The organism is Pedobacter sp. (assembly GCF_046462515.1).
Taxonomy (GTDB): Bacteria; Bacteroidota; Bacteroidia; order Sphingobacteriales; family Sphingobacteriaceae; genus Pedobacter.
Genome location: NZ_JBKGVD010000006.1, coordinates 1 through 57,671, shown reverse-complemented (window position 1 = coordinate 57,671; position 57,671 = coordinate 1). Strand labels below are relative to the sequence as shown.

Sequence of the window (57,671 nt, the reverse complement as noted above, 5' to 3'; positions counted from 1 at the left end):
TGTGCAAAAGAGATGACAGTAATTAGACCTTACAGGGGTATTACTTGTAATGAAGCAAATTTAAATATCTTTGTAAACAATCTCTTTCATTTTAGCATGTACAAAATAGCCTTAGTTGAAGACGATCAAAAAATAGCTTCTTTGGTAAAAACCGGATTGGAAGAAAATGGGTACGAGACCGAAATCATCGATAATGGAAATGCGGCATTGAGCCTATTGGTAGAAAATCCATTTCATATCATTATCTTAGATGTAATGCTACCTCATGTTAGCGGTGTTGAGATTGCACGGCACTTACGCAACAATGCCATTAACACGCCCATTATCATGCTTACCGCGCTGGGTGCTATTGATGATAAACTAACCGGATTTCAAGCCGGAGCAGACGATTATCTTTTAAAACCTTTTCATTTCAAAGAACTTTTGGCACGCATAGAGGTACAATTAAAACGTATACCCCTTGCTCAAAAAAATGAAAATGAGACCAATCATTTCTTAAAGTTTGAAGATGTAGAGATCGATCTGAAAAGCAAAGAAGTAAAAAGAGCAGGACAATTTATCGATCTTACCAGTAAAGAATTCAATTTATTGGTATTGTTCATGCAAAACCCCAAACGCTTGTTATCCAGACAGTATATTGCGCAACAAGTATGGGACATCAATTTTGATACAGGTACCAATGTGGTAGATGTTTACATCAATTTCCTGCGCAATAAAATTGAAAAAAACTTTGACAGGAAACTCATTCATACCAAAATAGGCATGGGTTACATATTAAAGTAAAATGAAGATAAAGAACAGATTAGCCTTATATTTTACGCTAATAAGCGCTACCATGCTTTTAGGTACGCTTGGGGCCATCTATTTTACTTTTATCAAATTTTTGGAAAGCGATTTTTACGACCGCCTTAACGACAGGGCTTACATTACTGCCCGCCTATATCTCGAAGCCGATGAAATCTCTTCAGATTCATTGAACAAGGTAAGAAACCAGTACCTGGAAACACTGCATAATGAAGTTGTGCGCATTTACAACATGAGCAATGACGCGGCATTTATCGGCGATGACCAACGTTACTGGACAAGCGATGTAATCAATGAAGTAAGACAGCGCAAAAAACTAAAATTTAAAGAAGGACAAAGACAGGTAGTAGGTATTTTCTATAAAGACAATCAGGGCGACTTCGTAATATTGGCATCGGCTATAGACCAAAGTACGCTTAAAAGGACCGAAAAGCTCCGTAAAATCATGGTTGCTTTTTTCTTTATTATCTTGGCGGCCTTGCTGTTGTCATCTCGTTGGGTTGCCAACCGTATTTTACGTCCGTTAGATCTCTTTATAGATGATGTAAAGAAAATCAAATCGAGCAATCTTGATTACCGCGTACAGGAAGGGAAAAGCAAAGATGAAATAGGGCTTTTGGCACAAAATTTTAACAACTTAATGGAACATCTGGAGCAGGCATTTGCTCTACAAAAAACATTTGTTTCTAATGCATCGCATGAACTGCGCACTCCCATAACCAGTATTTTGATGAGTGCCGAAATTACGTTGAGCCAACCCCGAACAGAAGAATATTATAAAGCTGCGCTCAACTCCGTAATTGATGATATAGGAAAAATGGACCATATCATTAATGGTTTATTAAATCTGGCACAATCTGATCTCGAAATAGGAACAGACAAACAGCAGGAAATCCGTATAGACGAAATGATCTGGGATCTGCAAAAAGAATGGAAAAGATTACACAATGCAGAACTTATCCTTGGTTTTGCCGAAACCTCGCAAGACCAAGAAAGCTTATTGATCAAAACCAATCCTGTATTGTTACAGATTGCCATTAACAACATTATAGCCAACGCTTTTAAATTTTCTGATTTTAAGCCCGTTCATTGTACCATTTCAGCATCAGCAGATTTCATCAACATTCATATTATGGATCAGGGCACCGGAATAGAACCATCAAATTATGAGCAAATTTTTAAGCCTTTTCAAAGCCTGTACAAACACCAACAGCATAAAGGAAATGGTTTAGGTTTATACATGGCCCATAAAATTATCCATATGCTCAAAGGCCACATCAGTTTTACTTCTGTTATAGGAAAAGGAACTACTTTTTCTGTTAAACTCCCTAAATTTTAATTTCATTTTAATATGCCTTTAATTTGGCTTTAATTTCATGGGGATAGCTTTGCCGACAACATAAAAGCTAATTCTATTTAAAGATTAGCTTTTTTTTGCAAAACATCCATGAAAAAAACATTTGCACTGGCATTTATTTTTATGGTCTTAACAAAAGCAGGCCATACCCAAAACACGCTTAGTTTAACACTTCCAGAAGCCGAAAAAAGATTTTTAAAAGAGAACTACCAATTATTAGCCCAGAACTACAACATAGAACAGGCAAAAGCAGAGATTATTACGGCTAAATTATTTGACAATCCAGAGATTAGTCAGGAAAATTACCTTTACAGCACCTCAGAAAAAAAGTATCTCGGTACATCTTATAATACCGGCTATTACAGTTTGGAAGTTTCACAGCTTATTAAACTGGCTGGCAAACGCAATAAAAATATACAACTGGCAAACACTGGAGTAAAACTGGAAGAATATGCGTATTACGACCTTATCAGAACGTTACGTTATGAGCTAAGAAGCACTTTCTATAAAAGTTATTACCTCCAGCAGTCAGCAGCAGTATATAAAGATCAGATTGCAGCGTTGAACAAGCTATTAGCCGCCTCAGAACAGCAGCTAAAACAAGGTAATATTGCAGGTAAAGAAGTTATCAGGATCAAATCTTTGCTATATAGCGTAAATACCGAATATAACAGCTTAAAAAACGACATAGAAGAGCTAAACACCAATCTTAAGGTATTGATCCATGTTCCGGCACAAACGCTTTTGCAACTTGTAGCAGAGCCTATACATTTCGAATCGTTAAAAGACAAAGCCTATACCGCACTGCTTGATTCTGCAAAAACAAACCGGGCAGATTTAAAATACGCACAAACAGCAGTTACCCATGCTCAGCAAAATCTAAAATTACAAAAAGCTATGGCCATACCAGATATAGAACTTTCTATGGTATATACCTCACAAAATATGCCCGATAAATTTTTAGGTATGGGTGTTAAACTTCCGCTCCCTTTGTTTAACAGAAACCAAGGTGAGATCAAAAAAGCTAAAATAGCCATAGATGCGCAGAACAATAATTACTACCAGCAGGAAAACCTTTTAGAAAACGAAGTTTATAAATCTTATATCGCAGCATTAAGAGCACAGGAACTGTATGATGGGATGGATAAAAACTTTAACCATGATTTTACCCAAATGATGAGCGATGTAACCGCAAACTTTGCTAAGCGCAATATCAGTCTAATTGAGTTCTTAGATTTTTATGAATCATTTAAGAACAATGTATTGCAGTATAACCAGATCAGGTTTGATGAAATCAATACCAAAGAAGAAATCAATTATGTTACCGGAACCAACATTTTCAAATAATATAAAAATGGCACGTAAAATAGCTTACCTATTGATAATTGGTACCGCTTTGAGCATACAGAGCTGTACAAGTAAGAAAGCAGAAGTGGCAGAAGATAAAAAATTTGCTCTGACCGATTCACTGATCAGTAAACTAAAAATTGATACTGTAAAAGATGCGAGCAGTCATACAGAGCTTAATTTTTCGGCTAAAATAACACCTAATGAAGACACGCAGGCTACTGTGTACCCTATGGTAAGCGGAGTTGTTGGTAATGTAACCATAAAATTAGGCGACAAAGTAAACAAAGGGCAAGTACTTGCTACACTTAACAGCGCAGAAATGGCCGAATTTGACAAAGAAGCCGTCAGTTCAAATGCAGAGCTTAAGGTTGCAGAAAGAGCTTATAAACAGGCTGAAGATATGTACAAAAGTGGGCTAATCTCTGCCAAAGAACTTGAAGAAGCAAAAAATAATCTGATTATTAAACAGGCTGAGCATAAAAAAGCCAGTACCGTTCTTAAGCTGAACGGGGGTAACAGCAGAGGTGTTTACAATATTGTATCGCCGGTTACAGGTTATGTGGTAGAAAAAAACGTAACCAGCAATATGCTCCTGCGTCCTGATAATGCAAATTGTCTCTTTAAAATAGCCAATCTCTCAAACGTATGGGCAATGCTCAATATTTACGAGTCTGATATCTCAAGCATTCAGGAAGGCAATGAAGTTACCTTGTCTGTATTACCTTATCCAGAACGGACTTTTAAAGGTAAAATAGATAAGATCTATAATGTAATAGATAACGAAACCAAGGTCATGAATGCCCGTGTAGTTATACCTAATGCAGATCTGAGTTTAAAACCCGGTATGATTGCCACGGTTAAAGTTACGGCCAAAGCACCTGTAAACCTGCCTACTATCAATCCTGAGAATATCGTTTTTGATGAGAATAAAAACTATGTGCTGGTAATTGATCCGAAAAAGAAAATCAGGATTCAGGAAATAGAAATAGGACGCAAAACAGCCAGCATGGCCTACATTAGCAAAGGCTTGGCTCCGGGCGACAAAATAGTGGCTTCTAAACAGGTGTTCTTATTCGAGAGCCTTAAAGATTAAGTAAAATGGATTATGGGGCTTCTTCTTTTAGATTAGACGATATGTCAAGCCTTAGCAAAAGTTTCAAAGCAAAGGCCGTTGCCAACGACTTTTCCTCCATTTTGTCGCTCAAACAGCGTAGCTCTCTTGAGTACGATAAAAGATATAAATAAAACACGAAAAAATGGAGTGCCAATACCATGCACAAGGGCAAGCAAAGTTGTGTAATGAAATTAACATATCGATTATCAACACCAAACCCCATCATTCACGTTAAGTAGCATAATTCAAAAAGCAATGAACAAGTTTATCAAAAACATCATAGGGTTTTCGTTAAAGAACAAATACTTTGTGTTCTTTACCACTTTTATCCTTATACTTTCGGGTTATCTGAGCTTTAAACACACTACCATAGAGGCTTTTCCTGATGTAACCAATACCAGCATTACCATTATTACGCAATGGCCGGGCCGCAGCGCAGAAGAGGTAGAAAAATTTGTGACCAGACCTCTGGAGATTGCCATGAACCGTACTGAAAAAAGAACAAGCATACGCTCTTCTTCCTTATTAGGCCTATCGGTAGTTAAAGTAACCTTTGAAGATGATGTTGAATATGCTTTTGGGAGAGTGCAGGTCAATAACCATATTGCAGATGCCGATCTGCCCGATGGGGTAAAACCCGATATACAGCCGGCAACAGGCCCAACAGGCGAAATTTACCGCTATACCGTAACGAGTAACAAAAGAAACATCAGGGAGCTGAAAACCATACAAGACTGGACCATTGAAAGAGAACTGCTGGCAGTGCCCGGGGTAGCCGATATTGTAAGTTTTGGTGGCGAAGTTAAGACTTACCAAATTACGGTGAATCCACAAAAAGCCATACAATATGGCGTAAGTGCTACCGAACTGTTTGAAGCTGTTTCAAAAAGCAATATCAACGTAGGTGGTGATGTGATTGTACAGGGCGGACAAGCTTATGTAGTACGTGGCATTGGCGTACTCAATAATATAGACGAGATCAGGAACATTGTTGTAGATAACTTTAACGGCACCCCTATTTATGTAAAAAGCATTGCCGATGTTACAGAATCAGCTCTACCAAGATTAGGCCAGGTAGGCAGGGATTATGATCCTGATGTGGTTGAAGGTATTGTATTAATGCGCAAAGGCGAAAATCCAAGCGAAGTGATCAAAAGCCTAAAAGCTAAAATAGAAGATGTAAATAAAAACATTTTACCTGCCGATGTTAAAATCAAAGCCTTTTACGATCGAGAAGATCTGGTAAACTTTGCCACACATACGGTTCTAGGCAATATGTTTGAAGGCATATTGTTCGTAACGGTAATCGTATTTCTTTTCATGGCCGATTGGCGTACAACACTTATCGTGTCACTGGTTATTCCATTAGCACTGTTATTTGCCTTCATTTGTCTAAAATTAAAAGGCATGTCAGCTAATCTCCTTTCTATGGGAGCCATAGATTTTGGGATCATCATAGACGGAGCTGTGGTCATGGTAGAAGGTATTTTTGTAATATTAGATCACAAGGCCAAGACCGTAGGCATGCAAAAATTCAATACAATCAGCAAATTGGGTCTGATCAAAAAAGCCTGTCTTGAAAACGGTAAAGGCATTTTCTTTGCCAAACTCATCATCATAACAGGTTTGATGCCTATCTTCACCTTTGAAAAAGTTGAAGGAAAAATGTTCTCACCTTTAGCCTGGACACTCAGCTTTGCCTTATTAGGAGCCCTTATTCTAACATTTACCCTTGTACCTGCGTTAGCCAGTGTGTTGCTGCGCAAAAACGTTAAAGAAAAGCACAATGTTTTTCTGGAATTTATCATACAAAACACCTTAAAACTGTATGATAAATGCTTTAAAGTAAAAAGAATGGTTGTAGGTTTCTCAATAGGCATACTTGCGCTTGGACTGGTAAGTTTTAATTTTCTGGGCACAGAGTTCCTTCCCAGCCTTGATGAAGGTTCTATATATGTAAGAGCAACCGCACCACTTAGTATCTCACTAAGCGAAACCAAAAAATTATCTAACCAGATGCGCAAGATCTTTTTGAGTTTTGATGAGGTAAAACAAGTGCTTTCACAAACTGGCCGTCCAAATGACGGTACCGATGCCACAGGTTTCTATAATATGGAATTTATGGTTGATATCTATCCTAAAAAAGAATGGAAACGCAAGCAATCCAAAGAACAGCTCATAGAACGCATGCAGGAAAAACTGAGCGGGTTTCCAGGTATTAGTTTAAATTTTTCACAGCCTATTTCAGATAATGTTGAAGAAGCCGTATCAGGTGTAAAAGGTTCTATAGTAGTTAAAATGTTCGGCGACGATTTTCATTACATCGAACATACCGAAGAAAAAATATTCAATATCCTGAAAACAGTTAACGGCATCGAAGATCTGGGTATTCTCAGAAATTTAGGACAGCCAGAATTGCAAATCAATCTTAACCAACAAAAAATGGCGCTTTATGGCGTAAATACGGCTGATGCCAATGCTGTTATAGAAATGGCTATCGGGGGTAAAGCTGCTACTCAGATTTATGAAAGCGAGAAAAAGTTTGACCTAATTATCCGCTATCCAGAAGATTTCAGGAATGATGAAAGTTCTATCGCCAAATTACGTATCCCTACCATTTCGGGTGCTAAAGTTCCTTTGAGCGAGATTGCTACCATTCGTAAGATTACTGGCCCGAGTATGATCTACCGCGATAAACATCAACGTTATGGTGCAATTAAGTTTTCTATTCGTGGTCGTGATATGGGCAGTGTGATCAAAGAAGCGCAGCAAAAAGTAAATAGCCAGATCAAATTACCAAAGGCCTACAAATTAGAATGGGCCGGCGATTTCGAGAACCAGCAACGTGCCACTAGCCAGCTTTCAAAAGCGGTACCGATCAGTTTGCTATTGATTTTCTTTATCCTGTTTGTACTGTTCGGTAACATCAAAGATGCCTTACTGGTATTAAACAATGTACCTTTTGCATTGATAGGTGGTATATTTGCTCTGCTCATTACGCATATCAATTTTAATATCTCTGCGGGTATTGGTTTTATTGCCTTGTTTGGTATTTGTGTACAAAACGGAGTGATTTTAATTACCAAATTTAAGCACAATATCGATGAACTTAAGCACAAACCCGAATGGACATTTACCGATGCCATCAAAGATGGTGTGGCTACCCGTGTACGTCCGGTTATTATGACGGCATTAATGGCCGCCATAGGGCTGTTACCTGCTGCTTTATCAACAGGCATTGGTTCTGAAGCCTCAAAACCGCTTGCCATAGTGGTTATCGGCGGACTGATCACCAACACCATTTTCTGCCTTTTCGTTTATCCAATTATATTTTACTGGAGCTATCATAGAAAAGTGAACAAATAACAATGTCATCAAGTAATACGTCATCCTGAACTTTTTCAGGTTCTATGCTCAAGCTCCCGTAAATTTCATTTTTATCACGGTTAAGCTGCCCTAACGGGCAGCTTATTTTGTTTTATCATCCACCACTAAACTACCCTCACCTATTAATACCACCGTCACCCTGAACTCGTTTCAGGGCCTTTATTCTTTCCATAGATGCTGAAATAAACGGCGTAGCCCTCTTGAATACCATTGAAAACATAAATACCTAATGAAAAATTCAACATGACGTGAAGAAGTTCAGCATGAAAAAAGAAAGGGAAACATTTATTCAAATAATGGAGTTGTCACATTGAGCCTGTCGAAATGTGTTCTTAAATAAAAAACTATGCATTATATGTGCCTTGTACAATTAATTTTCCTCTATGCCGGAAGGGCATCTTCTTTTTTCTTGATAAAAAAGAAGGAAAAAATCAAGGCTGCTTATTTTTCTGTTTACGTAAGCGAGCAGGCCAATCGGTGCTAACCGAAAAATAAAAGGCCGAAAAAAAGTTGAACGTAGAGACACTAAAATAGTTGAGCTGAAGCAAAACAAAAAGCTACGCAGTGAATAAATTCAGCAGGAAGATAACATCACCCTCACCCCTTTATACCGTCGTCACCCTGAACTCGTTTCAAGGTCTATAAAACCTCAAAACCCTGATGCGCAATAAAGCAAAGCTTTAAACCCCTAAAACACTCCACAAAAAAGCTTCCCATGCTTCTTTACAAAAAAATAATAATGCAAAGCGGCTATTTTATTTATTTTTGTGGCATGAATAAAACAAAACGCCCTGAAGATTCATTCACCATCATGAATGAACTGGTTTTACCCAACGATACCAATACCCTAAATAATTTAATGGGAGGACGTCTGTTACACTGGATGGATATTGCCGCCGCTATTTCGGCACAAAAACATTGCAATAGAATTGTGGTAACTGCATCTGTAGATAACGTGTCGTTTAAACAACCGATTAAACTGGGCGATGTGATTACGATCGAAGCCAAAGTTACCCGTTCATTTAACACTTCTGTAGAAGTAAGGTTAGATGTATGGGCACAAAATATCCCTTCAGGCACCAAAGTAAAATCAAACGAAGCTTATTATACATTCGTAGCGGTTGATCAGAGCGGCAGAACCATACCGGTTCCTGAACTGAAACCCGAAACTCCTGAAGAATTAGAATTGTTTGCCGGCGCTTTAAGGCGCAGACAGTTAAGACTTGTACTGGCAGGCAAAATGCAACCTGATGATGCAGTAGAATTAAAGGCACTTTTTGCTAAAAGTTAAAACCGGCTTTAAGCTGTAAGTTGTTAAGCCAATGACTACTTATACCGTACTCATCATATTAAGCGGACTGGTTATTTTTTCTTATTTGTTCGATCTTGTAGCAAGTAAGACAAAATTACCCTCAGTACTATTGCTCCTGCTTTCGGGCATAGGCTTAAGGCTTTTGGTTGATAAGCTACAGCTACATACCTATAACTTTTTAGAAATTTTGCCCACTTTGGGTACTGTAGGTTTAATCTTGATCGTGTTTGAAGGCTCCTTAGAGCTAAAATACGCCAAAGAAAAAAATAAAGTGATCAAGGGGGCATTTTTATCAGCCCTCTCCATACTGATCGTTACCGTAGCTGCCATTACCTTTATCATTTACCAGATCACCGGTAAAGATTTATACCTCTGCTTTGTTAACGCCGTTCCCTTTAGCGTGATCAGTTCGGCTATTGCCATTCCATCTGCAGCCGGTATGCACAAGCATGGTAGAGAGTTTATCATTTATGAAAGCTCTTTCTCTGATATATTGGGCGTAATCCTATTCAATTTTGGCATTTCAAACCGCAGCATTACGCTCAGCTCCTTTACACAGTTAGGCATAAACACGGCATTGATCCTCATATTGTCTGTAGTGGCCTGTATTACTTTATTGTATTTAATGGGTCGTATAAGGCATCATATCAAGTTCTTTCTCATTATTTCTATCCTGATTTTGGTATATGCCATTGGCCAGTCTTTCCACCTGTCGGCTTTGGTACTGATCCTTTCATTCGGCTTGTTTTTAAATAATGCCGATGCCATTAAACATGCCTGGTTCAGGAGCGTATTTATTTACAAAAATCTGGCTAACGACCTTACCCAGCTTTACCAGCTATCGGCAGAGACCGCTTTCATTATCCGTACCTTTTTCTTTGTGATCTTTGGCTTTACCATGGACATTTATGCTTTAGACGATGCCAATATCATCATCAATGGCCTTATTATACTCATGAGCATTTATGTAATCCGCTTTACCTATTTATATTTCTTTAAACGCGATAATTTCCTCCCCGAAGCATTTGTATCGCCAAGAGGACTGATCAGCATCCTGTTGTATTACAACCTTCCGCAAGAACTTAAATTACCCCAAATAGGTACACCATTCTTATTTATGGTTGTTCTGGGCTCAAGCCTGATTATGAGTATGGGCTTAATGTTTAGCAGAAGAAAAAGCATACCAGAAAATCCTGCTTAATAGCTTACATATTTAATTTCAGTACGATCTACGTAAGGCTCCAAGCGATTATAGTTGGCAGTGAAGTAATCAGGATTTCCTTTAACTTTTAAGGTAAAGCCTTTGCGTATCAGTACAGCCACACCACCAACCATACTCCCGGCCACAGCCCCTGTACCTACTAATGCAGCTGTAAGTTTAGCCATATTAGCTGTATTATTTTCTCCTTTATCTAAAGACCATACAGAAATACCTATGCTCAAGCCCACTAAAGCACCACTACCTACTGCCTCCCCAAAACCTAAACCTTTTTTCCTGATCTTAATTGAATGGATTTCTGTTGGCTTGAATATGTAATAATTGCCTTTCTTATCTTCAATACCTATACCTTCAGCATTTACTTTTTTCAAGCTGCCCCGAATAGGTTTATAAGAATAAGTCCTTACTTTAACTTCCCAATTTTGCTGTGCATTTAAACAACAACCTGCCAATATTAAAGCAAGAGCAATTAAAAGTGTTTTCATTAGCTACCCATCTCTAATATCTTATCAAACTCGGTTGCTTTTAAAGGCATAACCGATAAACGCCCCTGGCGCACCAGTGCAATATCTTTCAGGCTTTCTTCAGCCTTGATCTGATCTAAACTTACCGGATTTTTCAAGCTTTCTACAGGAGCAAGATCTACCACTACCCAGTTAGGATCAGATGTTGTCGGATCCTGATAAAATTCCTTGACCACTTTTGCCACACCCACCACATGCTTGCCTTCATTACTATGGTAAAACAGAACCAGGTCGCCTTTTTTCATTTCTTTTAAATTGTTGCGGGCCTGGTAATTTCTAACGCCGTCCCAAAAAGTCTGACCGTCTTTATTAAACTGCTCCCAACTGTATTTAACAGGTTCTGATTTCACTAACCAATGGTTCATATATATCTGAAAATAATTGTAATTGAATTAAGCCAAAACTAACAAAAGATATACGGATTTGAAAATATATGTAAGTCTGGAAGCTGAAAGCCGAAAGACAAACAACGAGCAATGAAAAACGAAACAACACAACCACCACACAGCCTATACACAACCTCAACACAACAATGGCACAAGAAACACACAACAACGACACAATAAAAGTACTAAAATGTCCACAAAACAACAAACAAACAACTGAATATCAACAATTTAAAATTTTAAAACCTTCTCAACTGTTACACTTAGTGATCAATATAATCAACATCCATCCAAAAATTGGCACAAGTAATGAATTTCCTAAAGGCCTACATCACCTCGCTAATACCACCGTCATCCCCGGAAATCGGGGCAAGCTCTGAACTCGTCTCATGGTCTCTTCCTCGTTTAGAGATATTATTAAGGTAATTAAATATGCTCAACTAAACGGCGTAGCCTTCTTGAATACCATTGAAAGATAAATACCTAATGAAAAATTCAGCATGACGAATCTTTTTAATGTCACCTTTGAACTTCACCAAGTATCTTGACAAGCTGTATCAGAGTCTACCCTATAGCACAACAACCTTTGCAAACAATAAATAAGGTCATTTGTAAATATGAAACTGAAATACTACTTTAGAATTAATTAACCGCTCGGAATTCCTTTAGATTTGCCGAACAATTTTTATTAGTTATAGATTGTACAATCTTTCCGAAAATGGGTGGACAAACATTATTTATAACACATATTTACTAATTATCAGTCGTCTAAGCAAAAGGACATGAATGGCATTGAATGAAACAACAAATCCAAAACTATTTAAACCAAATATATTCCGAAATTCAGAAACATTACTCTGACGAAATCAATTTAAGAGAAACTGATTTTGAAAAGTACAGTATATTTGATTTTGTAAATTTTCATTTGATTTATCATTACATCCTTGATGACAGTTCAAATAAAAACGACTTTTTCATATGCATATCAGAAAACGAATACAGAAAAAACTTTTTTTCTTCAATTTTTCATTCTATAGTTCTAATCAAACTTTATCAAAATTATTTTAATTACGAGAATACAGCTCCTGAATTGAATAAAGGAGACTTGATTTATAGAAAATACAATAGAGAACACAGGATTTTCATTGTCAAAGACACATTCTCGGAGCAAATAAAAATAAACTTTAAGTTTCCTAAAAAGAACGAAATTGGAATTAATGACTTTTTGCTAAAAAAACATTTCTACACAAAACTGAATCCAAATTTAGTAGATACAAAAAAATCGGCAAAGAACGTAGATTCTTATCGTGAATTTTTATCTTCTAATTTCAACGAAGATTTTCCATTTATAACTGATTTTAAGAATAGAACATTGGTAATCGCTGAAAAACAGTTTTTCAATGAAAGTAAATTTTTACCAATTAGATACACAAATAAAAACGGAAAAATAAGTAATGATTTACCATTTTTCAGCTATTTAGTAGAATGTTGTAATGATTTTGATTCTGCAAAAAACTTTCTGCTGAATAACAATGAGTGCTTCGATGAAATTATCATCATTGGAGCTCCTAAATATAGGAATAACTTTGATTTTATACTTCAAGAAAAATATAGAGGCAAATACAAAACTATTATTCTTATAGGTTCCGAAAAACCAAATACTGAAAATCAGTTTTTAGAATGGTTTTGGTCAAATGATGAGGTTAAAATAGCTAACAATGAAGAGCCAAACAGTCTTGTAAAGATTAAAATAAGTGATGAAAAATTACATTCTTTAATTGTTGAACTAAAATCTGAAGTAGATAAAATAAAAGATGAGAGCGGGGTAAACCTTTCTTTTATGCTGAAATACACAAACTTCTTTATGAGAATGCTTTTAGTAAATACAAACCTTTCCAAAGGAATTTTTCAAGAGTATTTAGATAGACTTAATTACTTTTTTCAAAGTGAAGCATTTTCAGAAGAAATCAATAAGCTTTTTTACGGAAAAGATGTTTATAATCCCGATACAATTAAAAATTACACTCAACGCATTTTTGATAAGTTTTCAGAAATCTCTAAATCTTTGGAAGACGAAAATTTAAAATGGAACTACATAAAAGAGAAAGCAAAATCATATCAAGGAAAAGTAATTTATTTAGTTGTAGAAAAGAAAAATTATGATGCTATAAATAACCAACTATTAAACGAACGGATTAACAATATTCATTTGATAAGCGATAAACGAATTGACAATTCAAAATTATATTTAGACAAATGGTTAAACGACAATCAAAATTCTGAAAATAAGTTAGTTATTATACCCTATTTGAATAACAAAGATTTGTTTTTAAAAGCAAAACAAATAAAGGGTGCTTGTCAAGTGCTTTCTTATGAAAATCTTGATGAAATTTCTTTTGATAATGTAGAAAGAGATTATCAAAATCAAGAAAAAACGAGATTGACCCACAAAGACAGGAAAAAGTTTGTTCAGACTGATTTTACTACTGTTGAAGAAAGCAAAAAAAGAGAATTAGACGATATTTTTTCCTTTGATTTGAATAATGAGGATTTTAAAACAGACCCAAATGAAATCATTGACTTACCAAAAGAAAGGGTAATTTATGAAGTTGTTTTTGATGATAGTTCTAAAGATAAGTTTGATTCAACAAAAGGAGTATTTGTTGTTGAAAATGGGGAGCAAATAAAAACAACTATTGGAGAATTGTATGATAACGCAACTATTAGATTTTATCAAAACAATAGTCCAAATGAGTTTAGACGGATTTTGAAAATTTTTGATACTGAAAACTTATTGGATTCTTTTGATGAATATTCAGAAAGCTGGAAAGAAACGTTGAGAAAACTATCTTTAGATTTTGGCGGTATTGAAAAACTATATAATCTAATTTTTGACACATATAAAATAAATTACATCACATTCAAATTTTATTTTGCTGAAAACACCCCAACAAGATTTCCAATAATGAAAACATTAGAAGCAATTCGGGAATTTTGTGTAAATAATGGCTATAAAAATGAATTGATTGTAAATGAATTTGAAAAGTTTAAAATTTATTCTAAAAAAGACCATTCAATAAGACAACAAGCAGGGAAAATATTAGGAAATGATTTGTTGGATTATATCGCTTCAGATAAAACCGATATAAGCGATTCTTTAAGCAAATTACCCGAAGACATTTTGAAAAAATTAACAGCAACAATCCAACAAAAGACGGTCACTAAAAAAACAATAGTAAATGAGTAAATACATAGACGAACCAAGATTAATTTTTAGAGATACCATTCAAAATAATCTGATTGGCCCCGGCTCTGATGTTTTCGTTTCGGATACTGAAAATGAAATCATCTCTGATTATCCTCTGAGTAGGTATTATTCAGGTATCTTGTTTCCCGAAAGAGATACAGCTACATCAGTTGGCGAAAAAGAAACCATCGATGCCAATGCTGAAATTGAAGATGACGATTTAGAAGAAAATCTTACTTTATCAGATGAAAACGGAGAAGCAAACGAAGAAGAAATTAATAAAACCAACAATGTAGAACCTGAAAAAGAATATTCAGAAGCTAACCAATATTTTCCAACTAATTTTGGGCTGACTTTTTGTGTTCCAAAAGAAACAAAAAGTATTGATGTAACATTTAATTATGCAAAGTATATTCAAATCGAGCCAGTAAATGCGGTTATTCAAATTGAAGAAAAAGATTATCGTTGGTTTGTTGAACACCCTTATAATTACATCAGTAGTTATTTTAAATTTGAAAGAGGGCAAATGTCTTTGAATAAAGAAGTTTTTGAAAAAGGAGATTTAGATGTTCGGAATTTTAGACAACGATTTAGAGAAGATGAAAGACAAGCAGAGCTACTCGACAGTACTCCTTACAAAAAAGCGGAGTTATTATTAGGTCGTCTTTGGAAACGTATAAAAAGAGAACCTGCAACAGTAACGCTTAATTTACAGGAAATTAATGTTGATGAATCAGTAGCATATCCAATAGACGAAAATCAAGATGATAAGTCAATTATAACGTGTTATTACAAAAAGATTTATGAAACGGATTATGGTAAATTCATAAAAATCTTATTGGCAAATAGATTAAATCACCCAAAGAACAAATTCTCATATAGTAATGAACAATTAAACAGGAGTGCAATATTTCAAGGAGAAATAAAAATATCAGGTACTGAATTTTTGCCCTACAAACAACTTGCAGAAATAAATCCCTTTGATGAAGAACTTAATCTAATCAACTTTCAATACAGACAAGAATATTCTTTTGGAATTGGTCACGGTTGTGCCGTTGCTTGGGATAATGATACGAATCCAACCGAATTAAAAACAACATTTTTACCCGATGTTGATATTAAAAATTACAGTAACGCATTCAAAGATACCTTTCCGCAAGAATTGAAAGAAATAACAGCATTGAAAAAACTTTCAATTTGGACGGATTTAGATAAATCAACCATTATTCAAAAATTAAAGCTATTTGCAAAAGAGTATAAAGATTGGATAACAAATGAGCAGGAAACTACTATTGCGGAAATTAATTTTAAAAAATCATTAGATACAATTTTAGAAAAGCAAAACGCCACTTATGAAAGGTTAGTTAGAAATATAGAATTTCTTAATTCTAACGAAGTTGCATTTAAATCTTTTCAAATCGCTAATACAGCAATGTATATCCAAATGCTTATTTCTAACAAAGAATTATTTGGAAAAAAGGGAATTGAATTAAGCGAAATTGATAAAAATTTGAATTATAATGATTTAGATTTTTTCAAAAATCATTCATTCAATCCAAATTACAGACCATTTCAATTAGCATTCTTCTTATTGAATCTGGAATCAATAATCAATGAAGATTCTGATGATAGAAATAGCATTGTTGATTTACTTTGGTTTCCAACAGGTGGTGGAAAAACAGAAGCATATTTAGCAATTACCGCATTCACAATTATAAGTAGAAGAATTTTATTCGGTGAAAATGCTGATGGTGTTTCTGTAATAATGCGTTATACATTGAGGTTGCTTACCGCTCAACAGTTTGAAAGAGCAACAAAACTTATTTTGTCATTGGACTTTTTAAGAAGAAATTTTCAATCAGATAATGAATACTTTTTTGGAAACGAAAAAGTTTCAATTGGAATGTGGGTTGGAGCTTCCACTACACCAAATTCATATAAAGATGCTCAAAAAATATGGAAAAATGTAAATGATGAAATTGTAAAACTCAACAATAAAAAAGAGGGTAATTATCAGAAAGTAAACACTTTTCCTATTACAAGTTGTTCTTGGTGTGGTTGTAATTTGGTTACAAAAAATCAAAATGAAAAATACGATTTAGGTTATTCTGCAACAGATAAATCATTTTCAACGAATTGTTTAAATCCTGATTGTGCATTTAGTGAGGAACTACCGATTTATTTTGTAGATGATAAAATTTATCAAAATCCACCAACATTACTTTTCGCAACAGTTGATAAATTCGCAATGCTTTCTCATAGAGAAGAAGGACATAAATTGTTTAATTCTCAGGAAGAAAACAAATTGCCACCCGATTTAATCATTCAAGATGAATTACACTTATTGAGCGGTCCATTAGGTTCTATTACTGGATTGTATGAATCTATTGTAGAAATGCTATCGACGAAAGGAAACCGAAAACCTAAAATCATTACTTCTACGGCAACAACTCGAAACACAGAACAACAAGTTGCAATGCTTTATGGAAACAGGTCTTTGAATATATTTCCACCTATGGGAGTAACCTATAATGACAATTTCTTTTCTTACGTTTCTGATGAGAGCAAAAGAAAGCATATTGGATTTATGCCAACAGGTAAAACAGCTCTCAACTCACAGATACGAATATTAGGGAATTTATTATTAGCTCGTATCGAATTATTCAAATATTTGCAGGAAAAAGAGCAATTAACACGAGAAGAAGCTATTAGTAAGGAAGATAATTTTTGGACAATAGTATCATTTTATAATAGTTTGCGTGATGTTGGTAAAATTTACAATAAAGTACCTGCTGAAATTTTAGATTTCTTGAAATTGTTACACAATCGTTATCATTTGAACAAACAACTTTATGGCTTTAATTATTTTGGATTATCGGGCAGAACAAAAGAATTAACAAGCAGGGTTGAAAGTAATTCAATTAAAAAATTGCTAAACGAGTTAGAAGAACCTTTTCAGTTAGTGTCAAAAGACGGTTGGAGTTTTGTACACAATACAGTTGATTTAGTTTTAGCTTCTAATATGTTTTCTGTTGGAATAGACATAGAAAGATTGAATGTAATGTTGATGAACGGGCAACCTAAAAACGTTGCCGAATATATCCAAGCATCAAGTCGTGTTGGAAGAAAAGACAAGGGAATAGTAGTCAATTTATTAGATGCAAATCGTTCAAGAGATAAATCGTATTTTGAAAATTATGTGCCGTTTAATAATACTTATTACAAGTTTGTGGAACCATTAAGTGTAACGCCTTTTACAGAAATAGCTTTGGATAAAGTTTTAGCGAGTTTATTAGTTTGTTTTGTCAGACATAAGCAAGGTTTGTACCCAGACAAAAGAGCAAAAGATTTTGTTGGGAATTATGAAGAATTAAAGACATTCATTTCCGAAAGAATTAAAAACAAGAAGCAATTAGAATATGCTTTGGATAAATTAAAAGATTTGGTTGATAAGTGGACTTCAAAAGAAGGCGATTTGACTTATAAAATCCTAATTAAAAAAATGTCAGATTTAGATGATTGGAGTTTAATGATGTCAATGAGAGAAATAGATACGAACAGCATTGTAAAAATAATTAACAAGTGATGGGGCAATTTGAACAAATACAAACAAGAAAAGCCATAAGTTCTTATGGTGGAGTTGGTTCTATTATAGAAACAAGAGATGGCTCTATCTTAATTGATAATTTTGATGAATGGCCATTCTTTCAGGTTGTAAACGAAAGATTCGAGGAACACAATTTTATTATAGATAAAAGGTTTAAAAACCGTTTAAGTAAATATTTCCAACAGTTAGAAAACTTGGTTAAAATCCCTGTAAATGAATTAATAAAAGGATATGACCCCGAAAATAAGTTTGCTTTTTTATCTGCCAAATATTTTCCAGAATGGTTTTATTGCAATAATTGTCATCGTTTTGATAGAATAGATAACTGGAAACGCAATTGGGATAACAATGTAGAAAGTCAGCATAAAACCACTAATACTGAACGAAGTTATTTTTATCCGCCCAAATGTTATTGTTGTTACGTAAAAAACAGAGATAAAAAACGAAAATTTTTCGATTTGGAGCAAGTGCGATTTATTTTAACTGCACCTAACGGAGAAATTGCAGATATTCCTTGGGATAAATGGGCTTTATTTTTAGATGTAAAAAAGAAAGGAAAGAAAAAAGAGACTGAAAGTACAGCAACCGATGAAGAAGAAATTATCACACTTTCAAATATTCAGGTTCCAGATGATGCAATATTTGAATACAAGACTTCTGATAAATTAGATGATTTGAAAGGTATTTGGATAATGACAAAAAGAAAAGATGGAGAACAAATCAGTTTTGCAACATTATCAGGTCTGTTTAATTTGAGAGTAAAAATTCAAGATTTGCTACCAAATACAAGAGAAACTGATATTTTATTCAAACCTGTTATCCGTTCAAGTAATAGTGTCTATTATCCTAATATTTTATCAAGTATCTATATTCCTGCGAATGATGAATTGAATGAAACCATAATTAAAAAGATAAAGGAGTATTACGAAGATGATTTTACTATTCCACAGATTTTGAAAATTTTGAAAAATGAAAATAGCCGAGAGTTTTCAGAACAACTAATTCAAAATTTGATTGATAATAGTTTTAGTGAAAGAGAAGCCGAGATTGCAAAAACAGAGAATCAATACCGTTATGATGAGTATAAATACATTACTGAAAATAGTAGCGAAAGGGTCGAGGACAAATTAATTTTTAATAAAATTGATACTACTTTCTTTCAAAACGATTTAATAAAATCCATTTACAAAATGGATAAGATAAAAATTACATCTGTTCAAACTTCTTACACAAGACAAGAGCCGATTTCAACCAATTCATTTTTAGAAGATGAAGATGCTGAAAAAATAACAACCGAAAGTATAACTAAAAAATTCACTTCCAATTATGGAGTAAATACAAAATATTTACCAGCAGTTGAAAGTTTTGGAGAAGGAATATTTTTTGAGTTTGATAATAATCTTTTAGATAGGTGGATTTCAAGTAATCCAAAAATACAAGAGAGAATAGATATTATTATTGGTAATCACAGTTATTTAGATTCAAATTTTGATGAAGACTTAGTAATTAATCCTAAATATATTCTTATTCATACATTTTCTCATTTAATTATTAAAGAATTGGAATATTTGTGTGGTTATCCATCAACTTCTATTCAAGAAAGGTTATACATAGATGAGAGTTTAACAATGAATGGAGTTTTAATTTATACTATTGCTGGGTCAGAGGGGAGTTATGGCGGGATTACATCCATCTGCGATGATGACCGAATAGGAAAATTGATAGAATCTGCAATGATTCGTGCTACTGATTGTGCAACAGACCCGATTTGTTATCATACACATGGACAAGGTGTTGCAAATCTTAATCTTTCAGCTTGTTTCAGTTGTACTTTGCTCCCTGAAACATCTTGTGAAATGTTTAACTGCTATCTTGACAGAAGAATTTTAGTAGATAAAGATTATGGATATTTTAAGAGAATAATAAACAAAATATAACAATTAGGTAAACTAAGAATTAACAAAAAGCTTAACAAATGCGACAGCATAATAATTAATCCACCCATTTCTTCTACTTTCCAAAAACAAAGCTTAAATTAGATTAATCACATTACACGCTCAACACCTAATCCTAGGATCATGAAATTCAAACTCGATTCAGTTATATTATATGTGCAAAATGTTGAGCGATTAAAAACATTTTACACCGAAATTTTAAAGCTCCAGATCCTTGAAGAAGATCTGCCTATATGGGTACTATTAAGTGCAGGTGCATTTAAAATTGGTTTACATAAATGTATGCAGACCAAATCAAAGAAGGCTATAAATTTGACAACAATACCAAACTGGTTTTTGAAATAGAAGACGACATCCATAAAGTAAGAACACATTTACTTGAACAAGGTGTAGCCATGAGAGCAATTAAAACATAGGATGATTATGCTTACCTGCTGTGCGATGGAGAAGACCCCCAAAGCAATGTTTTTCAGTTAAAACAACAAAAACACGTGTTATGAGCAGTATCTATTCACATTTAAAAAAGATGAGCCCGCAATTGCTCGTTTCAAATCTGGAGCAATCCATTAATTTCTATACAAACAAACTAGGTTTCAACCTTGCCTTTAGTTACGAAAATTTTTATGCTGCTGTGGGCAAGGATCATTTTTCCATCCACCTTAAATCGGGCAAACCACTATTAAAAGAAAGGATGCAAAAAAGAGACAACCAAGATATTGACCTTATCTTTTCAGTAGATAAAATAGAGGACCTCTACCTCAGGGCCTTAGCCGAATCGATAGAAATTGTACAGCCCTTAAGAAACATGCCTTATGCCAAAGAATTTTACATTGCAGACCCCGATGGCTATATCCTGGCCTTTATAGAAGAGACGAAGAATTAGACCACAAATAAATTTAAAATTCTATTTTAGCATCTTCAATCTAAACAGCTATTAAGTTATGCCCCTTGCTGCTAAATTAGACCAATTGCATGCCCATTTAAAAGGAAACCGCTGGCTCAGGTATTTTACGGTATTTAACCGTATTACTTTAGCCGCCGGATTTTTGCCTTCAGGTATGGTAAAAATTATGGGCGAACGCTTTACTTCACTTTCAGTTAACCACCCTATGGGGCATTATCTGGAAGCTTTACACTTAACGGGCTATTATTACACTTTTATAGGTATTTTACAGGTTACGGCTGCCCTGCTCTTGCTCATTCCCCGTACGGCAACATTGGGTGCGCTCTTGTATTTTCCCATTATACTCAATATATGTATTCTTTCGCATGCGGTACGATTTGATGGATCCTTATTGTCATCACCATTAATGGTATTGGCAAACCTCTACCTGCTTTGCTGGGATTACGATAAATTAAAATACATACTGCCCTTTAAACGCGATCAGGCACCGCAACCGACAGTAATCAGTACTAAATTCCCCACCAAATTCTTTGCCATTGCTGGCTCAGTGGTTATTTTCTTGGTTTTGTTCATTATTAACATATACAGCATTATGCCCCGCAATACGCTGTCAGATTGCATGAAACAATGTAAAGACAGCCCCGATCCAGAAGCCTGCAAAAGTTTTTGCGACAGCATCCATAAAGAAGGTATGCCGCTTAACAAAGCGCTAAAACAGTACAATAATGCCGTAAAAGACAAATAAGATTTATAAATGAAAAAAAGTATCCTCATCCCCTTCGTCCTCATCGCTAACCTTTGTTTAGCACAAAAGCAGCTTCCCGTTGTAAAAGCAAGTTCAAACAAGGCCAAGATCTACACAGAAAATAACCAGATCAATAACTGGAACATAGATCCCAAAATAAAAATAGATGTTTTCAGTACAAATAAATTAACCACACTCACGCCCATCAAATTCAAAACCGATATAGATTCACTGAATTTCAAGCTAAAACCGGGCGAAAGCAAAGATTTTATCGTGCTGCTAAATGGCAAAGATTCATGCTATACCCGCATACAAAGCCCCGAACGCAAAGATTTCAGTAAGACCAGCCCCGAAATACATGATACCATTCCCCTGATCATTAACAAAGAAAATACCATCTATGTAAAAGCGGTGCTCAATGCTAAAGATACCTTAAACTTCAATTTTGATACCGGTACCACCGAAATCGTATTAACCCGAAATGTACTGAAGAACAAAATCAAATCAGATTTAAAACTTTACAATACACCTTACGATCTAAAAATTGGAAAACACAGCTACAAAGCCAATGTTTTTGATACAGAACTAACCGGACATGATACCGATGGCAGGTTTGGCTGGGATCTGTTTGACGGCATGATCGTAGAACTCAATTATGATAAAAACCTGATGATCGTACATTCTAAACTACCAGCAAGCATTGTAAAAGACAAAACCTACAGTAAATTAGATATACGCTATTTCAGCAGTATTTTTTTAGTATCAGGCACAATTGCACAAAGCGGAACAAGCAACAAAGACTGGTTTCTCTTTGATACCGGTTACCAGAGAACCGCCATGCTCGACAACGACCTGCTGAAACAGCATAAATTTCCGGTAGAAAAAATGGAGGTTATTAAAAAAGTAATGATGCGCGGTGCCATGGGTAACGAAATCCCGGTTATTACATCCGACTTAAACAGCCTAAAACTGGGTAATCACGAACTAAAAAATGTTCCTGTACAGGTTTTAACAGGCAACAAACCTTTAAAAGATGAAAACATCCATATTTTAGGTAATGAAGTGCTGAAAAGATTCAATACCATACTGGATTTCCAGCACAATGTAGTTTATTTGAAACCCAACAACTTATACCAGGAAACATATACCGAACAAAAGAAAAAAGATTCGTAAACTATCCTTTTTGCAGTAGCATGTTTAGCTTTAAGACCACTGATACTTACATTCCGTTCAGCAAACATCTATGTACTTAGGTTAAGCAATTGCGATTGCAACTCGTCAGCACAGATAACCCGTGATATTGCCGCTCTGGCCTCTAAATATTGTAAAAACACAAATAACGGCATATTCGTTATATTTGCAGGCCCTGAACAAAGCGGCAAATATCATGGAGCACTTTAATCCCTTAATCGAAAAATACACAGACGGGCAAAAAGCACAGCTGCTTGCCTTATGGGAAAAATCGGTTCTGGCTACACACCATTTTTTGAGCAATGAAGATTTTTTAGCTATTAAAAAACTATTGCAAGACTTCGATTTTGCTACGCTCAATGTTTATAGCTTAAACCATGGTACAGAAATGATTGGTTTTGTTGCAACATCTGCTGTTAAGGTCGAGATGCTGTTCCTATCTCCCAGTTATTTTGGAAAAGGCTTAGGTAAAAAACTCATGGAATTTGCCATATCAACGCTCAATGCCACTGAGGTAGATGTGAACGAGCAGAACCAAAGTGCCTTTAGGTTTTACAAAAACTTGGGGTTTGAGGTATTTGAAAGAACCGAAAAAGACGATCTGGGCAAAGGCTACCCTTTGCTGAGGATGCGCTTAAATACACACGTACAATAAAAACAGATTTTATGTCTATATCTAATACAGCCGAACTAACCGGCATGCAAAAAGTAAGCGAAGCCGTTGCACGCACATTGAAAGAAATGACTTTATACGCAAAGCCAGGCATAACCACAAAGCAATTAGATGAATATGGCGCAAAAATACTGGCAGATTTCGGCGCAAAATCAGCACCATTGCTTACCTATAATTTTCCCGGATGTGCCTGTATCAGTGTAAACAATGAATTTTGTCATGGCATCCCCTCAGATCAAAGAATATTGCAAGAAGGCGACCTGATCAACATAGATGTTTCGGCAGAATTAGATGGATTTTGGGCCGATAATGGCAATTCATTTGTTTTGGGCCAAGACCTATATCAACACCAAAAACTTGTAGAAGCCTCTAAATACATCCTCAAAAAAGCCATCAGTAATATAAAAGGAGGCGTACGTATTGCCGATATTGGCCACCTTATAGAAACAGAAGCCAAAAAACGAGGCTATAAAGTGATCAAAAATCTGGGCGGACATGGCGTTGGCCGCAGCCTGCACGAAGAACCGGATGAATTGTTGAACTACAGGAACAAATACGATCAGCGCAGGTTCAGAAAAAATTCGGTAGTAGCTATAGAAACCTTTATCTCAACCGATTCTACCTATGCAGAAACCTTAGAAGACGGCTGGACTATGGTAGGCAACAAAGGCGGTTTTATGGCCCAACATGAACATACCATACTCATTACCGATACCCAACCCGTTGTACTTACCGCAATGAATGGCGTTTGGGATTAATCCCCAATTAGCCCCTTATCCCTCTTGATGATCTTATGCAATAATGCTGTTTTTATTTACGATATTTTTGTCTGAAATAAAAAATAATTACATTTGTATCTCAACAACATAAAATATGTTTTCAAAAGCCTGCGAATACGGCATCAAAGCCATGATCTACATCGCATCACAATCCTTAAAAGGGCAACGCGTAAAAGTTACCGATATGGTAAACGAGGCTGGCGTACCCGAAGCATTTACAGGTAAAATATTAAGTTCATTAGCCCAAAAAGGATTATTAGAATCGTTAAAAGGACCCTACGGAGGTTATTTTATAAACGAGAACAAAGTAAAGAGCATAAAACTGATAGACATTGTGAGCGCCATAGATGGCAATGGCCTTTTTGAGAACTGCGCTTTAGGACTTAAACAATGTAACGCAAAAGACCCCTGCCCAATGCACCACAAATTTGTAAAAGTACGCGGAGAACTCAAACATGTGTTAGATAGTTCTAACTTATTTGAACTGGCCAAAAGTTTAGAAGCAGGAAACACCGTACTCAACCATTAAAAAAATTTGTACCTATTTAAGATATTTTCATCTGAAATGAAAGAAATCAGCGACATAGAAAATTTAGACCATATTAAACAACTGGTAGATTGCTTTTATGACAAAATAAGAGTAAATCAATCTTTGGGCCCTATATTTAACCGCATCATACAAGACAGGTGGCCCGAGCATCTCGAAAAAATGTACCGGTTCTGGCAAACCATACTCTTAGAAGAACACACCTACCAAGGCTCACCATTTTTGCCACATGCCAAATTACCCGTAAACAAAACACATTTCGACGAGTGGCTGCGCGTTTTTAGCCAAACCGTTGATGAGCTTTTTAAAGGCGAAAAAGCAGAACAGGCCAAATGGAGAGCCAACCGAATGGCCTTGATGTTTTTAGCTAAAATTGAGTATTACCAAAACAATTCATCCATCCCATTAATGTAGATCATGTCTAAAAACTTTCAAGTAAAAGTTCCTTTAACCTTCATTTGGATAGGATTTATCTGTGCCATCAGTTTTATGGAAGCCTGGCTTAAATTTAAGGCACCCGGCATAACCCTTACATTGGGCTTGGGTATAGGAAAACTGGTGTTTGCCGCTTTAAATAAAATGGAATGGATCTTTGCCATTGCCATATTAACAGAACTGGTTTACCTGCGTAAAAAAATTCTTGTTAAACACAACCTGTTCTATTTTGTTCCACTGCTAATCTTGTTTATACAAAGTGTTTGGATCTTACCTGCACTTGATCTGCGAGCCCAGGCAATAATCAAAGGGGAAACCTTAACACCGTCGAACCTGCACATATGGTACATTAGCATAGAAGTCTTAAAAACCATATGCCTAGGTATTTTTGGCTTTAAAGTTTACACCAAAGACGTATAACTTGATATTTGCGCGATCTATTTAACGTAGATTTAGGATAATATAAAAAAAACCTTAAACCGAACCCACGTTATTTATTAAATTTAGCTTTAAAATAAATTTAAAAACAGAACGCATATGCAAACCAACAGATTAGAAGCCTTTAGCGACGGTGTTTTAGCCATCATCATTACCATTATGGTTTTAGAACTCAAAGTGCCGGAAGGCTACTCTTTCAGTACCTTAACACCACTTTTCCCTAAAATATTATCATATGTGCTTAGCTTTTTGTATGTGGGCATTTATTGGAATAACCACCACCATCTTTTTCAGATCATAGAAAAAGTAAATGGAAAAGTTCTTTGGGCAAATCTTAATCTATTGTTTTGGCTTTCACTTTTACCTTTTGCCACTGCATGGATGGGCGAAAACCACTTTGAGAAAAATCCGGTGGCGGTATATGGCATTATATTAGTAATGGCGGCAATCGCTTTTCTTATCTTAGAAAAATATGCCATTGCGCACGAAGGTAAAGACTCTAAACTTAGTGCGGCTATTCGTTCAGGGTTTAAGGAAAAAGGCTCGGTAGTGCTTTATATAGCAGGTATTGCGGTATCATTTTTTTATCCGTTACTTAGTTTGTTGTTCTATTATATTGTTGCCATGATGTGGCTCATCCCTGATAAGAGAATTGAAAAAACCTTAAAATAAAATTTACACAATAGGCTTTTAAAACATTAATTATCAGATTTTTAAAAAAAATAATAAAATAAAACAGCAAGTTTTTTACTTTTATATCTGTAAATACAAATCAAACACAAAAGATCATGAAAAAACCTTTGTTGCTGCTACTGATGATCAGTTCGGCGTTTATGGTAACCTCTTGCAAAAAATTAAAAGAAGCTACCGAACAAAATGTAAGCATTACACCTAACAGTGTAGAATTTAATATCGATCCTATTGCTACAACCAACACTGTAACCACCATAGGAACCATTAATGTAAATATTGATCTGAACGCATTGGTTAAACAATATGCGGCAGGATTTGGGGTGAACAACATCAAATCGATCAAGATCAAATCTTTTAAAATTGATTTGGTTAATGGTAGTGATGCATCAAATAATCTGGCCAATTTAGAAAGTTTAAGTGGCGAGATTTCGGCTACAGGTAAATCATCTCAGGCTATCGTAAATTTAAACAGCAATCCTGATGTTCAGGCCACCAGCATTACTATACCATCAAGCGGAGATATTGAACTGAAAGATTTTGTGGCAGGTACAAGCGTAAAATACACGCTTAAAGGAAAATTACGCAGAGCCACAACCAAAACTCTTAGAGCTAAGATTACAGCAGAATATGCTTTTGTATTTAGTTTATAAACTCAAATGCAATCCAGTAAAAAAGGACATCGATATGATGTCCTTTTTTACTTTAGCTTAAGGATAGTTTATCCTTCCTGATGTAACCAGGCTTTTTTAGCTAATAGTTCTTCTTCAGTTTCTCTTACATCTTCATCATCTACGCAACAATCAACAGGGCATACCGCAGCACACTGAGGCTCATCATGAAAACCCTTACATTCTGTACACTTATCTGAAACGATATAATAAACTTCATCTGAAATCGCATCTTGGGCGGCCTCAGCATCAATCTGCTTGCCCCCAAAATCAATAATGCCTTCTAAACTGGTACCATCAGAAAATCTCCATGCCGTACCTGCATCATAAATTGCGTTGTTTGGACATTCAGGCTCGCAAGCACCACAATTTATACACTCATCAGTTATTTTAATTGCCATCTTATCGAATAAATATAATTGCTAAGTTTAACTTTGCACTGCAAATATAACACATAATACATTTAAAATAGTTCTAAATATGTTACCAGACAAAAAAGAATTAGCATATGCGCTAAAGCAATTAGGTATTTTCATGCAAAACCCTTCTGCATCATTTGAAGCTGTGATCTATAGTGCCCACAACCACAATGCCTGGTTTACTATAGCAGAAGTAAAAAAAGCTTTGAAAGCATTAAGCGAAATGCTAAATCCCGATGATCTGGGTACCTGGTTCAGCCAGATAGAAATCAGCACTAAACCTAAAAACATCGGTTTAATTCTGGCCGGAAACATCCCTTTGGTAGGTTTTCATGATGTATTATGTGTACTGGCTACGGGCAATATTGCACAGATCAAAATGTCATCATCAGACAATAAGCTCCTGCCTGCGCTTTTAGAACAATTATGTACTTATTTACCAATCCTATCAAATCATTACCAGTTTGTAGATCGTTTAAGCAATTTCGATGCTGTTATCGCAACAGGTAGCAACAACACCTCCAGATATTTTGAGTATTATTTTGGAAAAGTACCGCACATTATCCGTAAAAATAGGAACAGCATTGCCGTTTTAGATGGCAATGAAAGCGAACAGGATATGCAACAGCTGGCCAGTGATATTTTTGATTATTATGGTATGGGCTGCAGGAGTATTTCCAAAATTTATATCCCGCGGCATTACAACATAGAAAAATTCTTTAAACCATTAGAAAACCATAAGAACATCATAGAACATTTTAAATACAATAACAATTACGATTACAACAAATCTATATACCTGGTAAATGGCGTAAAGCATTTTGATAATGGTTTTCTGCTCTTAAAAGAAGATCAGCAATTCTCTTCGCCATTGGCAGTACTTTACTATGAAGAATATGATTCTGTTGATACCCTAGAGAATATACTGAGAGAAAAAGAAACCGAAATACAATGTATTGAAAGTAACACAACGTTAAATATAAACAAAGAAGTATTGCCTTTCGGTCAAAGTCAGCATCCAAAACTGTGGGATTATGCGGATAATGTGGATACAATTAACTGGTTAAATGGGTTAAATAATTGAAATTGGTTAAATGATAAACCGTTAATTTAGCGTTACCCCGTAAAACTGGGCGTCATCCCCGAAAATCGGGGCAAGCTCTGAACTTGTTTCAGGGTCTAAAAGTAATAAAGATGCTGAAATCAATTCAGCATGACGCTAACATTGCCGTCACCCTGAACTCGTTTCAGGGTCTTTCATCACTTGCCCGTCCAATTTCTTTAAACTTCAGGCTTTGAGCTCCGACTTCGGACTTCGGACTTTTTACAAAACCGTGCGTCACCCTGAACCCGTTTCAGGGTCTTTGCCCTATTTCTTTAAACTTCCCATATCGCTCTTCAGACTTTTTTACTATTTTTGAGCTGATGTATATTATTAAAGTTAAAGGCATAGCTAAAATACCCGATTATGTACAGCTTAGAGATGAGCGCTTTACCTTATTGGCATATTTCAGGGTAGACCGGCCAGATAAATCCCTTGAAAAACTGGGCTTTGGTGATAAACAGGAATACATTATGAACATCATTAAAGACCTGCCTTTTGGCCAGGTTACAAAATTAGACATATAAGATGGCAGAGAACGTAATAAACCTACAGAATGTTGATGTATTTCAACAAAAAAACCTGGTATTATCTAACGTAAACTTAAATATAGCAAAAGGCGAATTTGTTTTTTTAATCGGTCAGACAGGCTCAGGTAAAAGTAGTTTACTAAAAATTATATATGGCGATTTACATATAGGTAACGGAAGCGGAAGCGTTGCCGGATTTGATCTTAAAAACCTTAAAGACAAAGAAGTACCCTTTTTACGTCGCAAATTAGGCATTGTATTTCAGGATTTCCAGTTGCTTAGCGACAGAACCATTGAACAAAACCTTTCATTTGTATTAAAAGCTACCGGTTGGAACGATGACAAACTGATCAATGAGCGCATAAAGGACGTACTTGAAAAAGTAGGCCTACGCTCTAAGATTAAAAAAATGCCCCATGAGTTATCAGGTGGCGAGCAACAACGTATTGTAATAGCCAGAGCATTACTCAACAACCCTGAAATTATTCTTGCAGATGAACCTACAGGTAACCTCGACCCTGAAACATCTGAAGAAATTGTTTTACTGTTAAAACAGATCAGCCAGAACGGTACTGCCGTTTTAATGGCCACCCACGACTACCATATCATCAGAACTTTCCCTTCACGCATCATCAAATGCGAGAACGGAGTAGTACATGAGGATGCACAGATAGCATAAACAACTGTCAAAAATTATTGACAAGCAGCCATACTGTTAGCTTTTGTTTCTTAAAACTGACACTATGGCTGTTTTTTATGCATTGGCAATACATTTGAGAAACAAAAATTTAAAAAACACGAGTACACATGTTTAATAAGAAGAAAAAAGAAGAAGAACCTGTGGTTGATCAGAATAAAACAGAAGAAGTTGCAGAAAATACCGATCAGGTAACCACTGATGATGCGGCTTCAAATGCAAATGAAAAAGAAGTAGAATCTGCGCAAGAATTGTCTACAGAAGAAAAATTACAACAGGAGAATACTGCCCTAAACGACAAGTATTTACGTCTTTTTGCTGAATTTGACAACTATAAACGTCGTACCCAAAAAGAACGTGTTGAACTGTTGCAAACCGCAGGCAAAGATGTAGTGGTATCTTTATTACCGGTTTTAGATGATTTTGAAAGAGCTATAAAAGCCACAGAAAATACAACAGATATAGATTCCCTACGCGAAGGCATCCTTTTAGTACAGCAAAAACTGAAAGGCATTTTAACGCAACGTGGATTAAAAGAAATCAGTTCGAAAGATGCAGCTTTTGATACCGATTTACATGAAGCCATAACTCAGGTTCCTGCTCCTACTGAAGAACTCAAAGGAAAAGTTATTGATGAAGTTCAGAAAGGCTACACCCTTAACGACAAAGTGATCCGTTACGCAAAAGTTGTTGTAGGAGCGTAAAATACAGTTTAGAGGAAAAGATTACAAATGAGTAAAAGAGACTATTACGACGTACTTGGGGTAGCTAAAAATGCTTCTGCCGATGAAATAAAAAAGGCTTACAGAAAATTAGCCATTAAATACCATCCAGATAAAAACCCAAATGACAAGGCAGCAGAAGACAAATTTAAAGAAGCTGCTGAGGCATATGAAGTATTAAGCAATCCTGAGAAAAAACAGCGGTATGACCAATTTGGACATGCGGGTGTAGGGGGTGCAGCCGGAGGTGGCGGTTTTAGCGGTGGTAGCATGAACATGGAAGATATCTTTAGCCAGTTTGGCGATATCTTTGGAGGAGGCTCGCCGTTTGAAAGCTTTTTTGGAGGCGGAGGTCGTCAATCTGGAGGTAGAAGGGTAGCAAAAGGCAGTAATTTACGTATAAAAGTTAAACTAACGCTAGAAGAGATTGCACATGGCGTTGAGAAAAAAATAAAAGTAAACAAACAGATTGTTTGTAAAACCTGCGATGGGACCGGCGCAAAAGACCGTTCTTCTGTAAGTACCTGTAAAACCTGCGGGGGTAGTGGTTCGGTAAGAAAAGTAACCAATACCATATTGGGCCAGATGCAAACTACGGCAACCTGCCCTACCTGCCATGGAACAGGTCAGCAGATTACCGCAAAATGTAATGTGTGTCATGGCGAGGGTACGGTACGTGGCGAAGAAACCATATCTATCAATATACCTGCAGGTGTAAGCGAAGGTATGCAACTGAGCATGTCAGGCAAGGGAAATGCAGCCCCTAATGGCGGTATTCCAGGCGATTTGATTATATTAATTGAAGAACTGCCTCACGAAACTTTAAAACGCGATGGCAACAATATCATATATGATCTGCACATAAGCTTTATAGACGCTGCATTAGGTATAAGCGTAGAAGTGCCCACTATTGATGGCAGGGCCAAGATCAAAATAGAACCCGGTACGCAAAGCGGTAAATTGCTTCGCTTAAAAGGCAAAGGAATTCCAGAAGTAAACTCATATCATCGCGGTGATGAGATCATTCACGTTAACATCTGGACACCAAAAGCATTAAATGCAGAAGAAAAAGCCATCTTAGAGAAATTAAGAGACTCTCCTAACTTTAAGCCTCAACCGGGCAAAAACGACAAGAGCTTTTTCGAAAAAATGAAAGAATATTTTGAATAACCATAAAAAGGCTGCTTTTAAAGCAGCCTTTTGTTTTTTATAATCGTTATAAATTTGTGATGCACATTTTGTTTTTAATTGAGTTTATCTATTTTTGAACATTTTGAAAAAGTTGCTTATATATTGTTTACTATCACTTTATGTAATCTCTGGTACAGAGATGCAAGAAGTAATGAAACTGCCGGTACTTTTTCAGCATTATTTTGAGCACAAAAACCTAGATAAGAATATTACTTTTTGGGCTTACCTTACGCATCATTACAGCGATATTCCGCATCATGATGGAGATGAAGCTCGTGATATGCAGCTGCCTTTTAAAACCCATGACCATTCTTCGGGTTTTGCTCCCGCTCTTGAACCACCTCTGTTAGGTACGTTCCGTAAATTCTCAAATACAATACACATTCCTTTTACCATCCGTTATAACGAGGATTTTATATCCTCTGCCTATAATAACAAGGTATGGCAACCCCCAAGAGTTCTTGTCAATATTTAATATTTATTGAACGTGGTAATTACCGCGCAATTGTCATGTATTAAAATTTGATCAATCTTTATTTTTATGCTAAATAAAATAATTGGGTTTTCTGTAAAGAATAAACTCATTATAGGGTTATTTACAATTGCCCTCATCATATTTGGGATTTTTGAACTTACCAAACTTCCTATAGATGCCGTTCCGGATATAACCAATAACCAAGTTCAGGTTATTACCACAGCACCATCTTATGGCGCAACAGATATCGAACGTTTAGTTACTTTTCCGGTAGAACAGGCAAACAGCAACATTGCCGGTATTAAGGAAATCAGAAGTTTTAGCCGTTTCGGCCTTTCATTGGTAACCTTGGTTTTTAATGATGATGTAGATATATACTGGGCCAGACAACAGGTATCAGAACGATTAATTACCATACAGGATAAAATTCCTGATGGCATAGGTAAACCCGAAATGGGCCCTATATCAACCGGTTTAGGCGAAATTTACCAATATGTGGTAAAGCCCAAAAAAGGATATGAAAAAAAGTACGACCTTACAGAATTGCGAACCATTCAAGACTGGATGGTTAGAAGGCAGCTTTTAGGGGTAAAAGGTGTAGCAGAAGTAAGCAGTTTCGGCGGAAAACTAAAACAATATGAAGTAGCCGTAAATCCGAATAAATTACAAGCTTATGGCCTTACGGTGGCAGATGTTTTTAATGCACTCGGAAACAACAATGAAAATACCGGAGGTTCTTACATAGAAAAACAATCTACCCTGCTCTACATCAGAAGCGAAGGATTGGTAGGTTCTAAAGAAGATATTGAAAATATAGTTGTTAAGAGTTTAGATAACGGTGTTCCATTATTGATAAGAGATGTAGCCGACGTAAACATTGGTTTTGCTACACGCTATGGAGCTTTAACTTACAATGATCAGGGAGAAGTAGCCGGCGCAGTTGTAATGATGCTCAAAGGCGCTAACAGCAACGTTGTAATAGAAAACATTAAAACCAAAATTGCACAAATACAGAAAAGCTTACCTGAAGGTGTAGAAATTGAACCCTTTCTTGATCGTACAAAAATGGTTAACAACGCCATTAAAACCGTTGAGACCAATCTGTTTGAAGGTGCACTCATTGTGGTTTTTGTACTGGTGCTTTTTTTAGGAAATATGAGAGCAGGCTTTTTAGTCGCTTCTGTTATTCCGCTATCTATGCTGTTTGCCATTATTATGATGAACATCTTTGGCGTAAGCGGCAATCTGATGAGCTTAGGTGCACTGGATTTCGGTTTGATTGTAGATGGAGCGGTGATTATTGTAGAGGCCGTAATGCACCAGCTAAGTCACAGTAAGAAATTTGCTTCTCTGGGTATGCTCAGGCAAAATGAAATGGACCAAGAAGTAAAAAGTGCTTCCTCTAAAATGATGAACAGTGCTGTATTTGGTCAGATCATTATCTTAATCGTTTACTTACCTATATTCAGCTTGCAAGGTATAGAAGGAAAAATGTTCAAACCAATGGCGCAAACCGTAGCATTTGCATTATTGGGTGCATTCATCCTGTCGCTCACCTATATTCCTATGGCAAGCAGTCTTTTCCTGAGCAAGAAAATAAAAACAAAACCTAACTTATCTGATCGCTTAATGAGCAGAATTGAGCGTATTTACCATTCCTTGCTGCAAAAAGCCTTACAAATTCCTAAAGTTATTGTTGCAGGTACCTTAACCTTATTTATTATAGCGATCATCGTTCTCGGAAGATTAGGCGGCGAATTTATCCCTTCCATAGAAGAAGGAGATTTTGCGGTAGAAACAAGGGTTTTAGCGGGTAGTAATATCAATACAACCAGCGAAAACATACAGAAAGTGGCAGGAATATTAAAATCACGTTTTCCCGAAGTAAAAAATATTATTACAAAAATTGGCAGCAGTGAAGTACCTACCGATCCAATGCCGATGGATGTGGGTGATATGATCATTAACCTGAAGCCTAAAAAAGAATGGACATCAGCAAAAACATTTGATGAACTTGCCGAAAAAATGGGTCATGCCGCCAGTGAAATACCTGGAGTTACCACCAGTTTCCAGTTTCCTGTTCAGATGCGCTTTAATGAATTGATGACTGGAGCCAGACAAGATGTAGTTTGTAAGATTTTTGGTGAAAACTTAGATACATTAAGCATTTATGCCAAAAAAATCGGCAACATTTTAAAAGACGTAAAAGGTGCTAATGAAATTTACGTTGAAAAAATCAGTGGTACGCCTCAAATTGTAATTAAATACAATAGAGCTGTAATTGCACAATATGGCCTTAATATTTCAGAAATAAACAGGACCGTAAATACCGCTTTTGCAGGTAAAAGCGCAGGACTTGTATTTGAAGGTGAAAAAAGTTTCGATTTGGTGGTCCGTTTACAAACCGATAAGCGCAAGAGCATAGGCGATGTGCAAAATTTATTGATTGCAACGCCATCTGGTAGCCAGATACCTTTAAGCCAGGTTGCCAGCGTAGAATTGGTAGATAGTCCGAGCCAGATTCAGCGCGAAGATACCAAACGCCGCATTTTAGTAGGTTTTAACGTAAATGGCCGTGATGTAGAAAGTATTGTAAATGAACTGCAGCATAAAGTTTCTTCAAAAATAAAATTACCTGCAGGCTACACTATAGCCTACGGAGGTTCTTTTGAAAACCTGAACGAAGCTAAATCCCGATTAATGGTGGCTGTTCCGGTTTCATTGGTCTTGATCTTCCTGCTCCTTTATTTTGCTTTCGGTTCTATTAAATACGGCTTATTGATCTATAGTGCCATTCCTCTATCAGCCATAGGCGGTATTTTTCTGCTCGCTTTAAGAGGTATGCCTTTCAGTATCAGCGCAGGTGTAGGTTTTATCGCTTTGTTTGGTATTGCCGTACTCAATGGTATTGTATTGATAGCCGAGTTTAACAACATTAAGAAATCAGGAGAAACCCATATGAAAGATATCGTTCTAAAAGGCACACAAACCCGCTTACGTCCAGTATTAATGACCGCTTCTGTAGCATCCTTAGGTTTTTTACCTATGGCCATAAGCAATGGTGCTGGCGCAGATGTTCAGCGGCCTTTAGCTACGGTAGTAATAGGGGGTTTGATGATCGCTACCCTACTTACCCTCTTTGTATTGCCTATACTTTATTTGTTTTTTGAAAAAGGCATCAAAAAAGGTAAAGCAGCCAAAACAGTTGCAACAGCACTGCTTCTTTTTGCATTTTTACCTGCAAAAAGTCAAAAACCACTTACTTATAAATCTGCCATAGATGATGCTATTGCCAATAATTTATTACTTAAATCATATGATTTAAAAGCTGTACAGGCCAAACAGTTGGTCAATACGTCTACCACTATCGCCCCAACACAGATATTGGCAGAGTACGGAAAGTTTAACAGTGGCATTAATGATAACAAGTTCAGCATTAATCAGGGTTTCAGTTTACCAGGTGTTTATCAAAATCAGAAAGCTAAGTTAAACGAAGACTGGAAATCTGCCGTATTGGCAAGAGGTTTTAAAGAAGCTGAATTAAAGCGCGAAGTTACCGATATATTTTACAGCCTTCTGGTTCTGCAAGAAAAGAAGAAACTGCTTAAACAGGCCGATAGCATGTATAATAACTTTCTTAAATTAGCACAACAACGTTTAAAAAGTGGTGAAACAAACAGATTAGAACAAACAAGCGCACAAAACCAATTATTGCAAAACCAAAGTCGCTTAGCCTTACTGCAAACCCGTGAAACAGCTTTGACACAGCAACTTCAGTTCTTAATGAATACCGAAGAAGAAGTACAGCCCGTAAGCAATAAATTTAAAGTAGAACTTAATGGCGAGTTAATACAAGATTTAAACCAACATCCACAATTAAAATTACAAGAGCAGAACGAGAAAATAGCCGAAGCAGAGATTAAAGTAGAAAAATCGAAATTATTGCCCGAGTTTAATATAGGCTACAATAACATGAGCATCGCAGATGGAGTTACTTATCAACGCGACAGGTTCCAATCTTTTCAGGCAGGCTTAAGTTTGCCTTTATTTGGAGGAGCGCAAAAAGCTCGGGTCAGGTCTGCGCAAACACAGCTCGATTTAAGTAAAACGGAAACAGAGCTTACCCATAAGGCACTAAAAACGCTTTGGAAAACCACTGCAGAGCAATACCTGAAACATTTGCAGATCGTAAATGATTTTGAGCAAAAAGGTCTAAAAAGTGCCAACGAGATGAGCTCACTTTTAGACAGGCGGTTGCGCAATGGCGAAATCAATTATATAGAATGGACTTTACTCAACACCGAAGCCATTAATGTTAAAATAGCTTATTTAGAAGCTGTTGAACAACTCAATAAAAGCACTTTAGAACTTAACTACTTATTAGCTAAATAACAATGAAAAGTATTTTATATACAGGTCTTTTTGCAGTCATGTTAGCACTGGGAGCCTGTACACAAAAACAAGATCCAAATACAACAGAAGAACAACATGTTAACGAAGATGTAGTTGAACTAACCGATGTACAGGCTAAGAACATTAACCTGGAGATCGGCCAGATTGAGTACAAAAACATCAGTAAACATTTAAAGCTGAGTGGTAAGATAGATGTACCACCGCAAAACCTGGTATCGGTTAGTATTCCATTAGGTGGTTACTTAAAATCTACCAAAATGCTACCCGGCACACATGTAAGCAAAGGCCAGATCATTGCGGTTATGGAAGATCCGCAATACATACAGTTACAACAGGATTATCTAAGCGTAAGAAGCAAATTAAATTATGCTGCCAAAGAACTGCAAAGGCAAAAAGAACTCAATGTAGATAAAGCCAATAGCGATAAGATATTGCAGCAGGCAGAAACAGAATACCGAAACTTAAATATTGAGCGTAGGGCACTGGCAGAGAAGCTTAAGCTGATCAACATCAACGCTGATAAACTGGATGAGAGCAACCTCTCAAGAACAATAAATATCTATTCACCTATTGATGGCTACATTAGCGAGGTAAACGTAAATATAGGTAAATATGTAACTCCTTCTGATGTAATTTTTGAACTGGTTAATCCTACAGATATACATTTAAATCTTACCGTTTTTGAGCGTGATCTTGATCTCATACAAATTGGACAGAAAGCTATTGCTTATACCAATTCAAAGCCAGATCAGAAATATGAAGCAGAGGTTATTCTGGTAAGTCATAATGTAGGTGTTAACCGCAGTGCTGAAATCCATTGCCATTTTGAGAAATATGATAAAAGTTTGGTACCTGGCATGTACATGAATGCTGAGATTGAATTACGCAGTCAGAAAACAGCTACCCTTCCCGAAACAGCAATTGTGAGTTTTGAAAATAAAGATTATGTATTTGTAGAGATAGCCAAAAATAAATTTAAGCTTACCCCGGTAACTGTTGGCGAAACAGAACAGGGATATACCATTGTTGATAAAAATATGGCAGGTAAGAAAGTTGTAACCAAAGGTGCCTATTCTGTTTTAATGAAAATGAAAAACAACGAAAGCGAAGAATAAGCAACAATTTCAGAAGACGTTTAAAAAGAATGCAAAAGGCATTATGCTCTGTTAAAAAGCTCAAAAATATTTTTTTAAACGTCTTCTTTTTTGGTTTAAAATTACATTGTTTTTATTTGTATTAAATCTAAATAATGGTATTTTTGTCGCACGGTTTTAAACTATGCAACAGCTAAAAGATACTTTACTCCCTACCGCATCATTCGAAGAAGTTTTTACCACAACTCATGGGGCAATTTTTCAATCAGACAGTGAAAGATGCTGGTATGTCGATTTTGCAGGTAAAATAGCCCGTTTCGATTATAAAAACCTGATCAAGCTTAAAAAAGCTGTTTACAACATCGATATTGAAGCCAAACTGTTAAACAGTACACAAAGTGCTGATATTGAAATCATTTTTATCTGTGCCTGCGACCACGCGTATGTACTCTCACTTTTACAATTGATTGAGTTTAAGGCTTTGCTGCAAGGATGTTTTACCATGTTGGAACTTAACCATATCATTTACGACAGATTGTACCGTATAGTTGCTTAAACATAGACTTAGACTCGTTCCATATTGATTATAAATTCGTTAACAAAAAACATTGCGTTTAACTTTGTGTTGTATTTAAACAATAAATGCAATTCATAGTTATGAAAGATATCATCCGGACACAAAGCCTAATTTCTGCTGATATAGAAATGTTGCTTAACCAGCAGATTAAAAAAGAAGCACACTCTTCTTCTATATACTTAGCCATGGCTTCATGGTGCGACCGTAATGGTTATGACAATTCAGCCGATTATTTCTTCAAACAGGCCGAAGAAGAAAGACAACATCAGCTTAAATTCTTTAAATACGTTTTAGATATGGGCGGCAATGCCGTATCTCCCGATGTGAGCAATATTAAACAAGAATACAATTCGTTCAGAGAAGTATTTGAAGAAGCTTTAGAACAGGAAATAAACATTACCCAGTCTATTAAAAATATAGCTGCACGCTGCCACAGCGAACAGGATTTTGTAACCTTAGAATTTCTGAACTGGTTCTTCAGAGAACAAAGAGAAGAAGAATATAAAGCCCGCCGTGCATTAGAGCTATTTGAGGTAATTGGCGAAGAAGGTACCGGAAGATGGCAGATAGACAAACATGTAGGACAAATCACCTATAACGAAGGTTAATTTTATCAGGATTTTTAGAATTAAAAGCGCATATGAACAATATATGTGCTTTTTTTGTTTGGTTTTAAGCACTTATGTCTAAAAAAGATAAAAAGAAAAAGAAATCAAAGCAGGAAAAGAAAGACAAAAAGAAAAAAGACTGCTGTGAAAAGTACCTCCGTGGTAAGAGGTGTAAAAATTGCCCTTTGGCATAGTCATGCTGCAATCAAACAACCACCACACGTCATACTGAACGCGTTTCAGTATCTTTGTTCTTTTAACATCTTAAAAATCCAACGGCCCTAACCTGCGCATATTACGCATGATCCAATACTGCCGTTTTTTAATATAGGGCGTAGCTTTATTCGGGTTCCACCTAATTGGATTAGGAAAACAGGCAGCAATTAATGCAGCCTCGGCCCTGCTCAAATTCTTGCAGGACTTTCCATAATAAGCCTGTGAAGCAGCCTCCGCTCCATAAATCCCATCACCCATTTCAATCACATTCAGGTACACCTCAAGAATCCGTTCCTTACTCCATAAAACTTCTATAAGCAATGTAAAATAAGCCTCAAAAGCTTTTCTTACATAAGATCTGCCAGGCCATAAAAAAACATTCTTGGCAGTTTGTTGCGATATGGTACTGCCTCCCGTCTTTGCCTTACCCTTTGCATTATTTTCAAATGCTTTTTCAATCGCCTGAACATCAAACCCAATATGTTTCAAAAAGAGCTGATCCTCGGCCGATACCGCTGCTCTTTTCATGTTATCTGAAATATCATTAAACTTAACCCATGTTTTCTCCATTTTGGCGGTTTTTCCAGCTGCCTTTCGCTCCCAGTTACGCTCTACCATTAAAAAAGTAATTGGCGGATTTACAAAACGATAAATGAATACCCACAAGATAGTGGTCGCAAAAAACCAGATCAGAATCCTACCTAAAATTCGTTTAACCCGGCTCCAAGATAGTTTTTTCTTATTTGCAGAAACGTTTTTTCTCTGTTTAGTCATTAACGTAAAGGTAAATAAAAAGCATTAGCTCTAAAATTTGATTTATATTTGTTTATGCTTAAAAAAGAACGTTATCAACGCTTTGTAGATTACTTTTCTACCCACCAACCTCAGGCACAAACAGAATTGCATTACAACAATCCCTATCAGCTGCTTGTAGCCGTAATCTTATCCGCTCAGTGTACAGATAAACGCATAAATCAGGTTACCCCTGCCCTTTTTCAACGCTTTCCTACGCCTAAATCGCTGGCAGAAACCACCCCTGATATTGTTTTTGACTACATCAGAAGTGTAAGCTACCCTAATAACAAGGCAAAACATCTGGTAGGCATGGCCAATATGCTGGTAAACGAGTTTAACAATGAAGTACCTTCAGATGTGAACCAGCTTCAGAAAATGCCGGGCGTAGGCAGAAAAACGGCTAATGTAATTGCTTCTGTTGTATATGATGCACCGGCAATGGCTGTTGATACCCACGTTTTCAGGGTAGCCAACAGACTGGGGCTTACCAAAGGTAAAACCCCCTTGGCTGTAGAAAAAGATTTGGTAAAAAATTTACCTGAGCATACCATTGCAACTGCGCACCATTGGCTTATCTTGCACGGACGTTATGTTTGCCTAGCACGTAACCCTAAATGTGGTATCTGCCCGATCAGGGATTTCTGTCTATATTATGAGAAACAGGTTAAGCCAAAGCAAGAAGAATGATAACTATTAACACATTCAGAAAATTAGCACTTTCGTTTCCCGAAACGATAGAAGAGCCTCATTTTGAAAAAACAGCATTCAAAGTAAAGAAAAAAATCTTTGCCACTTATGATCCTAAGAACCAAACAGCCTGCATAAAATTATCTGAAATAGACCAGAACGTTTTTTCATCTGCCGATAAGACCATCATTTACCCTGTTAACAATAAGTGGGGAAAACAAGGCTGGACATTGATAGAGCTGAAAAAAGTTAACAAAGACTTGTTCATTGATGCCTTGATCACAGCTTACTGTGAAGTTGCGCCCCAAAAACTTGCCGACAAAATGAGGCCAAACGATAATAAATAAAGACAATACCAATACAGATAACAACTTGCTATAACCCATTTGAAGTACTTGCAGGAAAGATTTTTATAACTTTGAGATATAAAGAATATTTTTTACCAATTTTATTTGCATTATAAAAAATATTTCAATATTTTTGCTAAAATTATTAGCTTAATTAAAATTACTATTTGCCGATACCGATTATTATATTTAAAACAAAGTATTAAGACATGAACCCAAACACAGACAAATTAAAAGCTTTACAGCTTACCTTAGATAAATTAGAAAAATCTTACGGAAAAGGTTCTATCATGAAGTTAGGCGATCAGGCCGTTGAAACCATGGACGCCATTTCTACAGGTTCAATCAGTTTAGATATTGCCTTAGGTGTTGGAGGTGTACCCAAAGGTAGAATCATAGAAATTTATGGGCCTGAATCTTCAGGTAAAACTACCTTAGCTACACATATCATTGCCGAAGCTCAGAAAAAAGGAGGCATTGCGGCCATAATTGATGCCGAACATGCATTTGATAAGTTTTATGCCAAGAAATTAGGTGTTGATACCGATAACCTTTTGATTTCACAGCCTGATAACGGCGAGCAGGCATTAGAAATTGCCGATAACCTGATCCGTTCAGGTGCAATAGATGTAATTGTAATTGATTCTGTAGCTGCTCTTGTACCTAAAGCAGAGATTGAAGGCGAAATGGGCGACAGCCGCATGGGGTTACAGGCACGTTTAATGAGCCAGGCCTTACGTAAACTAACAGGAACTATTGCAAAAACAGGATGTTGCTGTATTTTCATTAACCAGTTGCGTGAAAAAATAGGCGTAATGTTTGGTAACCCTGAAACCACAACCGGGGGTAATGCATTAAAATTCTATGCCTCTGTACGTTTAGATATCCGCAGAACTTCACAGATTAAAGACAGCGATGAAGTTTCTGGTAACCGTGTAAAAGTAAAAATCGTTAAAAATAAAGTAGCCCCTCCTTTCCGTCTTGCCGAATTTGATATCATGTTTGGCGAGGGTATTTCTAAAACAGGAGAAATCATTGATCTAGGTGTTGATTTTGGTATCATCAAAAAAGCTGGCTCATGGTTCTCTTATGGAGATACTAAATTAGGACAGGGAAGAGATGCGGTAAAACAATTACTTTTAGATAATCCTGAGCTTGCAGAAGAAATTGAGAATAAGATCAGAACAGAAGTTACCGGAGAACAATTAGAAGAGAGAGAATAACGTTTCTCTTTTACTACAAAGATAATGCCTGAAACTGCACAAGGCCATTTCAGGCATTTTTTATTAACCTTAAAAGTTTGAGGATTTAGGTGTGATCTGCGAATTGGTTTCAACAAAATTCTTATCCAGCTTGGTAATCACATAAATAGCTCCGCAAATTGCTAGGCACAATAAAACAATTCCTAAAAGGTTTTTACGCTTATCCTGTTTAATTAACCAGTATAAAAAGCCCAATAAAGGCAATAGCAATAAACCAAAAAATATAAAACTTGTAGCTCCCATTATCTAAAACTTAAAATTCCATTTTCGCCATTGGCGCAACATCCTGATTAACAAATTCGCCAGCTAAATACTTATGATAACCTGCAATGGCAATCATGGCAGCATTATCAGTACAATATTCAAAAGCCGGGATATAAACTTTCCAGCCTAATGTTTCCTGCATACCAAGCAAAGCGGCTCTTAATCCCGAGTTTGCCGATACCCCACCTGCAATGGCTATTTCGCTACAATTATACTGCTTTGCAGCTTTCTTTAACTTATTAATTAAGATATTTACAATACTGTGTTGCACCGATGCACAGATATCTGCAAGATTATTTTCTACAAAATCAGCATCCTTAGCTTTTTGATCTCTCACAAAATAAAGGATAGAAGTTTTAAAACCACTGAAACTATAATTTAAGCCCTGTATCTGAGGTTCAGGGAATTTAAAAGCATGCGGATTTCCCTCTCGGGCATATTTATCGATCAAAGGTCCGCCCGGATAAGGAAGGTTTAAAATCTTGGCTGTTTTATCAAAAGCCTCTCCTGCTGCATCATCTAAAGTCTCTCCCACAATTTCCATATCAAAATAATCTTTAACCAGCACAATTTGCGTATGCCCCCCCGAAACCGTTAAACACAAAAAAGGAAATTTAGGTTTGGGTTCATCAATAAAATGCGCTAAGATATGAGCCTGCATATGATTTACAGAAATAAGTGGTAAATCAAGTGCCAAAGCAAAAGATTTTGCAAAAGAAACCCCCACAAGTAACGACCCCAGTAATCCCGGGCCACGGGTAAAAGCAATGGCATCTAGCTGTGTTTTATCTACTTTTGAAACCGCTAAAGCCTGTTGAACGGCAGGAACAATATTCTGTTGATGAACTCTCGAAGCCAATTCTGGTATTACACCTCCATAATTTTCATGAATTGTTTGGTTTGCAATAACATTGGCAGTAATTTTGCCGTTGTTACAAACAGCTACCGATGTTTCATCACAAGATGACTCAATGGCTAATATTATAGGCACAGTTAAAAATTTTAAGTTTACAAAATTATCAAAAAACTATTAAAAATACTTCTTTGGGTAATAGTATCAGTCATTTTGCTGTTAATCTTAACGATTTTTGCGTTAAGGTTTAAACCTGTACAGACTTTTGTAGCCAAAAAAGCAGCAAATTATCTATCTAAGGAGCTTAAAACTACGGTAAGCTTAACCGGCCTGTATGTTAAACCTTTTAAATCTATTGTATTAGAAAATTTTTTGGTGCTCGATCTGCAAAAAGACACTCTAGCTAATTTCCAGAAATTTACTGTAGATATCAACCGGTTCTCACTTAGCGATAGAATTTTAAACATAAGGGATATACAGGTAGACAAAGGCACCTTTTTTTTAAAAGACTATAAAGATGGTGGCTCTAATTTAGATTTTATTATCGATTACTTTGAATCACCTGCACCTAAAGAAAAAAAAGGCAAGAAATTCGATATCATCTTCAATAAAATTATCCTAAACAATACCAATTTCAAGTACAAAAACCTTAAGTACAATGAAGTAAAACACAACCAGATCAATTTTGAAGATATCGATGTAAAAAATCTGAACGGCATCTTTGAAGACCTGAATACAGACAACCATATTATCCAAGCTAAGATAAAGAACCTTAATTTCAAAGAAAAAAGCGGTTTCTATCTTAAAAACTTAACCGCTTTTACCACGGTTGATAGCAATGCCATCGAGTTACAAGATTTACTTTTGGTAACCAATAAAAGCAGGCTTAAGAACTATTATCAGATGAAGTTCAAAAGCTACCGTGATTTCAGGGATTATACCAGCAAAGTTAGGATGAAAGCCAATTTTGAAGATAGCCATATTGCTTCATCAGATATTGCCTACTTCGCTCCTGAATTGGCAAAAATGAACCTCGATATCGATGCCAGTGGGCAGGTTACTGGTTACGTAAACGACCTAAAGGCTAAAAAATTTGCCGTTAATGCCGGAAAAGCCACATACATCAAAGGAGACTTTTCACTTAAAGGCCTGCCTGATTGGGAGCAAACCTTTATGGATCTGAAAATAGAAATGGCAGGCACCAATAAAAAAGACCTGGACGATATCTTGACAGATATTACGGGCAAAAAAGTAAAAATGGTGCCTGAGATTATCAATAAATTTGGCAACATTAATTTTAATGGCTATTTCACAGGTTTTCAAAATGATTTTATAGCATATGGTGAGTTCAAAACCAAACTGGGTCGCTTAAAGTCTGATGTTAACATGAAAATTGATAAAAAGGGCACACCTTCTTATAATGGAAATGTAAAGACCTATGATTTTAATGTAGGCAACCTCATAGATGAAAAACTTTTAGGCCGTATTACTTCTGAGCTGTACATCAAAGGAAAAGGAATTGAAGTTAAAGAGCTTACAGAAGACCTCAATGGTAAAATCGCTTATCTAGACTTTAACAATTACCGCTACAGAAACATTAATATTAACGGAACATTTGAGAAGAAATTCTTTAACGGGAACCTTAAGGTAAATGATAAGAACGTTCAGCTGGTATTTAATGGAGGTGTTAACCTTAACCCCGCCCTGCCAGTTTTTAATTTCACCGCCGATATTAAAAATGCCAAGCTCAAAACGCTGAATTTATTTCAGGACTCTTTAAAAATAGATGCGACCTTAAAAAGCAATTTCTCAGGAAACAACCTCGATAATATACAAGGCGATCTTACCATAGAAAAAGTAAGACTGGATAATGTACGTGGAATTTACAATATAGATTCGGTTCAGCTTAAAGCTACAGGTATAGGTATAGACAGAAGCCTTACCGTAAAATCTGATATTCTCGAAGCAGGTATCAAAGGCCAGTATGATCTTAATACCATTGTGTCTTACTTTAAATCTACGGCCAAGAAGTACATTCCATCATTAACCACAAATATCATAGAGTATAAAACCCAGATCTTTGATTTCTCCCTTCGAATAAAGAATTTTGAACCTATTGCAGAGCTGATCTCGCCGGGATTGGAGATAGACAATCAATCCTTATTGATCGGTTCATTCGATTCGCGAAACAATAAAGCCACTTTGGGTGGTATCATCAAAAGGTTAAAATTTAAAGGTATTACCGCCAATAACATCATTATTGATGAAAATACTTCGGAGAGACAATTGACCACCATTATTACATCAGATCGTATCGATATCAATGATAGCCTTAATATCAAGAACATCAACATTTCAAATATCTTACGAAATGACAGCCTTGCATTTAACATTAAGCTCTCTAATGCCGAAGATGCCAACCAGTTAGACTTAAACGGATTGATAGAATTTGCTGATGAAAACGCCAAGATCAGTATCCTTCCCTCAAATCTGCTCATCAATCATGAAGAATGGAATATTGAAGACAAAGTCCAGATCAGTTTTAGCAATGGAAAAACTTCCATTAATAACTTCTCTTTAGCCAATAAAGACCAGGAAATCACTGCAAACGGTATTATATCAGATAACGCGGCCGATCTTTTTTTATTAGAATTTAAAGATTTTAAGCTCAACAACCTTAATCCTTTTGTTAAAACACTGGGGCTAAAGTTAAACGGAAACGTAAATGGTAAAACCAAGCTCCATTCTATCCTTAAACAACCAAGGATCAGCGATAGTCTTACTATAGATTCACTCGGATTTAATAATACTTATATAGGAACCCTAACCGATACATCGAGTTTTAACAGTGAAAACAAAATGGTAAAAGTTTTCACCAAGGTGAGGGCTGCTAACAAAGAAACGGTTAATGCAGAAGGTTCTGTTGACCTCTTTCATAAAACCATAGATGTTAATGCCCGCCTAAACGATAGTGAACTGGCTATCTTAGAACCTTTTGTTAGTCGTTTGGTATCTAAACTCAAAGGTAAAATTTCGGCAAACTTATCCGTTAACGGTAGTTTAGAAAAGCCAAACATCAATGGCAGCGTTAAATTAGACGAAGCGCAATTAATGGTCAATTACCTGAAAACAACTTATATCATTTCTGATGAAATTGAAATTGAGAAAGGCATTTTAGGCATCAATAACCTCAAGCTTAAAGACCTTGAAGACCATAGCGCCATAGCCAACGGAAAAGTAGATCTAAATAATTTAGACAATCCTTATATAGATGTTGATCTGGTAGCCAATGGTTTAATGGCACTGAATACCACATCGAGAGACAATTCATTGTATTACGGAAGGGCTTACGGAACCGGAGAATTTACGTTTAAAGGCCCTACCAATAACATGTACATTAAAATTGATGCCAAAACTGAAAAAGGTACAGTATTTAACCTCCCTTTAAATAGTTCTGAAACGGTATCAGAAAAAGACTTTATTACTTTCGTAAGCAAAGACACCACTAAAGTTGTAAAAAAACAATCTTCATTTGAAGGTTTAACCATGAGCTTTAAACTTAAGATCGACCCTAATACTGTGGCCAATATTTATACGGTATTGGGTAAACTTACAGGCAGAGGAAATGCAGAGTTAGAGCTAAACATCAACAATGTGGGCGACTTTGAAATGAAAGGCGATTATGTAATAGAAAGTGGAAATTTCGATTTTACAGCTCAAGAAGTAATCAACAAAAGGTTTGATATCAGGCAGGGTGGCACCATCAGGTGGACGGGTAATCCTACTGCTGCCCAAATCAACTTAAAAGCGGTATATGCCTTATCCGCTAACCTGTCTGATTTGTACAGGGCCGCCAACCGCGATGGTAGCAGCAACGAAAACCAGAGCGTTAAAACCGAGGTAGAAATGGGTTTGAGCGGTCTGCTCTTACAACCAGACATTAAGTTAGATATTTCATTCCCGGCCAATCCGGCTATTAAAGATGAGTTACAGGCCTATTTTAATGATGGCAATAATCTTAACACACAAGCGCTGAGTTTAATTATACAACGCAGATTTGCACCAGGCACAGGTAAAGAAAACCTTACCCAGCAGTTAGGTTCTGTAGGTACGAGTACGGCAACAGAACTCTTATTTAGCCAGTTTAACAGCTTGCTTTCATCCTTAAATTTAAACTTTGTAGATATCAATATCCGGTCTTTAAACGAAGCCAGTGCTTCATTTAAATTCTTTAATGATCGGGTTATTGTAAATGCGGGCGTAATTGATAATTCTAAAAGTTCTATAGATAACTCGATAGGCTTCAGTAACAGTGTTGGACACGAATTAGAAGTACTTGCCCTAATTAAAAAAGATGGTAATTTAGTAGCAAGGGTTGCCAATAAACCACCTACACAACAAAGTATTTTCTTTAATCCAGGTATTGATCCTAACCGTAACATTACATCTTTAGGTTTGATCTACAGTCAACAGTTCGACTCTTTCTCTGAGTTCTTAGCAAAAATATCAGGTAAATACCGTAAAGAACAGAAAAAGAAAGAAGCACAGAAAGCCTCTCAGAGCATAAACAAAGATGCGATTATAGAAAAAACCAAAAAAAATCAGAAAAAATAGTCTTAACAACTTAACTTTAGGTGTTTGCTTAATGCACTAACAAATAAATACATTCAGCTTATCCCTAAATTTATGCGTAAATTCTTATCATTTATAGGCCTGCTATGCGTTGCTTTAAATACCTATGCGCAACAAAAAAATATTGATGCAGAAATAAACCAGCTCATGCAGAAAATGCAGGCTGTAGGTCTTTCGGTAGCAGTTATTAAAAACAACAAGCTGATCTACAGTAATGCATGGGGCAAAAAAGACATCGAAAAGAATACAGATCTCAGCACAACAGATGTTTTCAGAATAGCCTCTATATCCAAATCGTTCTCTGCAACCGCCATTATGCAGTTAGTAGAAGCTAAAAAGCTTTCTTTAGATGATGATTTTGGAAAATTAATTGGTTTCAGCATACGCAACCCTAAATTCCCTGATAAGGTTATTACCTTGCGGATGGTCCTTTCACATACCTCAAGTATAAACGACAGTGAAGGTTATTTCAATTTAGATGTGATCAATCCGGATAAAAACCCAAACTGGGCAAAATGCTATAGCAACAATGAACCTGGAAGCACTTACAATTATTGTAACCTTAATTTTAACATGACAGGCGCAGTAATTGAGAAAATCACCGGATTACGATTTGATAATTACATCAGAAAGAATATTCTTGAGCCGCTTGATTTTTACGGCAATTATTGCGTGGATTCTCTGGATGCAAACCGTTTTGCTACTCTTTACGAACATGATGCTTCAAAAAATAGTTTTGAGGCTTCACCTGCGGCCTATGCACCTCGCCGTGAAGAATTAAGCAAGTATATATTAGGCTATAGCACCCCCATACTCTCTCCTACCGGAGGCATGAAAACCACAGCCATAGACCTGGCAAAATATATGCAGATGCATATGAATTATGGAAAAGCCAAAGGTAAGAGGATAATCTCTAAAGAAAGTGCCAAAACCATGCAAACAGGCATTGCCAATAATGGTAGATACGGACTGGCATTAACCTCGACCAATATTATTGAGGGAAAAGTACTGAAAGGCCATACAGGATCTGCATATGGTTTGTACAGCGCCATGTTTTTTGATCCCAAAGAGAAATTTGGTTTTGTTGCCATAACAAACGGCTGTAACAGCAGCTATGCCAATCAAAATAGCGAACTGGTTCTGGGAGAATGCCTCCAGCTGTTATATCGTAATTTTATTCAGAAATAATCCTCAAAAACTATAGATGATTTTTACCTGCTCATCAATTAATTGATGAGCAGGTAGCCTGTGCTTTTGCCAGACCTGCACCTTAAAATTAGCACTGAACAGGCAGTTTAATATTAAAGTGGACAACTCTGAAACCTAATGAAAAATACCCACAATTTGTGGATTTTTTTTCCGAAAAATACCCTCCCAAAATTACCCGCAAAATTAATACCTGCTTAATATATTGGTTTTTAAGCCTTAAAACATTTTTTGCTAAATGGAATAGATTTTGCATCCTTTTTTTCTTTTTATGAAGTTTTAGCCGTTTCCCTACAACCAAACTAATTATGTATGAATTTAACCATCTCAAAAAGAACCTAAAAAGAGAATTTAATTCAAAAACAAAACTTAAGGTAGCTTTATTAGGCGATACAGCTACACAATTTCTGGCGATAGCTATTAAAGGTTATGCTTTAGAAGAGCATATCAAAATTGAGCTCTATGAAGCCTCATATAACCAGATAGACTTACAGTTTAAAAACCCTAACTCAGAACTTCATACTTTCAATCCAGACTTTGTTATCGTTTTTGAAGCTGAAACAAAACTCAGAGACGATTTTTATAAAACGCCTTTAGATCAAAGAGATCAATTTGCTCATTACAAAATAGGCCAGATAGAGGATTACCTGAATATTGCTAAAACAACTTTAAACGCAAAACTGCTGTATTTTAATTATGCAGAAGCCAACGATCAGGTTTTTGGCAATTTTGGCAGCCAATATGAAAAATCTTATATCTACCAGTGCCGTAAATTAAACTTCTGTTTGGCTGAGCTTGCAAATGCATCTACCGGTTTATACATTGTTGATCTATTAAGTCTGCAAGCTCATTTCGGAATTGATTTCATCAAAGACCAAAAAATGCTCATACAGGCAGATATGTATTTTTCTATTGATTTCTTACCTTATGTAGCCAGAGCAATATCAGACATCATCAAAGCCCAGTTGGGTATTTTTAAAAAATGTCTTATTCTCGATTTGGACAATACCTTATGGGGCGGTGTAATCGGTGATGATGGCATGAACAACATACAGATTGGCGGATTAGGCATCGGAAAAGTATTTACCAAAATACAGAAATGGGCTAAAGAACTTAAAAACAGGGGTATCATCCTTTGTGTAGCCAGCAAAAACACCGAATCTATTGCGCTGGAACCTTTTAAGAAACATCAAGAAATGGTCTTAAGAGAAGAAGACATTTCTGTTTTTATGGCCAACTGGGACAACAAGGTTTCTAATATCCAGAAGATACAGGAAATCCTGAATATTGGTTTCGATTCTATGGTTTTTATAGATGACAACCCTTTTGAAAGAGAAATGGTTAAGCAAAACCTACCTCAGGTTACCGTACCAGACCTGCCCCAAGATCCTGCCGGATATTTAGAATATATCAATTCATTGAATCTTTTTGAAACAGCAGGTGTATCAGATAATGATGCCAAACGTACAGCGCAATATAAAGAAGAAGCAAAAAGAGTTAAGGCAAAAGCTTATTTCAACAACGAAGAAGAGTTTTTGGCCAGTCTTGAAATGAAAGGTTTGGTAGAGCCTTTAAATGATTTTAATCTTCCCCGTATATCACAACTTTCATTAAGGTCTAACCAGTTTAATTTACGCACCATAAGATTTAACGAAGAAGAGCTTAAACGCTTTAACGCAGACCCCGATCATCAGGTTTTAGCGATATCATTGACCGATAAGTATGGTGATAACGGCTTAATTGCTGCCGTTTTTTTAAGCAGGCAAAAAAATGAGCTTTTTATACATAACTGGATCATGAGCTGCAGGGTATTGAAACGAAATGTTGAACAGTTTACCTTGAACAGTATTTCTAATTACGCCAAAGCAAACAACTGTACAACCATAATAGGCGAATATATTGCTAACAGTAAAAACGGAATTGTAGAAAACCATTACAAAGACCTCGGCTTTAAGCGCCACAATAACTACTGGCATTTAAACCTTTGTGATTATAAACCATTTGAAACACAGATAACAACTATTTAAAATGAACACCGAACAGATCATCCATGAACTGAACCTGATTTTTGAAGATGTAATTGACGAAGGTAGAGTTGAGCTTTCTTTAAATACCACTGCAAAAGATGTTGAAGGGTGGGATTCTTTAAACCACGTACAGATCATTTATGCCATTGAGCAGAAATATGGTATCAAATTCAGCCTTACAGAAGTACAATCATTAAATAACGTTGGCGACCTCGTAAACTTAATATCAGGTAAGATTTAATAAAATGCTTTTTTCTTCCCTTTCGTTTTTTGTTTTCTTCCCTATTGTATTCATTCTTTACTGGTCTTTGTTCAAATACCGTAAAGCCCAGAATATAGTGCTATTACTGGCAAGTTATGTATTTTATGGCTGGTGGGACTGGCGTTTTTGCGTATTACTGCTCTTAAGTTCTGTTTTTGGCTTTTTCATGGCAAAAAACATAGAGCGGTCAAATAGCCAGAAACAAAGAAACCTGCTGATGACACTCAGCGTAATTGTTCATGTGGGTATCTTATGTTATTTCAAATATTTCAATTTCTTTGTAAGTTCTTTTGTAGATCTGGCAAACGCTATAGGCTGGCAGTTAAATTTTATTCCTATTAAAGTCATATTGCCGCTTGCGATCAGTTTCTTTACTTTCCATATTTTAGGTTATACCTTTGATGTTTACCAAGGCAAGTACAAGTCATCTAACAGGTTCGTCGCTTTTATTACGCACATTGCCTTTTTCCCTCAATTGGTAGCGGGTCCCATAGAAAGGGCCAATCATTTGCTTCCTCAATTTGAGGCTGATAGAAAGTTCAGTCTGCCCAAACTCGAAGATGGATTTATGCAAATGCTATGGGGTTTCTTTAAGAAAATTGTAATTGCCGATGGCTTAGCCATGCAGGTAAACTATATTTTTGCCAATTACCATGATCTGAACGGTATTACCATAGCTTTAGGCATTATCATGTTTACTTTCCAGATGTACTGCGATTTCTCAGGTTATTCTGACATAGCATTGGGTTGTGCCCGCATGATGGGTTTTGAATTGCTGCAAAACTTTAATTATCCTTTCTTCTCGCAGAGCATTTCAGAGTTTTGGCGTAAATGGCATATTTCATTATCCAGCTGGATCCAGGATTATCTGTTTACCCCTATTTCTTTCAAGCGCAGGAACTGGGGAAAATTCGGTATTTTTTATGCGGCTTTAGTAAGTTTCACGCTTAGTGGACTTTGGCATGGCGCCAACTGGACATTTATTGTATGGGGCGCATTTCATGGTCTAGCCATTGGTTATGAACTCTTAACCAAAAAGAAGAGAAAGAAAGTATCTAAAAAATTTAACCCTGTATTTTATGCGGTTGCAAGTGGCATTATCGTATTTATTTTTTGGTGTTTTACCCAATTGATTTTCAGGGCAGAAAGCCTGCACCATGCCTGGGGCATGCTGCAAAAACTATTTACAGGCGATTGGCTGGCAAAGCCCGAAATCAGTGTAACCATGTTACTTTGGGTTGTTGGCCTGCTCATTGCAGAATGGATACAGCGCAACAAACCTTATGCTCTGGCTATTTCAAACACCAATTTCATCTTTAAATGGAGCGTATGCGCCATACTGATCATGATTATTTTTTCATCAAAAAATCTTAATAACCAAACAGAATTCCTTTATTTTCAATTTTAAATTATGAACAACTTAGTTAAAATCATCGCTGCAATAGTAATTTTAGGCGCCCTAGGTTTTTTCTTTTATACCAAAAGCAAAGACAAAGAAAGCGTGGTAAGTTCTATAGGCGCCATGTCTAATCTAAACGGCGAAACTGCTGATGCAAATGCCGAAAAAGGTTTAGACCCCAACAATTATGTGAATATACCACGCGAGCAGTTATATGACGGTTCTCAGGCTTCAAATGAAATTCTTGCCGAGCTAAAAGAACGTTATAAAACTGATTTTGAAAAATTGGTTAAAGACATCAGATCTACCGGGGCTAAAGTTGTATTCTGCTGGATCACTGCCGAGCCAGAGGTTTCTATGAATAAAATAGGCAAACCTTTTATACAAAACCTGTGTGCTCAAAATGGTGTAGATTTTGTTGACTTTGTTCCGAACATTGCCAATAAAAAAGACATCACCTTTGCGCCTGTTGATGGGCATTTTAACCAAAATGGCGCTAAAATACTGGCTGACCAAATGGCTCAAGTAATCAGAAAATACGATAACGTAAAAGCTACAGCTATATATAACAGCAGACCTGAGCTTTTAGGTGATTTTAAACCTAGCCAGAATACGATTTTAGATGGTGGTAAAAACCTGCCTTATAAACTGGTTACCAACAAACAAGGTTTAAGAATGGACCACGATCTAACTTTTCCTAAGCAAAAACAAAGAATTTTGTTGATTGGCGATTCTATGTTTGAGTTCCCGTTCTTAGACAATGCCAAAACAGGTTCGGGCTTGTTGCAAACCATGTTCCCCAATAAAGAAGTGTTAAACTCAGCTAAATTGGGCTATTCTATAGATGATTATCTTTCTCTTTGGGAGGACAGGGCAAAATATACAGAACCTGATATTATCTTCTTACAATCAAGCGGAGACGATATTTCTGACCTGTTCTTTAGCCATCGCTTACGCTACAGTAGAACTCCCGAAAAGATCAAACCAAGCGAAAAAGAAGCTGCCTATTACAAGACTTTAAATTAAAGGCCGCAAAGAAAGGGTTTCTAAAGTTTTCGTCATTCCGTACCTGGTACGGAATCTTTAAATCAAGGCATCTGCCTCCTAAGATCCTGAAACAAGTTCAGGATGACGGTAATGGTACTTTTAGAAACCCTTTTTAATAGATATGATGTTTATTTATTAAGATCATTCTTAACAGACACCAGTTTAAATACCTGCCCCTTATTACCTGCCAACACCACAAGATTACCATTTTTGGCCTTTTGAACAGCATTAAAGCTTAAATCAGATATTTTATTCCAGTTTTTACCACCGTCATTAGAAATATCTGTACCAGAAGTTCCTGTAGCAATACATAACTTATCGGTCAAATAATCTACACCAGAGCGGTACCCGCTTACCTGCGTTTTAGGCTTTTTCCATGATCTGCCACCGTTGCGGGTAATTAGCACGTTGTTTGTATTTTCTTTGTCTTTAAGGTAATTGCCACCAACTACCAAACCTTTGCGGTGATCAAACATAGCCATAGAAAAAACACCTGTACTACTTTCACCCTGAATAATCGGACATTTAAAAACCTTCCAGTTTTCGCCGTAATTAGCAGAGAAATAAATCTTAGAAGTACTTCCGCCTGTGGCTATCCATACCTTACCATCCTTTTTAACCACAATAGAAGTTCCGCTCGCCGCAAAACCAGCTTCTCCCATTGTTAAATCAGGTTTTAGATTATCGCTGATGTTCTGCCAGGTTAAACCTCCATCGCGTGTGCGTAAAAGCTGCATCCTGTTCCTGATCGGATCGCCAAATATGATCCCATGCTGCATATCCCAAAAGGCCATTCCATCCAGAAAAATATCTGAATCTGTATTTTTATAAACTTCACGCCAGCTATTGCCGCCGTCAATAGTGTAAAGAATATAGGCCGGAGAACCCGCGTTAATCACAATGGCTTTTAAATGATCAAAAGCTTCAATATCCCTGAAATCGCATTTTTCGTAGCCTTTGGGCTGTACCCATTTCCATGTTTTCCCCGCGTCGGTACTTTTGCCTATATAGCCGTTGCTGCCACTTGTCCAGATAATATCATCATTAACAACAGACAAACCTCTTATACTGGTATTCTTACTGTTATCTATGAGCGTAGCCAGATTGTAAGTTTGGGCCCTGACTGTTATCAAGGTAAAAATGAGTGCGATTGTTAATTTAAATTTCATAGTGCTAGATGTTTTTGGTTTATTTAACGCGCTTCCAGCTTTCAGTTCTCCCTAAAAGCGAAACGCCAATATATCCTCTTATATTTAAGGTATTGTGATCTTTAAGAGTCATATTACAGCTATACGTTTTACCCGATTTCGGGTCGTAGATCTCCCCTCCTGTCCATTTGTTATTTTCGTAGCTAAAATCCTTTAAAATCTCAAGCCCCAGAACACTCTGCCCCCTTAAATTCTCTTTAGGGTTTTTAACATCTTTTTTAGGTTTACCTGTTTCATCATTAGGTTCTTTTAACCATACCAGTTTACCAAAATATTTATCACCTCTTTTGTATATCTCAATCTGTCCTTCGCCCGACGGGTTAATCCATTTGCCTAAAATATCGTCTTTGCTCTGCGCAGATACCATAAAGGAACTAAGGCAGATGATCAGGAATAATGCTGCTCTTTTCATCATTTGAGTAGGATTTTTAATATGTCTAAGATAAAGTTAGTAAAATTATATGGATAGTAATATTTTCTTTGAAGAGTACATTTCTTTTCTATCTCAAAAACAAGGTTTCTCCTTAGGTTAAAAGCAACTTCAGAATGTCTTCATTTTTCAATTCTACATTTAATCCATATGAAAAAAGAAGCTCAGGTAAAGTACCCCGCATCCATACGTTTTTGGCACTGGGGCAACACATTGGTTATTTCAGGTTCGCTGGTAACCGTACTGATCAATTCGACCTTATTTGATGGCAGATCTACCAGAGATTTTGTGCAAAAGGAACTTGCCCATGCAGGTGCAAACGTATCTCAGGAACAGGCAAGAGCCGTTGTGCATGGGCTGGAAGACAAAGTTTGGGATATACACATCTATTTTGGTTATGTACTTACGGCGCTTTTCCTTTACAGGCTTATTGTAGAGATCAGGGCGGATAAAAACCAAAAAGTTTTTCGGAAATTTTTAGATACCTTAAAAATATATTTATCAAACCAGGCGTTTAAAAGCACAGCAAGATATGAACTGGGCATTAAGCTGTTGTACCTTGTTTTTTATACCCTTTTGCTCATCATGGCAATTACAGGTTTAAGTATTGCTTTTGACGATAATCTCGGGATTTCCAGATCGTTGAGCCATTCGCTAAAAGAAGTTCATGGATTTTGCATGTACCCTATCCTTGGCTTTATTGTACTGCATGTTGGTGGTGTTTACTTTGCCGAAAGAAAAAATAAAAAAGGAATTGTATCTGATATGATCAATGGCGGGAAAATGAACAATTAAATTATGATCTGCTTAAATTAACCGTAATCTTATTGGTCTAAACATCGCCTTACCCCACAAAAGTGTATTTTGTTTACATATCCTTCATTATGAATTTCCTTTAAACAATTCGGAGATCGTTATCTCAGGCAAAATCCCAACCCGCCCGTGATAGCCAGAAATGGCTTGACAAAGTATGAACAGAAGATAGCATTACCTATCTTTATTTTCATTATATGAACTCTTTTTCTTCATGATAAAGATAATACCCGAAGTTTCTCCTGTTCCTTTATATGAAGAATTTAATCCAAGCGTGTTAACAAGCTCAAATTGATTTTCTATCATATAGTTAAGCACGGCCGCATATGATTTTTTGTTTGTTAGATGCCCAGAGTATATTTTACCTTTTTCAATCTGTTCGGGAGTATCCCCTAAATCTACCTGTACTTTCAGTTTTTTAGAGAGTGCTTTGCCTTCAACTGATATGTAGGCGTAATAATATCTATCATCTGGTATTTTTTCGGTATTTGAGCTTTGGGCAAAAGTAAATTTTGCTAATAAGACCATTATTGCTAAGGCCATTGTGGTAAAAAGCATTCTTTTCATAATCATTTCATTAATGTGTGTATCTCAATTATACTCATTATTAGAAAGAAAGGCAACGTTTTTAACAAATAAACCCTATCGTATCAGAGAATTTACCATGTTACACATATGCAATAATTACAATTTCAGCAGTAGCTCTATCAACAGCGGTTACAGTTTTTGTAATTTTATCTCTATTGCGATTTAAAAGTGTTATTCAACTATTTTAGCAATCATTTCATTTATTGTCTGCCCAATCCATTTCTCGCTCATTTGAGGACGTTTATTAGGTGTTCTGCCATTCAATTGGATATTTCCTGCCGAACCAACAGGTTTTGTTTCATTAATGATGATTTCCTATACATTACCAGACGCATCTTTTTTAATGTAAACGCCATCAAAACCGTTGTTGCTGCCAATCTTGGCATCATGCTTTACAAAGCCATTGGTTGCAAACATCTCATCGGCCAGTTGCTCGGTCTTTGTTCCGGCGGCATCACCGTGCAGTATAATA

Annotated in this window: 50 protein-coding genes; 41 read left to right on the top strand and 9 right to left on the bottom strand. The window is 36.3% G+C overall.

The window, feature by feature from the left end; all coding sequences use genetic code 11:
- Positions 1 to 12: 12 nt before the first annotated feature.
- From ACLHG9_RS06020 to ACLHG9_RS05990, 7 genes are all read left to right on the top strand, one after another.
- The gene (locus ACLHG9_RS06020) at positions 13 to 783 is read left to right on the top strand and encodes a response regulator transcription factor (RefSeq protein WP_410220590.1); all 771 of its coding nucleotides are present in this window, start codon (positions 13 to 15) and stop codon (positions 781 to 783) included.
- 1 nt (position 784) lies between these two features.
- On the top strand, positions 785 to 2,143 hold the full coding sequence (locus tag ACLHG9_RS06015; protein WP_410220589.1) for a sensor histidine kinase: 1,359 nt from the start codon (positions 785 to 787) through the stop codon (positions 2,141 to 2,143).
- 108 nt (positions 2,144 to 2,251) lie between these two features.
- Positions 2,252 to 3,508, top strand: coding sequence for a TolC family protein (locus ACLHG9_RS06010; RefSeq protein WP_410220588.1), 1,257 nt, complete (start codon positions 2,252 to 2,254; stop codon positions 3,506 to 3,508).
- Between the two features lie 7 nt (positions 3,509 to 3,515).
- The gene (locus ACLHG9_RS06005) at positions 3,516 to 4,604 is read left to right on the top strand and encodes an efflux RND transporter periplasmic adaptor subunit (protein ID WP_410220587.1); all 1,089 of its coding nucleotides are present in this window, start codon (positions 3,516 to 3,518) and stop codon (positions 4,602 to 4,604) included.
- 276 nt (positions 4,605 to 4,880) lie between these two features.
- Positions 4,881 to 7,991: an efflux RND transporter permease subunit gene (locus ACLHG9_RS06000; RefSeq protein WP_410220586.1), complete on the top strand. Its 3,111-nt coding sequence runs from the start codon at positions 4,881 to 4,883 to the stop codon at positions 7,989 to 7,991.
- A gap of 793 nt (positions 7,992 to 8,784) precedes the next feature.
- Positions 8,785 to 9,303 (top strand): acyl-CoA thioesterase, encoded by a 519-nt coding sequence (locus ACLHG9_RS05995; protein ID WP_410220585.1) that lies wholly within the window; start codon positions 8,785 to 8,787, stop codon positions 9,301 to 9,303.
- A 31-nt stretch (positions 9,304 to 9,334) separates the two neighbouring features.
- A complete protein-coding gene (locus ACLHG9_RS05990) occupies positions 9,335 to 10,525 on the top strand; it encodes a sodium:proton antiporter (protein ID WP_410220584.1) in 1,191 nt (396 codons plus the stop codon).
- On the opposite strand, the gene ACLHG9_RS05985 is transcribed toward ACLHG9_RS05990, so the two are convergent.
- Complete coding sequence (locus ACLHG9_RS05985) at positions 10,522 to 11,028, bottom strand: hypothetical protein (RefSeq protein ID WP_410220583.1); 507 nt, start codon at positions 11,026 to 11,028, stop codon at positions 10,522 to 10,524. The two genes, ACLHG9_RS05990 and ACLHG9_RS05985, sit on opposite strands and share 4 nt — an antisense overlap.
- Positions 11,028 to 11,432, bottom strand: a complete 405-nt coding sequence (locus ACLHG9_RS05980) for an EVE domain-containing protein (protein ID WP_243361970.1) — start codon at positions 11,430 to 11,432, stop codon at positions 11,028 to 11,030. The genes ACLHG9_RS05985 and ACLHG9_RS05980 overlap by 1 nt, the downstream gene beginning before the upstream one ends.
- Before the next feature lie 817 nt (positions 11,433 to 12,249).
- Here ACLHG9_RS05980 and ACLHG9_RS05975 point away from each other — a divergent pair.
- The 14 genes from ACLHG9_RS05975 to ACLHG9_RS05910 all read left to right on the top strand — a co-directional run bounded on the left by ACLHG9_RS05975 (position 12,250) and on the right by ACLHG9_RS05910 (position 27,317).
- Complete coding sequence (locus ACLHG9_RS05975; RefSeq protein WP_410220582.1) at positions 12,250 to 14,700, top strand: hypothetical protein; 2,451 nt, start codon at positions 12,250 to 12,252, stop codon at positions 14,698 to 14,700.
- Entirely contained in the window at positions 14,693 to 18,286 is a 3,594-nt protein-coding gene (locus ACLHG9_RS05970; protein WP_410220581.1) for a helicase-related protein, read from the top strand. Before ACLHG9_RS05975 ends, ACLHG9_RS05970 begins: the two co-directional genes overlap by 8 nt.
- Complete coding sequence (drmB, locus tag ACLHG9_RS05965) at positions 18,286 to 20,244, top strand: DrmB family protein (protein WP_410220580.1); 1,959 nt, start codon at positions 18,286 to 18,288, stop codon at positions 20,242 to 20,244. Before ACLHG9_RS05970 ends, drmB begins: the two co-directional genes overlap by 1 nt.
- A 296-nt stretch (positions 20,245 to 20,540) precedes the next feature.
- Positions 20,541 to 20,678 carry a hypothetical protein gene (locus ACLHG9_RS05960; protein ID WP_410220579.1) on the top strand — a complete coding sequence of 46 codons (138 nt, stop codon included), beginning with the start codon at positions 20,541 to 20,543 and terminating at the stop codon, positions 20,676 to 20,678.
- An 80-nt stretch (positions 20,679 to 20,758) separates the two neighbouring features.
- Entirely contained in the window at positions 20,759 to 21,145 is a 387-nt protein-coding gene (locus tag ACLHG9_RS05955; RefSeq protein WP_410220578.1) for a VOC family protein, read from the top strand.
- Between the two features lie 58 nt (positions 21,146 to 21,203).
- On the top strand, positions 21,204 to 21,911 hold the full coding sequence (locus ACLHG9_RS05950; protein WP_410220577.1) for a DoxX family protein: 708 nt from the start codon (positions 21,204 to 21,206) through the stop codon (positions 21,909 to 21,911).
- Positions 21,912 to 21,920: 9 nt separating this feature from the next.
- The gene (locus ACLHG9_RS05945) at positions 21,921 to 23,084 is read left to right on the top strand and encodes an aspartyl protease family protein (RefSeq protein ID WP_410220576.1); all 1,164 of its coding nucleotides are present in this window, start codon (positions 21,921 to 21,923) and stop codon (positions 23,082 to 23,084) included.
- Between the two features lie 214 nt (positions 23,085 to 23,298).
- Positions 23,299 to 23,757 (top strand): GNAT family N-acetyltransferase, encoded by a 459-nt coding sequence (locus ACLHG9_RS05940; RefSeq protein WP_410220575.1) that lies wholly within the window; start codon positions 23,299 to 23,301, stop codon positions 23,755 to 23,757.
- Positions 23,758 to 23,768: 11 nt separating this feature from the next.
- A complete protein-coding gene (gene map, locus ACLHG9_RS05935; protein WP_410220574.1) occupies positions 23,769 to 24,533 on the top strand; it encodes a type I methionyl aminopeptidase in 765 nt (254 codons plus the stop codon).
- 115 nt (positions 24,534 to 24,648) lie between these two features.
- Entirely contained in the window at positions 24,649 to 25,083 is a 435-nt protein-coding gene (locus tag ACLHG9_RS05930; protein WP_410220573.1) for an RrF2 family transcriptional regulator, read from the top strand.
- A 36-nt stretch (positions 25,084 to 25,119) separates the two neighbouring features.
- Positions 25,120 to 25,515, top strand: a complete 396-nt coding sequence (locus ACLHG9_RS05925) for a group III truncated hemoglobin (RefSeq protein WP_410220572.1) — start codon at positions 25,120 to 25,122, stop codon at positions 25,513 to 25,515.
- A gap of 3 nt (positions 25,516 to 25,518) precedes the next feature.
- Complete coding sequence (locus ACLHG9_RS05920; RefSeq protein WP_410220571.1) at positions 25,519 to 25,956, top strand: hypothetical protein; 438 nt, start codon at positions 25,519 to 25,521, stop codon at positions 25,954 to 25,956.
- 117 nt (positions 25,957 to 26,073) lie between these two features.
- Complete coding sequence (locus tag ACLHG9_RS05915; RefSeq protein ID WP_410220570.1) at positions 26,074 to 26,646, top strand: TMEM175 family protein; 573 nt, start codon at positions 26,074 to 26,076, stop codon at positions 26,644 to 26,646.
- A 116-nt stretch (positions 26,647 to 26,762) separates the two neighbouring features.
- A complete protein-coding gene (locus tag ACLHG9_RS05910; RefSeq protein WP_410220569.1) occupies positions 26,763 to 27,317 on the top strand; it encodes a hypothetical protein in 555 nt (184 codons plus the stop codon).
- A 68-nt stretch (positions 27,318 to 27,385) separates the two neighbouring features.
- Here the strand turns inward: ACLHG9_RS05910 and ACLHG9_RS05905 are convergent, their stop codons facing one another.
- Positions 27,386 to 27,736, bottom strand: coding sequence for a 4Fe-4S dicluster domain-containing protein (locus ACLHG9_RS05905; RefSeq protein ID WP_243361933.1), 351 nt, complete (start codon positions 27,734 to 27,736; stop codon positions 27,386 to 27,388).
- A 79-nt stretch (positions 27,737 to 27,815) separates the two neighbouring features.
- On the opposite strand from ACLHG9_RS05905, the gene ACLHG9_RS05900 reads away from it, so the two are divergent.
- From ACLHG9_RS05900 to ACLHG9_RS05855, 10 genes are all read left to right on the top strand, one after another.
- Positions 27,816 to 28,838 (top strand): acyl-CoA reductase, encoded by a 1,023-nt coding sequence (locus ACLHG9_RS05900; RefSeq protein ID WP_410220568.1) that lies wholly within the window; start codon positions 27,816 to 27,818, stop codon positions 28,836 to 28,838.
- Positions 28,839 to 29,179: 341 nt separating this feature from the next.
- Complete coding sequence (locus tag ACLHG9_RS05895; RefSeq protein ID WP_243361929.1) at positions 29,180 to 29,383, top strand: fructose-6-phosphate aldolase; 204 nt, start codon at positions 29,180 to 29,182, stop codon at positions 29,381 to 29,383.
- A gap of 1 nt (position 29,384) precedes the next feature.
- Positions 29,385 to 30,065 (top strand): cell division ATP-binding protein FtsE, encoded by a 681-nt coding sequence (locus ACLHG9_RS05890; protein WP_410220567.1) that lies wholly within the window; start codon positions 29,385 to 29,387, stop codon positions 30,063 to 30,065.
- A gap of 128 nt (positions 30,066 to 30,193) precedes the next feature.
- Positions 30,194 to 30,787, top strand: a complete 594-nt coding sequence (locus tag ACLHG9_RS05885) for a nucleotide exchange factor GrpE (protein ID WP_410220566.1) — start codon at positions 30,194 to 30,196, stop codon at positions 30,785 to 30,787.
- A gap of 27 nt (positions 30,788 to 30,814) precedes the next feature.
- Entirely contained in the window at positions 30,815 to 31,975 is a 1,161-nt protein-coding gene (gene dnaJ / locus ACLHG9_RS05880; protein WP_410220565.1) for a molecular chaperone DnaJ, read from the top strand.
- A gap of 172 nt (positions 31,976 to 32,147) precedes the next feature.
- Positions 32,148 to 32,471: a hypothetical protein gene (locus ACLHG9_RS05875; RefSeq protein ID WP_410220564.1), complete on the top strand. Its 324-nt coding sequence runs from the start codon at positions 32,148 to 32,150 to the stop codon at positions 32,469 to 32,471.
- 66 nt (positions 32,472 to 32,537) lie between these two features.
- Positions 32,538 to 36,863: a CusA/CzcA family heavy metal efflux RND transporter gene (locus ACLHG9_RS05870; RefSeq protein ID WP_410220563.1), complete on the top strand. Its 4,326-nt coding sequence runs from the start codon at positions 32,538 to 32,540 to the stop codon at positions 36,861 to 36,863.
- A 2-nt stretch (positions 36,864 to 36,865) separates the two neighbouring features.
- The gene (locus tag ACLHG9_RS05865) at positions 36,866 to 37,999 is read left to right on the top strand and encodes an efflux RND transporter periplasmic adaptor subunit (RefSeq protein WP_410220562.1); all 1,134 of its coding nucleotides are present in this window, start codon (positions 36,866 to 36,868) and stop codon (positions 37,997 to 37,999) included.
- A 163-nt stretch (positions 38,000 to 38,162) separates the two neighbouring features.
- Positions 38,163 to 38,534 carry a hypothetical protein gene (locus tag ACLHG9_RS05860; RefSeq protein WP_410220561.1) on the top strand — a complete coding sequence of 124 codons (372 nt, stop codon included), beginning with the start codon at positions 38,163 to 38,165 and terminating at the stop codon, positions 38,532 to 38,534.
- A gap of 101 nt (positions 38,535 to 38,635) precedes the next feature.
- Positions 38,636 to 39,163: a ferritin gene (locus ACLHG9_RS05855; RefSeq protein WP_410220560.1), complete on the top strand. Its 528-nt coding sequence runs from the start codon at positions 38,636 to 38,638 to the stop codon at positions 39,161 to 39,163.
- Positions 39,164 to 39,427: 264 nt separating this feature from the next.
- Here the strand turns inward: ACLHG9_RS05855 and mtgA are convergent, their stop codons facing one another.
- Entirely contained in the window at positions 39,428 to 40,153 is a 726-nt protein-coding gene (gene mtgA / locus ACLHG9_RS05850) for a monofunctional biosynthetic peptidoglycan transglycosylase (RefSeq protein WP_410220559.1), read from the bottom strand.
- Between the two features lie 54 nt (positions 40,154 to 40,207).
- Here mtgA and nth point away from each other — a divergent pair, with 54 nt between their 5' ends.
- From nth to recA, 3 genes are all read left to right on the top strand, one after another.
- Positions 40,208 to 40,861: an endonuclease III gene (gene nth, locus ACLHG9_RS05845; RefSeq protein WP_410220558.1), complete on the top strand. Its 654-nt coding sequence runs from the start codon at positions 40,208 to 40,210 to the stop codon at positions 40,859 to 40,861.
- A complete protein-coding gene (locus ACLHG9_RS05840) occupies positions 40,858 to 41,208 on the top strand; it encodes an MmcQ/YjbR family DNA-binding protein (protein ID WP_410220557.1) in 351 nt (116 codons plus the stop codon). Before nth ends, ACLHG9_RS05840 begins: the two co-directional genes overlap by 4 nt.
- Positions 41,209 to 41,417: 209 nt before the next feature.
- On the top strand, positions 41,418 to 42,431 hold the full coding sequence (recA, locus tag ACLHG9_RS05835; RefSeq protein ID WP_410220556.1) for a recombinase RecA: 1,014 nt from the start codon (positions 41,418 to 41,420) through the stop codon (positions 42,429 to 42,431).
- 69 nt (positions 42,432 to 42,500) lie between these two features.
- On the opposite strand, the gene ACLHG9_RS05830 is transcribed toward recA, so the two are convergent.
- Together ACLHG9_RS05830 and tsaD are read right to left on the bottom strand one after the other, a co-directional pair.
- Entirely contained in the window at positions 42,501 to 42,713 is a 213-nt protein-coding gene (locus ACLHG9_RS05830; RefSeq protein ID WP_410220555.1) for a hypothetical protein, read from the bottom strand.
- Between the two features lie 10 nt (positions 42,714 to 42,723).
- On the bottom strand, positions 42,724 to 43,725 hold the full coding sequence (gene tsaD, locus ACLHG9_RS05825; protein WP_410220554.1) for a tRNA (adenosine(37)-N6)-threonylcarbamoyltransferase complex transferase subunit TsaD: 1,002 nt from the start codon (positions 43,723 to 43,725) through the stop codon (positions 42,724 to 42,726).
- 75 nt (positions 43,726 to 43,800) lie between these two features.
- Here tsaD and ACLHG9_RS05820 point away from each other — a divergent pair, with 75 nt between their 5' ends.
- The 6 genes from ACLHG9_RS05820 (at position 43,801) to ACLHG9_RS05795 (ending at position 54,139) form a co-directional block, all read left to right on the top strand.
- Positions 43,801 to 48,201, top strand: a complete 4,401-nt coding sequence (locus tag ACLHG9_RS05820; RefSeq protein ID WP_410220553.1) for a translocation/assembly module TamB domain-containing protein — start codon at positions 43,801 to 43,803, stop codon at positions 48,199 to 48,201.
- Positions 48,202 to 48,273: 72 nt separating this feature from the next.
- Positions 48,274 to 49,407, top strand: a complete 1,134-nt coding sequence (locus ACLHG9_RS05815) for a serine hydrolase domain-containing protein (RefSeq protein WP_410220552.1) — start codon at positions 48,274 to 48,276, stop codon at positions 49,405 to 49,407.
- 326 nt (positions 49,408 to 49,733) lie between these two features.
- Entirely contained in the window at positions 49,734 to 51,452 is a 1,719-nt protein-coding gene (locus tag ACLHG9_RS05810) for an HAD-IIIC family phosphatase (RefSeq protein ID WP_410220551.1), read from the top strand.
- A 1-nt stretch (position 51,453) separates the two neighbouring features.
- A complete protein-coding gene (locus ACLHG9_RS05805) occupies positions 51,454 to 51,693 on the top strand; it encodes an acyl carrier protein (protein WP_410220550.1) in 240 nt (79 codons plus the stop codon).
- A gap of 4 nt (positions 51,694 to 51,697) precedes the next feature.
- Entirely contained in the window at positions 51,698 to 53,122 is a 1,425-nt protein-coding gene (locus ACLHG9_RS05800; RefSeq protein ID WP_410220549.1) for an MBOAT family O-acyltransferase, read from the top strand.
- A 3-nt stretch (positions 53,123 to 53,125) separates the two neighbouring features.
- Entirely contained in the window at positions 53,126 to 54,139 is a 1,014-nt protein-coding gene (locus ACLHG9_RS05795) for a hypothetical protein (RefSeq protein ID WP_410220548.1), read from the top strand.
- A gap of 149 nt (positions 54,140 to 54,288) precedes the next feature.
- On the opposite strand, the gene ACLHG9_RS05790 is transcribed toward ACLHG9_RS05795, so the two are convergent.
- On the bottom strand, positions 54,289 to 55,329 hold the full coding sequence (locus ACLHG9_RS05790; RefSeq protein ID WP_410220547.1) for a WD40/YVTN/BNR-like repeat-containing protein: 1,041 nt from the start codon (positions 55,327 to 55,329) through the stop codon (positions 54,289 to 54,291).
- Between the two features lie 19 nt (positions 55,330 to 55,348).
- Positions 55,349 to 55,780: a DUF2147 domain-containing protein gene (locus tag ACLHG9_RS05785; protein ID WP_410220855.1), complete on the bottom strand. Its 432-nt coding sequence runs from the start codon at positions 55,778 to 55,780 to the stop codon at positions 55,349 to 55,351.
- A 168-nt stretch (positions 55,781 to 55,948) separates the two neighbouring features.
- On the opposite strand from ACLHG9_RS05785, the gene ACLHG9_RS05780 reads away from it, so the two are divergent.
- Positions 55,949 to 56,593: a cytochrome b/b6 domain-containing protein gene (locus tag ACLHG9_RS05780; RefSeq protein WP_410220546.1), complete on the top strand. Its 645-nt coding sequence runs from the start codon at positions 55,949 to 55,951 to the stop codon at positions 56,591 to 56,593.
- Positions 56,594 to 56,785: 192 nt separating this feature from the next.
- On the opposite strand, the gene ACLHG9_RS05775 is transcribed toward ACLHG9_RS05780, so the two are convergent.
- The gene (locus ACLHG9_RS05775) at positions 56,786 to 57,178 is read right to left on the bottom strand and encodes a hypothetical protein (RefSeq protein ID WP_410220545.1); all 393 of its coding nucleotides are present in this window, start codon (positions 57,176 to 57,178) and stop codon (positions 56,786 to 56,788) included.
- Positions 57,179 to 57,671 lie beyond the last annotated feature (493 nt).

Bases quoted from the DNA above. Each gene is read 5' to 3' on its own strand.
- ACLHG9_RS05810 (WP_410220551.1), top strand. From the start codon at position 49,734: ATGTATGAATTTAACCATCTCAAAAAGAACCTAAAAAGAGAATTTAAT.
- ACLHG9_RS05920 (WP_410220571.1), top strand. From the start codon at position 25,519: ATGTCTAAAAACTTTCAAGTAAAAGTTCCTTTAACCTTCATTTGGATA.
- ACLHG9_RS05870 (WP_410220563.1), top strand. From the start codon at position 32,538: ATGCTAAATAAAATAATTGGGTTTTCTGTAAAGAATAAACTCATTATA.
- ACLHG9_RS05900 (WP_410220568.1), top strand. From the start codon at position 27,816: ATGTTACCAGACAAAAAAGAATTAGCATATGCGCTAAAGCAATTAGGT.
- dnaJ (WP_410220565.1), top strand. From the start codon at position 30,815: ATGAGTAAAAGAGACTATTACGACGTACTTGGGGTAGCTAAAAATGCT.
- ACLHG9_RS05975 (WP_410220582.1), top strand. From the start codon at position 12,250: ATGAAACAACAAATCCAAAACTATTTAAACCAAATATATTCCGAAATT.
- ACLHG9_RS05890 (WP_410220567.1), top strand. From the start codon at position 29,385: ATGGCAGAGAACGTAATAAACCTACAGAATGTTGATGTATTTCAACAA.
- ACLHG9_RS06010 (WP_410220588.1), top strand. From the start codon at position 2,252: ATGAAAAAAACATTTGCACTGGCATTTATTTTTATGGTCTTAACAAAA.
- ACLHG9_RS05795 (WP_410220548.1), top strand. From the start codon at position 53,126: ATGAACAACTTAGTTAAAATCATCGCTGCAATAGTAATTTTAGGCGCC.
- ACLHG9_RS05785 (WP_410220855.1), bottom strand. From the start codon at position 55,780: ATGAAAAGAGCAGCATTATTCCTGATCATCTGCCTTAGTTCCTTTATG.
- ACLHG9_RS05855 (WP_410220560.1), top strand. From the start codon at position 38,636: ATGAAAGATATCATCCGGACACAAAGCCTAATTTCTGCTGATATAGAA.
- drmB (WP_410220580.1), top strand. From the start codon at position 18,286: ATGGGGCAATTTGAACAAATACAAACAAGAAAAGCCATAAGTTCTTAT.
- ACLHG9_RS05815 (WP_410220552.1), top strand. From the start codon at position 48,274: ATGCGTAAATTCTTATCATTTATAGGCCTGCTATGCGTTGCTTTAAAT.
- ACLHG9_RS05885 (WP_410220566.1), top strand. From the start codon at position 30,194: ATGTTTAATAAGAAGAAAAAAGAAGAAGAACCTGTGGTTGATCAGAAT.
- ACLHG9_RS05830 (WP_410220555.1), bottom strand. From the start codon at position 42,713: ATGGGAGCTACAAGTTTTATATTTTTTGGTTTATTGCTATTGCCTTTA.
- ACLHG9_RS06020 (WP_410220590.1), top strand. From the start codon at position 13: ATGACAGTAATTAGACCTTACAGGGGTATTACTTGTAATGAAGCAAAT.
- ACLHG9_RS05840 (WP_410220557.1), top strand. From the start codon at position 40,858: ATGATAACTATTAACACATTCAGAAAATTAGCACTTTCGTTTCCCGAA.
- ACLHG9_RS05775 (WP_410220545.1), bottom strand. From the start codon at position 57,178: ATGAAAAGAATGCTTTTTACCACAATGGCCTTAGCAATAATGGTCTTA.
- ACLHG9_RS05905 (WP_243361933.1), bottom strand. From the start codon at position 27,736: ATGGCAATTAAAATAACTGATGAGTGTATAAATTGTGGTGCTTGCGAG.
- mtgA (WP_410220559.1), bottom strand. From the start codon at position 40,153: ATGACTAAACAGAGAAAAAACGTTTCTGCAAATAAGAAAAAACTATCT.
- ACLHG9_RS05960 (WP_410220579.1), top strand. From the start codon at position 20,541: ATGTATGCAGACCAAATCAAAGAAGGCTATAAATTTGACAACAATACC.
- ACLHG9_RS06005 (WP_410220587.1), top strand. From the start codon at position 3,516: ATGGCACGTAAAATAGCTTACCTATTGATAATTGGTACCGCTTTGAGC.
- ACLHG9_RS05940 (WP_410220575.1), top strand. From the start codon at position 23,299: ATGGAGCACTTTAATCCCTTAATCGAAAAATACACAGACGGGCAAAAA.
- ACLHG9_RS05895 (WP_243361929.1), top strand. From the start codon at position 29,180: ATGTATATTATTAAAGTTAAAGGCATAGCTAAAATACCCGATTATGTA.
- ACLHG9_RS05780 (WP_410220546.1), top strand. From the start codon at position 55,949: ATGAAAAAAGAAGCTCAGGTAAAGTACCCCGCATCCATACGTTTTTGG.
- ACLHG9_RS05910 (WP_410220569.1), top strand. From the start codon at position 26,763: ATGAAAAAACCTTTGTTGCTGCTACTGATGATCAGTTCGGCGTTTATG.
- map (WP_410220574.1), top strand. From the start codon at position 23,769: ATGTCTATATCTAATACAGCCGAACTAACCGGCATGCAAAAAGTAAGC.
- ACLHG9_RS05950 (WP_410220577.1), top strand. From the start codon at position 21,204: ATGCCCCTTGCTGCTAAATTAGACCAATTGCATGCCCATTTAAAAGGA.
- ACLHG9_RS05790 (WP_410220547.1), bottom strand. From the start codon at position 55,329: ATGAAATTTAAATTAACAATCGCACTCATTTTTACCTTGATAACAGTC.
- ACLHG9_RS05805 (WP_410220550.1), top strand. From the start codon at position 51,454: ATGAACACCGAACAGATCATCCATGAACTGAACCTGATTTTTGAAGAT.
- ACLHG9_RS05930 (WP_410220573.1), top strand. From the start codon at position 24,649: ATGTTTTCAAAAGCCTGCGAATACGGCATCAAAGCCATGATCTACATC.
- ACLHG9_RS05985 (WP_410220583.1), bottom strand. From the start codon at position 11,028: ATGAAAACACTTTTAATTGCTCTTGCTTTAATATTGGCAGGTTGTTGT.
- ACLHG9_RS06000 (WP_410220586.1), top strand. From the start codon at position 4,881: ATGAACAAGTTTATCAAAAACATCATAGGGTTTTCGTTAAAGAACAAA.
- ACLHG9_RS05865 (WP_410220562.1), top strand. From the start codon at position 36,866: ATGAAAAGTATTTTATATACAGGTCTTTTTGCAGTCATGTTAGCACTG.
- ACLHG9_RS05915 (WP_410220570.1), top strand. From the start codon at position 26,074: ATGCAAACCAACAGATTAGAAGCCTTTAGCGACGGTGTTTTAGCCATC.
- ACLHG9_RS05875 (WP_410220564.1), top strand. From the start codon at position 32,148: ATGAAACTGCCGGTACTTTTTCAGCATTATTTTGAGCACAAAAACCTA.
- ACLHG9_RS05995 (WP_410220585.1), top strand. From the start codon at position 8,785: ATGAATAAAACAAAACGCCCTGAAGATTCATTCACCATCATGAATGAA.
- ACLHG9_RS05955 (WP_410220578.1), top strand. From the start codon at position 20,759: ATGAGCAGTATCTATTCACATTTAAAAAAGATGAGCCCGCAATTGCTC.
- nth (WP_410220558.1), top strand. From the start codon at position 40,208: ATGCTTAAAAAAGAACGTTATCAACGCTTTGTAGATTACTTTTCTACC.
- ACLHG9_RS05860 (WP_410220561.1), top strand. From the start codon at position 38,163: ATGCAACAGCTAAAAGATACTTTACTCCCTACCGCATCATTCGAAGAA.
- ACLHG9_RS05945 (WP_410220576.1), top strand. From the start codon at position 21,921: ATGAAAAAAAGTATCCTCATCCCCTTCGTCCTCATCGCTAACCTTTGT.
- ACLHG9_RS05800 (WP_410220549.1), top strand. From the start codon at position 51,698: ATGCTTTTTTCTTCCCTTTCGTTTTTTGTTTTCTTCCCTATTGTATTC.
- ACLHG9_RS05980 (WP_243361970.1), bottom strand. From the start codon at position 11,432: ATGAACCATTGGTTAGTGAAATCAGAACCTGTTAAATACAGTTGGGAG.
- ACLHG9_RS05990 (WP_410220584.1), top strand. From the start codon at position 9,335: ATGACTACTTATACCGTACTCATCATATTAAGCGGACTGGTTATTTTT.
- recA (WP_410220556.1), top strand. From the start codon at position 41,418: ATGAACCCAAACACAGACAAATTAAAAGCTTTACAGCTTACCTTAGAT.
- ACLHG9_RS06015 (WP_410220589.1), top strand. From the start codon at position 785: ATGAAGATAAAGAACAGATTAGCCTTATATTTTACGCTAATAAGCGCT.
- ACLHG9_RS05925 (WP_410220572.1), top strand. From the start codon at position 25,120: ATGAAAGAAATCAGCGACATAGAAAATTTAGACCATATTAAACAACTG.
- ACLHG9_RS05970 (WP_410220581.1), top strand. From the start codon at position 14,693: ATGAGTAAATACATAGACGAACCAAGATTAATTTTTAGAGATACCATT.